We start from the raw sequence: 57125 nt of genomic DNA on the forward strand, positions 1-57125 counted from the left end.
TTGGGGTCGTCAAACCGGATGTTGGTCAGGTCGATCTCGCCCGGGGTGGCCAGGTAGGCGCCGATCACGCCCAGCATCACCACGTTGTTCAGCACCGGCGCCCAGGCGAACGGCCCGAACACGCCGCGGGTGTTCAGGATCGCGCCGAACAGCGCGCCCAACCCGTAGAACACGATCTGCGGCAACAACAGCAGCGCGAACGCGCTCGCCAGGCGGGGATTGGCCGCGCTGTGCCCGTCGCCGCTGCCCAGGTACAGATAGGTGAGCAGGGGCGCGCAGGCGATGGCGATCAGCGTGGCGACCAGCAGCACCACGGCGGCCACGGTGAGCAGCTTGCGGGTGTACTCCAAGCCGCCGTCCGCGTCGTCCCGTTGCGCGCGCACCAGCAGCGGCACCATCACGCTGGTCAGCACGCCGCCCAGCAGCAGCTCGTAGACGATGTTGGGCAGCGTGTTCGCCACCGTGTAGGAGTCGTTGACCACGGCGAGGCCGAGCGCCGCGGCGAGCGCCAGTTGCCGGGCAAACCCGGTGATCCGGCTGACCAGGCTGGCCAATGCCATCGAACCGCTGGCGCGGAAGAGCGAGGGCCTGCGGTGCTGCGGGGTCGCGACCGGGCTCACCGCCGGGGCAGCTTCGGGCCGCGTGGACGGTTCGGCTGATTGTTCCGCCGGTCCTGCTCGTTCTGCTCGCTCGGCTGTTGCGTCGACTCCTCCGGCCGGCCGTTCCGGGACGGCTCGCCCGGTCTCGGCGGCACCGGGCCGGGCCGGCCGTTCTGCGCCGGCGGCCAGGCCGGGTTCGTCCTGGGGCGGTTGGTCGGGGCGCCGCTGCCCGGGTGGTTCGGCGGCAGGTGCGGTTGGTTCGGCGGGGACGGTTGGTTCGCCGGTGTGCCGTCCTGGTGGTTCCTCGGCGTTCCGGGCGGCGAACTCGGCGGCGTGCCCGGTTGGCTCGGAAGCGTGCCTTGGTGGCTCGGCGGCGTGGCGCCCCGTTGGTTCGGCGGGCGGCGGCGGGCCGGCCGGGTGAGCGGGGTCGTGGGCGGTGTCGAGGGCCGGTCCGCCGGTGCGTTCGTCGGCGGGCCCGCCGGGTTGCGCTCCCACGGCGCCGCCGGAGGCAGGCCCGAGGGGGTGCGCGCCGGAGGCGGCGTTCCCGGGAGCATGCGGTCCGCCGGAGCCATCGCCGGGGACGTGCGGTCCGGCGGTGGGGTCGGGGGCGTGCCCGGGGAGGTGCGGTCCGGCGGCGTTCCCGGGGACATGCCCGGGGAGACGTGGTCCGGTGGTGGGGTCGGGGGCAGGCCGGGCCGGGTGCGGTCCGGCGGTGCGGCCGGTGGGGTGCGGTCCGGCGGCATCGGCGGGGTGCGGTCGGCCGGGATCCCGGGGGTGGTGCGTTCGTGCCGGCGGGTCGACCGGCCGCGCGTCGGTTGGTCCGCCGTGGCGTGGGAAGGCGCGGCTGGGGAGCGGGACGGTTCCGTCGATGGGTGGGGCTCCTCCGGCAGGCTCGCCGGCAGCAGCGCCGGCACGGTCGGGGTCGCGTCCATCGGGGAGATTCCGGTGGTCAGCGCCGCGCGGGTGGCCGTCCGCCGCCGGGGTGCTTCCGGTTCGCCGGTCGGTGCCTCGGTCGCTTCCCGGGTGTCCGTGGCTTTCCGGGCCTCGGTCGGTTCCGGGGCCTCGGTCGGATCGGGAGTCGGGTTCGCCGACCTCCCGGCGTGCCGGCCGCGTCTCCGGGCCCTCCGCGCGCCGGACGGAGCGCCCGCCGCCGCGAGGATCGGCTCGGCGGTCGGTTCGGCCACTTCCGCGGGTCCGGAAACCCGGGATGTTGAGCCGTCGCGACGAACCCGCCGGATGATCCGTCGCACCGCGAGGATCACCAGCAGCAGGAACGCCGTGCCCGTCAACCACACTGTGATGGTGCCGTAGGCGGTGGACCGCAGCAGCAACCGGCTAGGCACTCCCAGCGGCGCGCCGGCCGGAGTGGTCAGCCGTGCCTCCACGCTGAATGATCCGGCCCGGCTGAGCTGCGCGTTCACCTTCAACGGCAGCCGGCCGAACGGCGGGATGAGGGATTCCTCGATCGGTTCCGTGCGCAGACCGGGCGTCGGAGCCAGCGCAACTTTCACCCGCATGGCCACCGGAAGCCCGTTCGCCAGGGTGATGGGGAGCGGGGCCTCCTCGGCGCCGAACGCGTAGGGCGTCGGCGGTTCCATCACCCGCACCAGGGAACGCAACAGCTGCACGCGCTGGGTGATCACCGTGGTGGCGTTGCGGGCCAGTTCGGGCTGGCCGCGCCACATGGCCGAGCCGCCGCGCAGCATCGCCTCGGTGACCGGGTCGAAGACCTGCTCGACGGTCGCCCCCACGCCGGACTGGGTCTGGGCGGCCCCGCGCAGCTGGCCGGCGACGTCGCGGGCCTGCCGGAGCCGGTTGGTCACGGCGGTCGGTACCTCGCGGGCGCCGGCCCGCAGCGAGTAGACCAGGCTGGCCGAGCCGGTGCCCGGGTTGGCCGCCTGGGTGGGCAGTGGGGCGGGCACGGCCTGGCGGGCGGCGACCAGCGCGCCGACGGCGCCCAGCAGCGCCTGGGCATCCTGGCCGGGGGTGTTCCACAGGTGCGGCGGGGCCAGCAGGACCGAGGGGTTGGTCGAGTTGAACACCCGATGGGCCAGCGTGCCGATGACGTCCTGCGCGGACAGCGGCGCCCCGGTGCCGGCCGGGCTGGTGTTGCTCACCCCGCCCAGCCAGGCGAGGCTGCGCTGGCCGCCGCCGGCGGGGTCGAACGCGCTGCCGGTGATCCGGGCCTCCTCCTGGCCCTCGGCGGCCTGGGTGAGCAGCGGATCGGCGAGCAGACCGGTCGCGGCGGCCGCCGGGTTGCTCAGCTTGGCCACCGTGGTCGCCCCGGAACCCCGCCCGGAGTGGTTGACCGAGTCGGCGGAGAGCACCACCGACCGGCCGCCCTCGCGCAGGAAACCGGTCAGCGCGCGCTCGTCCAGCAGCCCGTCGGCCGGCCACACGGTGTCGGCGCGCACCGGCGTGCCGAGGATCTCGGTGGCGATCCGCGCGCCGTCCTTGGTGGCGTAGCGGGCCAAGTCGTCCAGCCCGGCGCGGGACAGCGCGACCAGGTCGGCGTCGGCGTACGGGATCGGGATCACGCAGCGGCCGGCGGCCACCGCGCGCAGCCGGTCCAGCCACTGCTTGGCCGACTGGGCGCCCCGGCCGGCGGACTCCGCGCCGTCCGGCCCGCGTACCCGGTAGCCGTCCGGCTGGGACATGTCCCGCACGGTGCGCAGCAGGTCGGGGTCCACCGCCAGGCAGACCGCGTCGCGCACCGGTGAACCGGGCGGCGTGGCCACCTCCAGCGCGCCGACCAGCCCGGACAGCCGGCCGCCCTGGGCCAGTGAAGTGGCCAGCTCGTCGTCGCCGAGCAGCACCGGCTCGCCGGGGCCGGTGGGCAGGCGGCGGGGCTGGTCGGCCAGTGGGTAGAGCATCGTGATCGCGGTCGGCTTGGTCGCCGGTTGCGGGTTCACCGGCGGGTTCTGCGCGGCGGTCGCGCCGGCCGCCGCGGGTAAGCCGAGCACCGGCAGCAGCGTGCGCACGGCGGCCAGCCGGGTCTGGCCGCCGCCGGACGTCGAGCCGTTCACGTTGATCAGCAGCTCGTACACCCCGGTGCGCTGGAGGGCCAGCGAGGTGGTGGACGACCCGCGCAGCGGGATGACCAGCCGCACCGGGTGCTGCTCGCCGGGCGCGAGCTGGTCGGCGACGTCGGCGAACCCGGGGGTCACCGCGTCGTCGGCCGCCGCACCGGTCAGCGCGGTCCGGATCTCGCCGTCGGTGCGCAGCCGGTCCCCGCGTTGCGCGCGTACCTGCAGGTTCTTGACCGGCTGGTCACCGGTGTTGATCACGACGCCGGTCACGGTGAGCTCGGCGGGCGAGCTGGACGTGACCACTCGGGGCTCCATGGAGTCGATGCGCAGGCCGAGCTTCGCGGTGCTCCGGGTCTGCTCCCGGTCCGGCGCCTGGGCCGGCACCTGAGCCAGTGCTCGAGTCGGTGCTTGAGCCGATGCGGCCGGGGGCAGCAGCGTGGCCAGCAGACCGAACAGGCCGAGCGTCAGCACGGCCAACGCGACCAGTCTGGTCGCGGGCCGAGGCCGACCCGGCATCACGCCGATTCCTCCAACAGGGCGTTCGCGCGGCGTACCAACCGCCGCTCGTCCGCGTAGGCGAGTTTCTTCTCCAGCTCATCCAGCGGTACCCAGGCCACCTCGGTGACCTCGACGTCGTTGTCGGAGAGCTCGCCGCCGGTGGCCCGTAACAAGTAATGGTGCACCGTCTTGTGCACGCGCCGGTCGTCGGCCACGAACCAGAAGTCGATGGTGCCGAGCGGGGCCACCACCGAGCCGATGATTCCGGTCTCCTCGTGCACCTCGCGCACCGCCGCCTGCTCCGGCGTCTCGCCCGGCTCGATGTGGCCCTTGGGTAAGGACCACAGCAGGCGCCCGCGACGGTCCAGCCGGCCGATCACGGCGGCGATGGAGAGTGCGCGGTCCACGACAAGCCCGCCGGCGGAGGTTTCGTCCACCGTGCGCAGCCGGCCTTGTCGTCTGCGCTCCGGGCCGCGCCCGCGGCGCCCATCCGAGCGACCGCGGGAAGGGGACATGTCGAGGATGGTAACGATGTCGCTAACTCCACGTTCGCCGTATGAGCCGATCAGCGTTCGGTTTTCCCGGACGGTCGTTCGGTTACCGATCAGTTAGTTCGGCGTGGTTCGGCCAACCGAGTTTGGTTGAGGAACGCGATTGCCTAGACTGGCCCGCCGTGCCAACCTCCGTGCCGGCCTCCACTGTGCCGTCCTCGCCGTCCCTGCACCATCGCCCGACTCACTCTGCCCATCGAATGACCCGGGTCCGGGAGAATGCGGTGGTGGAGTTGTTGAAGCTGGCGCCGACGGCCGATGAGCTGGCGGGGCGGTTCGCCGCCGCCGGCCACCGGCTGTACCTGGTCGGCGGCAGCGTGCGGGACGCGCTCCTGGGCCGCGCCGGCTCCGGCGGCGACCTCGACTTCACCACTGACGCCCGGCCCGAGCAGGTGCAGAAGATCCTGCGCGGCTGGGCCGACCGGCAGTGGGACACCGGCATCGCCTTCGGCACCATCGGCGCGGTCCGCCGGGGGCAGACCGTGGAGATCACTACGTTCCGCGCTGACCGCTACGACCGGGAGAGCCGCAACCCCGAGGTGGCCTTCGGCGACACGGTCGAGAGCGACCTGCTGCGCCGCGACTTCACGGTGAACGCCATGGCCGTGCAGCTGCCCGAGCGCAAGTTCGTCGACCCGCACGACGGTTTGGCCGCGTTGGCCGCGCGGGTGCTGGACACCCCGGCCGCGCCGGAGGACTCGTTCGCCGACGACCCGCTGCGCATGTTGCGCGCCGCCCGGTTCGTGTCGCAGCTGGGCTTCTCGGTGGCGCCGAGGGTGCGCGCGGCGATGACCGCGATGGCGCCGGAGATCACCCGAATCACCGCTGAGCGGGTGCAGGCCGAGCTGAACAAGCTGATCACCGGCGCACACCCGCGCGCCGGCATCGAGCTGCTGGTGGACACCGGCCTGGCCGACCACGTGCTGCCCGAGGTACCGGCGATGCGCCTGGCCACCGACGAGCACATGCAGCACAAGGACGTCTACACGCACTCGCTGGTCGTCATGGAGCAGGCGATTTCGCGTGAGGAGCCCGGCCGGCCGGATCTGGTGCTGCGGATGGCCGCCCTGCTGCACGACATCGGCAAGCCGAAGACCCGCAAGCTGGAGAAGGACGGCCGGGTCAGCTTCCACCACCACGAGGTGGTCGGGGCGAAGATGACCCGGGCCCGGCTGCGCGCGCTGCGCTACTCGAAGGCGACCATCGACGAGGTCTCCCGGCTGGTCTACCTGCACCTGCGCTTCCACGGCTACGGCACCGGGGAGTGGACCGACTCGGCCGTGCGCCGTTACGTGACCGACGCCGGCCCGCTGCTGGACCGGCTGCACAAGCTGGTGCGCTCCGACTGCACCACGCGCAACCGCCGCCGGGCCTCGGCGCTGCAACGCTCCTACGACTCGCTGGAGGAGCGCATCGCCGCGCTGCGCGCCCAGGAGGAGCTGGACGCGATCCGGCCCGACCTGGACGGCAACGAGATCATGCGGATCCTGGGCATCCCGCCCGGCCCACTGGTGGGCAAGGCCTACAAACACATGCTGGCCCTGCGCATGGAGCGCGGCCCGATCTCCCACGAGGAAGCCGAAACCGAACTCCGCACCTGGTACGCCGCCCAACCCCCTCACTGATTCAGTGCATTCTGGCCGCTGATTCAGTGTGTTCTGGCGGCTGATTCAGTCAGTTTCGGCGGCTGAACCGACTGAACCAGCCTGCTGAACCGACTGAATCAGGTGGGGGTGGGGGCGGCGCGGCGGCGGGTCAGGAGCTCGTGGGCCAGTAGGCCGAGGAGGTAGCAGGCGGCCGCCAGGACCAGGAGCAACGGGCTGCGGCCGTGCATCGGGGCCAGGATTGCGGCGGCCGCCACGGCTACGACGTAGCACATGTTGAACACCGCGTCGTACAGCGCGAACACCCGGCCCCGGCGATCGTCGCCGACCTCGCTCTGCACCGCCGCGTCCGCGCACAGCTTGACCATCTGGCCGGCGCAGGTCAGCACGAACGCGCCGACCATCGCCATCTCCATGCAGATCGCGGTGCTCAGCACCAGCATGGTCGCCGCTCCGACGACCAGCGAGATGCGGACCGTGTTGCCCCGCCCCAGCCGGCGGGCCAGCCAGGGGGTGACCAGCGCGGCTACCGCCAACCCGGCCGCCGCCACGCCCACCATCTCGCCGATCCCGGCCATTCCGGCCAGCAGGACGCCGTTGGACGAGAACGAGTGCCGGAACAACAGCAGCATCAGCAGTATCGAGATGCCGTAGGCCAGCCGGTGCGCCATCAGCGCGGTGAACGAGGAGGCCACGCTGGGCACGGCGGCCATCGCGCGGGCGCCGTCCACCAGGCCTCGGGCCACAGCGACGATCGCCTGCTTGGCCTCGGTGCGCTCGTCCGGGCCGAGCACGCCCTGGCGGAACCCGGCGGCGAACACCGCGGCCAGCACCGCGCCCAGTGCGGCGATCACGGTGATGACCGCGGACCCGGTGTTGTCCCCGCCGAACACCGCGCGCAGGGAGATGGCCAGCGCGCCGCCACCCGCCGCCACCGCCGCGCCGACCGTGGTGGCCAGCACGTTCGCCTCGACCAGGTGCCGTTTGACCACCACGTGGGGCAGCGCGGCGGACAGCCCGGCGAGCACGAACCGGGTCACCCCGGCGACGGCCAGCGCGCCGAGGTAGAGCGGCGGGCCGGCCACCCCGGTGGCGACCATCGCGGCCACGCCCACGGTGAGCACGCCGCGCAGCAGGTTGGCCACCCAGAGCACGCGGCGGCGGTCCCAGCGGTCCAGCAGCGCGCCGGCGAAGGGGCCGATGATCGAGTACGGCGCGAGCAGCACGGCCAGCCCGATAGCCACCGCCATCGGGTCGGCCTCGCGTTCCGGGTTGAACAGCACCGCGCCGCCCAGCGCGCCCTGGAACATGCCGTCGCCGCACTGGGCGGCGAACCGGGTGGCCAGCAGCCGGCGGAAGCCCCGGGTGCCGAGCAGTCCGCGCCAGCCGAGGCGCTCCTCCGGTTCGGTTTCGGGTTCGGCTGAAGCCGCCGGCCGCCTGGGACCCGGTGCGGGATCCGGTTCCGGGTACACCCGTGGTTCCGGTTCCGCCAGGGCGGCTGGCGCGTGCTCGTATGACCCGTCCTTACGGGTCTGCCGGTGTGCCGAACTCACGAGCGCCAAGGCTAACGGCTCGCCCCGCGAACGCCGTCAGGGATTGACCAACCCCTAAGGCGACCATCCGGTGAAGAGCAGGTGTCCCCGGCGCTATCTTTGACACAGTGTCAAGGAAGGGGACGGGATGGTCGGGGTGCGTCAGTTCGACGAGCGGGAGGCGCTCGGCCGGGCGCTCGAGGTGTTCGACGAGCGCGGCTTCCGGGGTACGTCGATGCTGGACCTGGCGGCCGGCACGGGCGTGCAGCGCGGCTCGCTCTACCACGCCTACGGCGGCAAGGAGGAGATCTTCGTCCGGGTGTTCGGCGACTACTCGGGGCGGTTCCTGGAGGGCGCCGCGGCGGCCTTGCGGCAGCCGACCCGGCGCGCCGCGCTGTCCGCGTTCTTCGACTTCTGTGTGGCGGCGATCACGGCCGGCGAGCCGTCCCGGGGCTGTCTTTCCACTCGAACGGCTGTGGATGCCGGCCGGGACGCGCCCCGGGTGGCCACCGAGGTGCGCGGATTCCTGGACCGGCTCGAGCGGGTGGTGCGCGACGGCCTGGCCGCCGCACCGGATTCCAGCTCGTTGGCCGTTGACCCGGCGGCGGCCGCCCGCCTGGTTGTCACCACCACCCGGGGCATCGCGGTGATGGAGCGGGCCGGCTTCACTCCCGACCAGCTGCGGGAAATCGCCGAAACCCAGGTGGCCGCGCTCGCGCCTTAGCGAGCAACACGGGCGGGCCGTTCATAGTCATCAGGGCATGGCGGCCGTTGCGGGTCGGGCGGAGCGGCCCCGGTGTCCTGATGACCATGGAACGGCGATCATCGATTGTGGGCTCCGGCGTGCTGGAAAGGCGGCTTGGCCGGCGCCCCGTTGGGAGATCTACCGCGGCTGGGCGCCGCGAACGTGCCCGATGCCAGTCGTTGACAACCACAGCCCAGCTACCGCCTGGCCGCGCTCGCGCCTTGGGCGTCCAGCCTCTGGAACAGTTCCCACGAGGCCCGTTCCACCCAGTTGTGCAGCAGTTTCCCGTCCTCCCGCACCGCCCACACGGCCGTACCGGTGAACTCGACCGGACGCCGGTCGGGGAGGGTGCCGAGCACGCCGTTGTTCTTCCCGCGCACCACCCAGCGGGAGGCGACCCGGCTGCCGTCGTGGTTCTGGAAGGACTCGACCACCTCGAACTCGAAGTCGTGGATCTTGTCCAGGAATGCCCGCACCCAGGCCTTGAAGTTCTCCCGGCCCTCCACCCGGTCCCCGCCGGTGGTGATCACGAAGTCGTCGACGACGAAGTCGTCCACCCGCTCCGGATCGCGGCCCTGCCATACCGCCGCCCAGAACGCGTGCACCACGTCGACCGATCTTGAGTCCGCCACGCCGACCTCCCGGTCCTCGATCTTTGACAAAACTGTCAAAAATGATAGCGACCGGCGGCCGAAGCGGCTATGCGGTTGCCGTCACGTCGCTGTCATTCGCGGGGGGCAGAATGAAACGATGAGCGACGTGGCGGCGGATGCGAAGGGCTCGGCGGAGGAGCGTGATGTCGAGCCGGGCACCCTGCTGGTGGCGGCGCCGGGGCTGCTGGACCCGAACTTCCGGCGCACCGTGGTCTACATCATCGAGCACCGGGACGAGGGCACCCTGGGCGTCGTGCTCAACCGGCCGAGCGAGGTCCCGGTGAGCGAGGTGCTGCCGGCCTGGGCGCCGCACACCTCACGGCCGGGTTCGGTGTTCGTCGGCGGGCCGGTGGACGCCCGCACCGCGCTGTGCCTCGCCGCGTTCCAGCCCGGCCACGACCCGGAGTCGATCGACGGCGTGGTCGGTGTGCGCGGCCCGATCGCCCTGGTGGACCTGGACTCCGACCCGACGCTGCTGGCCCCCCGGTTGCGTGGCCTGCGGGTGTTCGCGGGCTACGCGGGGTGGAACTCCGGGCAGCTGGACGGCGAGATCGGCCGGGGCGACTGGATCCTGGTCCCCGCGCTGCCGGACGACGTGCTGGCCACCACCAACGGCGATCTCTGGGGTCGTGTACTGCGCCGGCAGGGGATGCCGCTGGCCCTGCTCTCCACCTTCCCCGCCGACGTGGCGGCCAACTAGCTCAGGCTTCTGGCTGGCCGGCGCACGCATTGCGGGCGGCCAGGTCGCAGCAGGCGCACGAGCCACCGCAGCCGGTGAACCGCTCCGGCTCGGGCACCCGGGCGGCCGCACGGTCGCCGAGCAGGCCGGCGGTCACGGTCAGCGCGATCACGCCGATCCCGCCGATCACCACCAGCGGCCACCCGCTGACCGCCGACGGCGCGAACAACGCCCCCGACCCGCCGAGCACCGCGACCGCGGCGGCGGCCAGGCAGAACGGCGCGCCGACCTGGTTGCCCACTGCGAACGTCTCCTGGTCGCGCATGGTCGCCGGGGTGCGCACCCCGGCGAACCGGTTCCTGGGCAGTCGCCGCCGCCGGCCCAGCCAGCCGACCACGACCAGCGGCATGCCGCTCAGCACGAGCAGCCCGGCAATCACCGACAACACAGTCACCCGCCCACTTTAAAGGCTGCGCGAGCGGCTACCCTGAAGGTGTGCCAGCGGCCCGCTTGCTGCTTACCTAGCCGCGCTGAGCGCTCGAGGAGCGTCGACTCAGCGCGGCCGATCCGGTACGCCTGGGCGCTGGGCCGTCACTCGGTCTCCCCGGTCAGCCGGCATCAGCTCGCGCGGCCCAATCGTGGAGGACCGGAGAGAACATGAGCACCGAAACGGCGGAGACCGTGTCCGCCGGCAACCCAGGTAACGGGCAAGCGGCCGAGGAGATCCCGCCGTTCCGGTACTCCGCGGCGCTGGCCGGGCAGATCGAGCGCCGGTGGCAGGACCACTGGGAGGCGCACGGCACCTTCCGGGCGCCCAACCCGTCCGGGCCGCTGGCCGACCCCGCGCTGGTCGAGCAGCGCGGGCAGAAGGTCTACCTGCTGGACATGTTCCCGTACCCGTCCGGCTCCGGCCTGCACGTCGGGCACCCGCTGGGCTTCATCGGCACCGACGTGCTGGGCCGCTTCCTGCGGATGACCGGCCACAACGTGCTGCACGCCATGGGCTTCGACGCCTTCGGGCTGCCGGCCGAGCAGTACGCGGTGCAGACCGGCACGCACCCGCGCAAGACCACCGAGGAGAACATCCAGCGTTACCGCGCGCAGATCCGGCAGCTGGGCCTGGCGCACGACGACCGCCGCTCGGTGGCCACCACCGACGTCGAGTTCTACCGCTGGACGCAGTGGATCTTCCTGCAGATCTACAACTCCTGGTACGACACCGCCGCCGGCAAGGCCCGCCCGATCGCCGAGCTGCGCTCCGAGTTCGAGTCTGGCGTGCGGACCGTCACCCCGGCCTGGTCGGAACGGGACGAGGCCGGCCGCCGGGAGCTGATCGACTCCTACCGGCTGGCCTACCTGGCCGAGGCGCCGGTCAACTGGTGCCCCGGGCTGGGCACCGTGCTGGCGAACGAGGAGGTCACCGCCGACGGCCGCAGCGAGCGCGGCAACTTCCCGGTGTTCCGCCGCAACCTGAAGCAGTGGATGATGCGGATCACCGCATACTCCGATCGCCTGGTCGACGACCTGGACCGGCTGGACTGGCCGGACTCCATCAAGTCCATGCAGCGCAACTGGATCGGCCGCTCCGAGGGCGCCCTGGTCCGCTTCCCGTTGCGTATTTCCACGCAGAGCGGCTCTGCGTGGAAATCTGCTACATCCGCCGGGATCGAGGTGTTCACCACCCGGCCGGACACGCTGTTCGGCGCCACCTACATGGTGCTGGCGCCCGAGCACCCCCTGGTCGACTCGCTGGCCCCGGCCGAGTGGCCGGCCGAGGTCGACCCCCGCTGGACCGGCGGAGCGGCCACCCCGGCCGAGGCAGTCGCGAGCTACCGCACGGCGGCCTCCCGCAAGTCGGAGCTGGACCGGCAGGAGAACAAGGACAAGACCGGCGTGTTCACCGGCGGGTATGCCACCAACCCGGTGAACGGCCAGCGCATCCCGGTGTTCGTCGCCGACTACGTGCTGATGGGCTACGGCACCGGCGCGATCATGGCAGTGCCCGGGCAGGACCAGCGCGACTGGGACTTCGCCCAGGCGTTCGGGCTGCCGATCATCCGAACGGTGCAGCCCCCGGCGGACTGGGAGGGCGAGGCCTACGTCGGCGCGGGCGCGGCGGTCAACTCGGCCAACGACGAGGTCAGCCTGAACGGCCTGGAAGTCGACGAGGCCAAGCGCACGATCATCGACTGGCTGGCCGCGCGCGGCGCGGGCGAGTCGGTGGTGCAGTACAAGCTGCGCGACTGGCTGTTCTCCCGGCAGCGTTACTGGGGCGAGCCGTTCCCGATCGTGCACGACGAGTACGGCCCGGTTCCGCTGCCCGAGTCGGCCCTGCCGGTCGAGCTGCCGGAGATCGACGACTACTCCCCGCGCAGCTACGACCCGGACGCCGCGGACACCCAGCCGGAGCCCCCGCTGTCCCGCAACAGCGACTGGGTGAACGTCGAGCTGGACCTGGGCGACGGCCCGAAGAAGTACCGACGCGAGACCAACACGATGCCGCAGTGGGCGGGTTCGTGCTGGTACCCGCTGCGTTACCTGGACCCGACCAACGGCGAGCGGTTCGTCGGCGAAGAGGTCGAGGTCTACTGGATGGGCAAGGACCCGTCCGGGCACGGCGCCAGCGACCCCGGCGGCGTCGACCTGTACGTGGGCGGCGTGGAGCACGCGGTGCTGCACCTGCTGTACGCCCGGTTCTGGCACAAGGTGCTGTTCGACCTGGGCCACCTGTCCTCGGAGGAGCCGTTCCGCCGGCTGATCAACCAGGGTTACATCCAGGCCTACGCCTACACCGACGCGCGCGGTTCCTACGTGCCGGCGGAGGAGGTCGTGGAAGCCGGCGATGGTTTCACGTGGAACGACCAACCGGTCAAGCGTGAGTACGGGAAGATGGGCAAGTCGCTGCGCAACGTGGTGACCCCGGACGAGATGTGCGACCGGTACGGTGCGGACACCTTCCGCCTGTACGAGATGTCCACCGGGCCGCTGGAGGTCTCGCGGCCGTGGTCCACCCGGGACGTGGTGGGCTCGGCGCGCTTCCTGCAGCGGCTGTGGCGGCTGCTGGTGGACGAGCAGACCGGCTCGCCCCAGGTGGTCGAATCCAGCGAAATCGACGACGACACGCTGCGCCTGCTGCACCGGACCATCGCCGGCGTGCGCGAGGACTACACCGCGCTGCACTACAACACCGCCGCCGCCAAGCTGATCGAGCTGAACAACCACCTGACCAAGCGGTTCGGGCCCGGCGCCGTGCCGCGCTCGGTGGCCGAGCCGCTGGTGCTGCTGCTGGCCCCGATGTGCCCGCACATCGCCGAGGAGCTGTGGTCACTGCTGGGACACGGTGAGTCGCTGGCCTTCGCGGCGTTCCCGGTGGCCGACGAGGCCTACCTGGTGGCCGAGACGGCCGAGTACCCGATCCAGGTGAACGGCAAGGTCCGTTCCCGGGTGACCGTGCCCGCCGACGCCGACCGCGAAGCCGTGGAAGCCGCCGCGCTGGCCGACGAGAAGATCGTTGAACTGCTGGCCGGCGGCACCCCGCGCAAGGTCATCGTGGTGCCCAACCGTCTGGTCAACGTGGTCCTCTAACGGCGCCAGGGCTTGCGGGTGAGCAGGGACTGGATGCGCGCCCGCAAGCCGGTGGCCACCGTGCTCGGTCCCACCGGCACCACCTGCGGCGCGGTGACCAGCTGGCTCGCCGCCGGCGCGGCCACCGCGCGCGGCCGGGCCTGGTACCAGTACGCGGTGGTGGCGATGTCCGCCCTGGTCAGCGGCAGGTAGCGGCCGCCGGACTGCCAGCCGAGGGCCTGCACGGTCACTCGCAGGTCGCGGTCGAAACAGATCGGGTCGGCGGTGTGCCACCGGTACATCCCGAACCGCTGGTAGGGCTGGTAGATCCGGTCCGGCGGCAACACCTGCGGCAGCCCGAGCCGGGCGGTGGCGTAGGGCACGTACCGCCCGGCGAGGTCGAAGTTCCACGCGCCGCCGAAGTAGTCCTCGGTGCCGGTGCCGCAGATTGTGGGGAACTCGCCGTCGCCGTCCAGGTAGAACTTCAGCTCGCCCTCGCCCCACCAACCCGCGTCACCCGGCTCGATGGCCATATAGGTGCCCACGTACCGCCCGGCCACGCCGCTCCCGGTGGTGGCCGCCGCGGCCACGTCGGCTTGACCCGCGCCGGTGTCCAGCAGGGTGTGCACCGCCGGATCGCCCAGCGGGTTGGCCCGCCGCCAGCTCGCGTGCAGGTAGCCGGCGCTGTCCGGGACGTCCCGCAACACGTAGCTGACCTGGTAGTACACCATCACGCCGTAGTCCAGCGTGCTCTCCAGGGTGATCCGGGCGCGGGAGCGGAACGGCATCGGCCAGTAGCTGTTCAAACCGCCCGCCGGCGCGACCACGATCATCTCCGAACCCAGCAGCGCCAGCTCGCCGGGCCACCCGCTGCAGAAGAAGTCGCCGAGCGGCACGGCGACCGAGGGTTCGGGCGAGTCGTCCCAGTACATGCGCAGCACCAGACCACGCAGGTTGCGCCGGTCGGTGGTCAGCCAGATGTGCTGGATGACGCCCGGCCCGGCGACCTCGGCGAGGGTGGCGGTCGTTCCCGCCGCCAGCTCGATCGACGGCGAGACCTTCCACCCCCGCCCCAGCTCGCGGCTCGCCGGCGCTCCCGTCCCCTCGGTAGCCATCCCCCCGGCGCCCTTCGCCCCGGTGAAGTTCTCCGGGCTGACCGACCGCGACCTACCTGGGGTGATCTCCCAAATCTCCGCCACGCCGGCCATCATGCCGTCAATCCCGCGCCGCGCCGGCGCCAATACGTGTGTGCGGGCGGCCCGGGCGTTGGCTCATGCCCCGATGGGGGCGCCTCCGTCGCGGGTGACGCAGACGACGGCGGGGCGGGGTTGGCTGGTGCCGCCGTCGGGCCAGTGGGAGGACGGTTTGTCGGCGCTGGCGTCGTCGGTCTCGCCCGGATGCTGCACGGAGACCAGCACGAAGCTGTCCATGACCACCGGTCCGCAGGTCTCCGCCCCGATCGGCACGGTGAGGAACTGCTTCACGTGGCCGCGTTCCGGCCCCTCCAACGGCACCACGAACAGCCCGTCGTTCGACTTCAGCGCGTTCCCGTCGGTGGAGATCCAGAGATTCCCGTGCGAGTCGAAGTCCACGTTGTCCGGGCAGGAGATCGGGCTGACCTGGGTCTTGTCGAAGCCGCCGTAGTAGGTGTCGGGCGCGGCCGGGTCGCCGCACACCAGCAGCAGCGACCAGTCGAACGCGGTACCGGTCGGGTCGTCGCCGCGCTCGGTCAGCTCCAGGATCTGGCCGTGCTTGTTGGCCGGCCGGGGGTTGGCGGCATCCGGGCCGGCCTTGCCGGCGGCGCCCCGGTCGGTGTTGTTGGTCAGCGCGACGTACACCTTCCCCGACCTCGGGTGCGGCTGGACGTCCTCCGGGCGGTCCATCTTGGTCGCGCCCACCTTGTCGGCGGCCTGCCGGGTGAACACCAGCACCTCTTCGATGCTCATCCCGGGAACCTTGCTCACCCCGTTCTCGGTCAGCTGGATCCAGGTGCCGCCGCCCGCGTGCTGCCCGGAGCCGGGCGCCGGTGCCGGGCCGGTGAACGTCGCCACGTACAGCGAGCCGTTTTCCAGCAGGGTCTTGTTGTGCGCCCGGTCGCCCGGTCGGTGCGCGTCCCGGGAGACGAACTTGTACAGGTACTCGAACCGCTCGTCGTCGCCCATGTACGCCACCGCCCGGCCGTCCGCCGCCAGCCGGATGTTCGCGCCTTCGTGCTTGAGCCGGCCCAGCGAGGTGTGCTTGACCGGCGTGGACGTCGGCTCCTGGGGGTCGATCTCCACGATGTATCCGTACCGGTTGACCTCGTTGGCCTCCCGGGCCAGGTCCCAGCGCGCGTCGAACCGCTCCCACTTGGTCAGCGACGCCCCGGTGGTGATGCCGTAGCGCTTGATCCGGGCGGCGGCGGTCGGTTCGGTCACCGCCGAGGCGTTCCCGAACAGCCCGTGGAAGTTCTCCTCGCCGGACAGGATCGTGCCCCACGGGGTCAGCCCGCCGGAGCAGTTGCTGTGCATGCCCAGAACCGTGCGCCCCTCGGGGTCGGCGGCGGTGCGCATCGGCGCGCTGCCGGCGGCCGGCCCGGTCAGCCGGAACGGGGTGAGCGCGGTGATCCGCCGGTTCAGCGGGTCACCGGGGACTGCCTCGAGCGCGCCGCTCGCGCCCCGGCGGACCGCCACCACGCTGCCGCCCACCGCGTTCCAGCTGATCCGCACCTGGTCCTCGGTGGGGTTGTCCTTGTTGTAGCCGGTGAACATGAACTCCGGCGTGACGTACTCGTGGTTGCTCCACATCGCCCAGCGGTCCGGGCCGAGCGGCACCAGCGCGCAGTAGTCGTTGTTGAACCCGAACTGGCCGGCCTGCGCGTCCGGAGTCTGCTTGGCGAAGTCGAACGCGGGCGCGCCGGGCAGGATCGGGTCCCCCCAGCGGATCACCACCGAGTTCGTGTAGCCCTCGGGCACCACCACCGCGTCCTGGGTGTTCGGCGCGACCGGGGTGAACGCGGTGCCCGGCGCCGGGGGTGTGCTCGTGCCCGGGCCGCCGGTCCCGTTCCCGGTTCCAGAGGGCCCGCCGCCGCAGGCGGCCAACGCGCCGCCGCCGACGCCGACCAGGGTGAGCAGCGCGCCGGTCTTGATCACCGATCGCCGGTTGAGGGACTGGAAGGTCGGGTTCAGGGAGCGGTTGGGCGCGTCGTGCGCGCACGCCGACGCGCAGCGGTACGCGCAGGTGATCGCCGACCGCCCGGTCGGCACGCGGGCAGGCTCGGGCGCGGATTGTGGTGGCACGCGGGCTCCTGGGTTCGGTGAACGCTTAGCGCTGACCTCATCCGACAGGAGTAAATACTGAGAGACTTCTGAATGAACGAGAGGTGAACACCCCGTCATTCCGATCTTGCGGATCGGCGCCCTGAAACGCGGGCGCCGAATTCTGTATCAGGCGGGTCTACCTGCGGTATATCGAATGTTGAAGGGGCTGGAGACCGCCGGGCCACCGTCGCCGGCGCAGGGCTTGTCACGTCCGGTTCGCGCTCCGTTTGCCGAGGGTTGCGCGCGGCCGGGCGGTCTCCCGTGGCCCGAGGGCGGGCCGTTGCGTTTGGGCCCCGGTTGAAGACCGTGATTGGAGCGCGGGTGGCTGATCGCGCTCGTCTTCATCGCGCGCTCGCGCGGTCCGATCTACTCCATGATCGAACCGGGCTGGGCGAGCGCTCGGCGCGCAAGCGTGGCGCGGGCTCGTCCGGAGGCAACCCTGGCTATTGCGGTTCGTAGCGAACGGACTGCCGGTGTGCCGTCCTGGCCGACTTCTCGACCGGCCCGCTCGCCAAACGAAGATCGACATCAACCTCACACACCTATCTCGGCTCTGGAAGGTGTGTGAGGTTGATGTCGATCTAAAAGCCCGCGGTTGTACTCGAGCGGTGGTCGACCGACCAAGCGGCGCCTTCCAGGCGGCCCTTCAACAGGCACCGTTTCAAGTGCCGGCCGACGCCCGCCCGACTCGCTGTACCTGAACTCCCGACTCGCCGTACCCGAATCCCCGACTCGCTGTACCCGAACTCCCGACTCGCCGTGCCCGAATCCCCGACTCACCGTGCACGAATCCCCGACTCAACGGGGGTGGGGTTAGACGCGGCGGGCGTTGTGGAAGGGCATGCGGCTCATGGGGCTGATCTTGACCACGTCGCCGGTCTGGGGGGCGTGCAGAACCATGCCGCCGCCGACGTAGATGCCCACGTGGCTCACCGGCGAGTAGAAGAAGACCAGGTCGCCGGGCTGCAACTGGTCACGCGCGACCGCCTTGCCGACGCCGCTCTGCGCCCGGCTGCTGCGCGGCAGGGAGACGCCGGCCTGCTTGTAGGACCACTGCATGAGCCCGGAGCAGTCGAAGCCGCCCCGGCCGGTGCCGCCCCAGACGTAGCGAGTGCCCAGCGCCTTGCGGGCGGCGGCCAGCGCCGACGCGCCGAGGGTGGGCACCACCGGCGGCACGGGAGCGACGGCGGGCGCCAGAGCGGGAGCGGCGGGAGCCGGTGGAGCGACGAAGGTGCCCAGGTTGGACACGGGAGTGTGGGCCGGAGCGACCCGGAGGCCGGCGGGGAGCGCGTCCGGTGCGGCCGGCAGGGGCAGGGCAACCTGCAGGGGGGTCTGCGGCGCCTGGGTGCGGGCGCCGGTGTGCGCCGCGACGGTCGTGGCGGACGCGGGTGCGGTGCCGAACAGCACAGCGGCAATAACCGCGGTCGCGCTGGTCAGTCTGTGCACGGCGGTCAAGCTCCTTCGAGGTGCCCCGCCGACCCATGGGCACGCACGGCGCACCCGCCGGGATTCGGCGGAAGCCGCGCGTGGCAGCCCGGTTGGGCAGCTCGTTACCGCGAGGCCTTGAAGAAGCTAGGAAATGCAATTCGAATACCTATATGAGCAAAGTCACGAATCACCGATATAGTTTCGTGATTGCGCTCACCGCGAGAGGCGGCAATTTCCCGGATTCGAATTGTTCCAACTCGGAACGAATAACGAAATGAAAACGCCGCACACCCAGCTAGGTGTGCGGCGTCCTGACCAGCAACTACTCTCCCTTGATGAAGTCCTCCACGGCGTCCCGGGCTTCCGAGTCGGAGTACTGCTCGGGTGGTGACTTCATGAAGTAGGCCGACGCGGAAAGCACCGGACCGCCCTGCCCGCGGTCCTTGGCGATCTTCGCCGCGCGAATCGCGTCGATGATGATGCCGGCCGAGTTGGGCGAGTCCCACACCTCGAGCTTGTACTCCAGGTTCAGCGGCACATCGCCGAATGCCCGGCCTTCCAGCCGCACGTAGGCCCACTTGCGGTCGTCCAGCCAGGCCACGTAGTCGGACGGCCCGATGTGCACGTTGTCCTTGCCGATGTCGCCGGACAGCTGGGAGGTGACCGACTGGGTCTTGGAGACCTTCTTGGACTCCAGCCGCTCCAGCTCCTTCATGTTGAGGAAGTCCATGTTGCCGCCCACGTTGAGCTGCATGGTGCGGTCCAGCGCGACGCCCCGGTCCTCGAACAGCTTGGCCAGCACGCGGTGCGTGATCGTGGCGCCGACCTGGGACTTGATGTCGTCCCCGACGATCGGCACGCCGGCCGCACGGAACTTCTCCGCCCACACCGGGTCGGACGCGATGAACACCGGAAGCGCGTTCACGAACGCCACGCGGGCGTCCAGCGCGCACTGCGCGTAGAAACGGTCGGCCGCCTCGCTGCCCACCGGCAGGTAGGAGACCAGCACGTCGGCCCGCGTCTCACGCAGGACCGAGGCCACGTCCACCACCGAGTCGTCCGACTCGGTGATCGTCTCCCGGTAGAACCGGCCCAGCCCGTCCAGGGTCGGGCCGCGCTGCACTGTGACCCCGAGCGGCGGCACGTCGGCGATCTTGATCGTGTTGTTCTCGGATGCCGAGATGGCCTCCGACAGGTCGCGGCCGACCTTCTTGGCGTCCACGTCGAACGCGGCGACGAACCGCACGTCCCGCACGTGGTAGCCGCCGAAGTCGACGTGCATCAGGCCGGGGACCCGGGTCTTCGGGTCGGCATCGGCGTAGTACTGCACTCCCTGCACCAGCGACGCGGCGCAGTTGCCGACGCCGACCACGGCAACTCGTACCTCACTCACCGTCGACTCCTCCTTGTGTTTCGGGGCCGGTGTCTCGTTGCTCTGCCTGTTCGCTGGCGATCAGCTCGTTGAGCCAGCGCACCTCCCGCTCGCTCGCATCCAGGCCCAGTTGGTGCAGCTCGCGGGTATAGCGGTCGATCTGTTCTCCGGCCCGGGCCAGCGCGGCGCGCAGTCCCTCGCGGCGCTCCTCCACCCGGCGGCGGCGGCCCTCCAGGATGCGGATGCGGGTGTCCGCCGGGGTGCGGGAGAAGAAGGTCATGTGGATGCCGAAGCCCTCGTCCTCCCAGGTCTGTGGACCGGGGTCGGCGAGCATCTCGGCGAACCGTTCCTTGCCCTCGGCGGTGAGGGCGTAGACCCGGCGGTTGCGGGACCGGCTCTGCCGGCCGCGCAGCGGCCAGCCGGTCGGCCGCGCCTCGTCCTCGGGTTCGGGCGTTTCGGCCTGCTCGACGATGAGCCCGGCCCGCACCAGCCGGCGCAGCGCCGGGTAGAGCGAGCCGTAGGAGAACGCGCGAAACCCGCCGAGCCGGACACCCAGCTGTTTGCGCAGTTCGTAGCCGTGCATCGGGGCCTCGTAGAGCAGCCCGAGTACCGCGAAATCCAGCACCCGCACCTCCCTGACCCCGGTGTCCTTATGACGATACTGCGCAAGAGTGTATCGGTTCGATATATTGATGCTCTCAGCTCTGTGGCCTGGGTCACTGGTCCCGCGGGTTGCTGAGAGCGAGCGATTCCCCCGTCAGGGGGGCGATTACCCGCCACCTGGCGGCGAACACCGGCGCTTTTGCCCCGCACCTGCTCCGCCGAACGGAGCACTCCGTACGCCTCCAACGAGGAGGACCGGCGGGATCCGCGTACATTGGTCGGGTGCGCAGCCCCCGACAGATGGTCGACTACGCATTGCAGCGGCGGTCGCTGCTTGCGGATGTCCACGCTGGCCGGGTTGGTGTCGCCCAGGTGTGCGACGCCAACCCGTATTTGCTGCGCGCCGCCCGCTTCCACGGGAAGCAGTCCGAGACGACCTGCCCGGTCTGCCGGAAAGAGAAGCTGACCGAGGTCAACTGGGTGTTCGGCGAAGGCCTGAAGAACCTGTCGGGCTCCGCCCGGACCCCGGACGAGCTGGACCGGATGGATGCGGCGTTCCCCGAGTTCACCGTGCACGTGGTCGAGGTGTGTCGCACCTGTCACTGGAACCATCTGGTGCAGTCGTACGCCCTCGGGGCCCCCGAAGCTCCGGAACGACCTCGGGCGCGGCGAAGGACCGCCGGCCAGTGACCGGCCCACGGCACGACCCGCAGCGACCGCCCCCGCCCGGTCGGCCCCCGGTCGGGCCCGGCCAGCCGCCTCGGCGCAACCGGCAGTCGGGTGGCCATGCGGCCGCTCCGCCCAATCCGGCCGGCCCGCCGCCGGGGGTACCCATGCCACCCGGCCCCAGGGGCCGGCCCGCGCCTCCCCTGACCCCACCGCCCCCATCGCGTGGCCGCCCCGAGGGCCAGGCCAGCCCGATGCCCGGCGCGCCGGCACCGGGGAGGCGTCCCTCCGTGGGCCGGTTCGAGAACGATCGCCCCGGCGCCGAGCCGGAGCTGCTCACCCACGCCGAGGGCTCGGTGACCACCCGTTCGGTGGGCCCGAGGGTCGGTCCGGTGCGCGAGGCCACGCCGCCCCGGGGCCTTCCGACCCGCATCGACCCCGCCCCGCCCGGCGCGGACGACGGCGGCCCACCCCTTCCCCCCGGCCCGCCCGGCAACGGCGGACCGCCCGGCCCGGGTGGCCACGGTCGTCACCCCAAGAGAAAGGGCACCGTGCGGCGCGTGCTGCTGGCGCTGCTGATCGCCGGCTTCTTCGTTCCGATCCTGGCGTTCGCCATCGGCTGGATGGTGTTCAAGGTCCCCACGCCGGAGGAACTGACCAACGACCAGGTCGCCATCATGAAGTACTCGGACAACTCCGAGCTGGCGGCGGTCCGCCCGCAGGGCGGGGAGAACCGGCGCAGCGTGCCGCTCACCCAGGTGCCCCCGCACGTGCGGTTCGCGGTGATGAGCGCCGAGGACCGTTCCTTCCTGTCGAACCTGGGCTTCGACCCGATCGGCATCGCGCGCGCGGTGTGGAACCAGGTCACCGGCGGCGTCGGCGGTGGCTCGACGATCACCCAGCAGTACATCAAGATCAGTACCGGGCAGGACCAGATCTCCCTGTTCCGGAAGTTCAAGGAGATCGTGCTGGCCGCGAAGATCTCCAAGCAGTACGGCAAGGACAAGATCCTTGAGGACTACCTCAACACGATCTACTTCGGCCGAGGCGCCTACGGAATCCAGGCCGCCGCCCAGGCCTACTTCAACACCGACTCGGAAAAGCTGAACGTCTCCCAGGGCGCACTGCTGGCCGGGATGATCCAGTCGCCGTCCCGGTGGGACCCGGAGAAGAACCCGCAGAAGGCCCTCGAGCGGTGGAACTTCGTGCTGGACGGCATGGTCACCCAGCGGTGGCTGGACGCCAGCCAGCGCTCGGTCATGCAGTTCCCGCAGACCGTGAAGTCCAAGCCGACCGCCGGAGGCATCCCGGCCGACGCGCGCGGCCACCTGTACACGCAGATCAAGGCCGAGCTGGTGAGCAAGGGGATCTCCGAGCAGGAGATCAACCGGGAGGGCCTGATCATCACCACCACGATCGACCCGGCGTTGCAGAAGCAGGCGGTGGCGATCTCCGAGAAGGTGATGAAAGCCCAGCCGAGCAACCTGCGCACCGCGATGGTGTCGGTGGACCCGCGCACCGGCGCGATCCTCGCCTACTACGGCGGCAGCAACGGCCACGGGCTGGACTACGCGCAGGTCAAGAAGCAGCCCGGGTCGTCATTCAAGCCGTTCGTGATGGCCGCCGCGTTGCAGCAGAACCCGCCGATCGGCCTGGGTGAGCGGTTCGACGGCTCGTCCCCGCAGACCATCGCCGGGCAGACGGTGAACAACTCCGAGGGCATCAGCTGCGACAACTGCTCGCTCAAGAAGGCGATGACCGACTCGATCAACACCGTCTTCTACAACCTGGCCGTGAAGATCGGCCCCCGGTCGGTGGCGGCCGCCGCGCACCAGGCCGGCATCCCGCCGGATCTGCTGGCCAACCCCAACGCCGGCATCTCGCTGGGTGACAAGGAGGTGCACCCGATCGACATGGCGTCGGCGTTCGGCACCTTCGCCGCCGAAGGCGTGCACTACAAGCCGCACTTCGTCACCAAGGTGGAGACCGCCGACGGCCGGACGCTGTACGACGGCGGCACCGAGGCCGACCCGGACCGGATGGACCCGCAGGTCGCCCGCAACGTGGTCGAGTCGATGACCGACGTGCCGAGCTACTCGCGGATCGGCCTGAACGACGGCCGCGAGGTGGCCGGCAAGACCGGCACCGTGCAGAGCCGGATCCAGGGCCAGAACAACGACGCCTGGATGGTCGGCTTCACCCCGTCCGTCTCCACCGCGGTGTGGGTGGGCACGGACGACAACTCGCCGATCAAGACCAGCGCCGGTGGGCCGATCTACGGCCGCATGGTGCCCGGAACGATCTGGCAGCAGTTCATGACCGCCGCCACCCGGGGCAAGCCGAAGGACACGTTCGGCAAGTTCGACGCGCTGGGCAAGGCGCCGAGGGGCTCGGACGAGTCCGACTCGGAGGACGCCGACTCGGACCGCTACCGGGACTGCGACGAGGACGACGAAGAGTGCCTCGAGGAGCAGGAGCGCCGGGGCGACGACCCCTGCGACAGCGAGTCCTGTGACGAGGACGGCAAGCCGAAGCGTGACCGCGACCGCGACCGCGATCGGGACAGCCGAGACCCGGACGAGAACTAGCGCGCCCAACCTGCTGATTCAGTGGGTTCTGGCGGGTGATTCAGTGGGTTCGGGCGGCTGATTCAGTCACTTCTGGCGGCTGAACTGACTGAACCACCCTGCTGAACCGACTGAATCACCGTGCTGAATGCACTGAACGAGCTAGCTGGGTGGGCGCCCAGTCCGGTGCCCGCGGGGAACACCCTCGCTCCGCGCACCTAGGCTCGGTGGGTGAGTTCTCCGCGACCGGTGTCCCCGGAGTCGACGCCGCGCGTCGTGCCGAGCTGGACCGAACCGATCGCCGCGTCGGCCAGTGCGCCGTTCGGTGGGCCGTTGGGCCGGCATGCCCTGGTCGGCCGGGCCCGGTTCTGGACGCCGCTGCGCGTGGTGCTGCTGTACGCGGTGCTGGTATTGGCGCTCGGCTGGTTGGTCAAGGCGCCGTGCATCCAGCAGACCCTCGGCCCGAACGGCCACCTGACCCTGGACTGGTCGGCGGGCCGGCAGTACGTGGCGATGTGCTACAGCGACGTGGTCACCCTGTACGGCGACCACCGGCTGACCGGCGGGCTGCCCTACGCGACGCACTGGAACGCGGCCGACCCGTCCGGCGGCCCGGAACGCGTCCAGTACATGGACTACCCGGTGGTCACCGGCTTCTTCCTGTGGCTGACCGCGCGCGTCGCGGTGCGCTACGAGGAGCTGAGCTCGGCGGTCGGCGTGCTGCCCACCGGGCTGCCCGAGGTGGTGTTCTTCGACCTGGTGGCCGGGTTGCTCGCGGCGGCCTGGCTGGTGGTGGTGTGGCTGGTCCACCGCTCGCGCCCGAACCGGCCGTGGGACGCGGCGCTGGTCGCGCTGTCTCCGCTGGCCCTGCTGCACGTGTTCACCGGCACTGATGCGCTCGCCGTGGCGGCCGCCGCCGGCGGGTTGTACCTGTTCGGCCGGCGCCGGCCGGGCTGGGCCGGCGTGCTGCTCGGCGTCGCCGCCGCCACCAAGCTGTACGCCGCGCTGCTGCTCGTTCCGCTGCTGCTGATCGGCTGGCGGCGGCGCCGGGACGCGCGCGCCGCGGGCTCGAGGGCGCCCGACATGCTGACGCGGCGGACGGCGCTGGTCGCCGTGTTCACCTGGCTGGTGGTGAACCTGCCGATCGCGGTGCCGTACACCTACGGCTGGCTGGAGACTCTCCGCGTCGGCCTGAACGCCACCGCCGCGCCGGACTCGCTGTACTTCGTGCTCAGTTACTTCACCGGATGGCCCGGCTTCGACGGTGAGCTGCTGCCCGGCGAGGTGCCGTTCCGGCTGAACCAGGTCATGCTGGCGCTGATAGTGCTGTGCTGCGTGGCGCTGGCGGTACTGGTGTGGCGGTCCCCGGCGCCACCCCGGCTGGCCGGCATGTGCTTCCTCATGGTGGCGGCGTTGCTGCTGGTCAACAAGTCGTGGAGCCCGCAGTTCTCGCTCTGGCTGGTACCGCTGGCGGTGCTTGCGCTGCCCCGCTGGCGGTTGCTGCTCACCTGGATGACCATCGACGCGCTGATCTGGGTGCCCCGGATGTTCTACTACCTGGGAGTCGAGAACAAGGGCCTGCCGCCGGACTTCTTCCTGGCCGCCGTCCTGGTCCGGGACGCGGTGGTGATCGCCCTCATGGCCCTGGTCGTCCGCGCCACCCTCCGCCCCCCGCCCACCCCCGACCCCGACTGGCCCTCCCCGATTCAGTCACTCCAGCACGCCGATTCAGTCGGTTCAGCATGCTGATTCAGTCACTTCAGCATGCTGGTTCAGTCACTCCAGCATGCTGATTCAGTCGCTTCAGCATGCTGGTTCGGTCGATTCAGCACGCCGATTTGGTCGGTTCAGCGGGCTGACTCGGTCACTCCGGCCAGGCGTTGCCTTCGATCACCTCGACGAAGTCGGTGCGCACGAACCCGGGCGCGAAGTGTGCCAGGACGTCCGCGTTGACCGTGCCGAAGGTGCTGTCCGGGCGGTCCCGGAAGCCGTTGGTGAAGGCGGCCAGGATCTGCCGCTTGAAGTCCGGGCGGGGGTGGGCCTCGGTGACCGCGCGGATGTCGTCGGCGGCGAGGTCGTGGTAGCCGATGCCCAGCACGTCGGTCTCCACCCCGGCGGTGACCAGGGCGATCTCCGGCGCCATGAACTCCGGGATGCCCGGCGTGGTGTGCAGCGCGATGGCCGTCCAGACCCGGGTCGCCGCGTGCTCGGCGATGCCGTGCGCGGTCAGGAAGCGGCGGGCCTCGTCCGCGCCGTCCACCTCGAAACGCTGGTGCGCGGTGCGGTATTTGTCGGTGAGGCCCAGGTCGTGGAACATCGCGCCGACGTAGAGCAGCTCCGGATCCGGCCGCAGGCCCCGGCGGCGGCCCTGCAGCATGCCGAACAGGTACACCCGGCGCGAGTGGTGGAACAGCAGCGGTGATGCCGCCTCCCGGACCAGCTCGGTGGCCTCGCGCACCACGCGGCTGTCCGGGACGGCGATCCCGGCGATGGTTTCTGTCATGTGAACCAATCTGCGCGCCGAGGGGTGGCCGAGCCATGTCCTTTCCGTCAGGATGTCCACAGATTCGGACAAAGGCCGGGGAGGTTCGGTGCCGCACCGAGTGGGTGTGCTGCTCTTCCCCGGGGTGACGCTGCTGGACGTGGCCGGCCCGGCCGAGGTGTTCAGCGAGGCCAACCGGTACGGCGCCGACTACCGGGTGATCACCTGCTCGACCGACGGCCGTCCGGTGCGCTCCTCCACCGGCATCCAGCTCGCCGCCGACGCGCCGGTTTCCGACGTTGCCGACCTCGACACCGTGGTGCTGCCCGGCTCGGAGGACCTGGCCACGTTGCCCATCGAGCCGGACCTGGTCCGGGCGGCCGGGCAACTGGCTCGCGGCGCCGGCCGGGTGGCGTCCATCTGCACGGGTGCATTCCTGCTCGCCGCCACCGGCCGGCTCGACGGCCGCCGGGCCACCACGCACTGGCGGCACGGCACCGCACTGGCCCGCCGCCATCCCCGGGTCACGGTCGAGCTGGACGCGATCTTCGTGGCGGACGGCCCGATCGCCACCTCGGCCGGCGTCACTGCCGGCATCGACCTGGCACTGGCCATGGTCGAGCGCGACCACGGCCCGGAGCTGACCCGGGACGTGGCGAAATCACTAGTGGTGTTCTTGCAGCGGCCGGGCGGGCAGTCGCAGTTCTCCGCGCCGTCCCGCACGCCCCGGCCGCGTAGCCAACCGCTGCGCGCGTTGCTGGACGCCGTCGCCGCCGACCCGGCGGGCCGTCACTCGGTGCCCCGGTTGGCGGCCGCCGCCGGGATGAGCCCGCGCCACCTGACCCGGCTGTTCCGCAGCGAGCTCGGCGTCACGCCGGCCCGCTACGTGGAGCGGATGCGGCTGGAGGCGGCGCAGCTGCTGCTGGAGGCCGGGCACAGCGTCGGCTCGGCCGCCGAGCGCAGCGGTTTCGGCAGCGACGAGAGCCTCCGCCGGGCGTTCGTCACCCACCTCGGCATCCCTCCCGCCGCCTACCGCCGCCGGTTCGCGAGCACCCACCCCGGCGGCTGACCCGCGCCGGTACGCCCACGGATGGCTTTCGTCGCCCATGCGCCCGCGGCGAGCGCCGCCCGTACGGCGCCGCCGACTTGGTGCGCATGGAAGTGCCGACTCGCGCTTACAGAAGTGCCGACTCGCGCTTACGGAAATGCCGACTCGCGCTCACAAAAGTGCCGACTCGCGCTCACAGAAGTGCCGACTCGCGCTCAAGGAAGTGCCGACTCGCGCGGGTGGGTCGGGTTACCAGATGTGGATGCGGTCGGCGGGGGGCTTGTACATGCGGTCGGTGGGTTTTACGTCGAAGGCTTGGTAGAAGGCGTCGACGTTGGGGAGGACGCCGTTGCTGCGGTATTGGCCGGGGCTGTGGGGGTCGGTGCGGAGGCTTTGGCGGAGGGATTCGTCGCGTTCCTTGGAGCGCCAGATTTGGGCGTAGCCCATGAAGAAGCGTTGTTCGCCGGTGAAGCCGTCGATCACCGGGCCGGGGGTGCCGCCGGGTAGGGAGGCCTGGTAGGCGCGGTGGGAGACGGTGAGGCCGGACAGGTCGGCGATGTTCTCGCCCAGGGTGAGCTCGCCGTTGATGGTGGCGTCCGGGACGGGGTGGTAGGCGTTGTACTGGGCGATGAGTGCGGTGGTCTTGGCCTTGAACCGCGCGGCGTCCTCGGGGGTCCACCAGTCGCGCAGGTTGCCGTCGCCGTCGTACTTGCTGCCCTGGTCGTCGAAGGCGTGGCTGATCTCGTGGCCGATCACCGCGCCGATCGCGCCGTAGTTGACCGCGTCATCGGCGCGGGCGTCGAAGAACGGGGGTTGCAGGATCGCGGCCGGGAAGACGATCTCGTTCATCGACGGGCTGTAGTAGGCGTTGACCGTCTGCGGGTCCATGAACCACTCTTCGCGGTCCACCGGTTTGCCCAGCTTGTCCAGGGCGATCTGGTGCTCGAAGCGGGAGGTGCGCTTCATGTTGCCGACCAGGTCGCCGCGCTGGATGTCCAGGCTGGTGTAGTCCCGCCACTTGTTCGGGTAGCCGATCTTGACGGCCAGCTTGTTCAGCTTGTCCTCGGCGGCCTTGCGGGTGGCCGGGGACATCCAGTCCAGGTTGTTGATCGAGCCCCGGTAGGCGTTGATGATGTTGTGCACCAGTGCGTCCGCGCGCTGCTTGGCCTCCGGCGGGAAGTAGCTCTGCACGTAGAGTTTGCCCAGCGCCTCGCCCATCGAGCCGTTGACCGCCGCTACGCCGCGCCGCCAGCGTTCCCGGTTCTGTTCCCGGCCGCCGAGCACCTTGCCGACGAAGTCGAACCGGGTGTCCACGAAGTCCTTGCTCAGGTAGGGCGCGTAGTCGGTGATCTCCTGCCAGCGCAGGTAGTCCTTCCAGGTGTCCAGGGGCACGCTGGTGAGCAGCCCGGACAGGGTGTTGAAGAAGCTGGGCTGGCCGATCACCATGGCCGGCTGGTCGGTGACGCCGGCGGCGGCCAGATAGGCCGACCAGTCGATGCCGGTGGCCTTGGTCGCGTCGGGGATGGTGAACTTGTTGTAGGTGGCGATCGCATCGCGGTTCTGCACCTTCGACCACTTGGCCTGGGCCAGCTTGGTCTCCAGGTCGAGTACACGGCCGGCGGCGCCGTCCGGGTCGGGCAGGCCGGCCAGGCGCAGCATCTTGGCCACGTAGGTGCGGTACTGGTCGCGGATGCCGACCATCTTCGGGTCGCCCGACAGGTAGTAGTCGCGGTCGGGCAGCGCGGTGCCGCCCTGGTTCACGCTGGTGATGTAGCGGGTGGCGTCCTTGGAGTCCTGGTCGACGCCCAGCCCGATCGGGTTGGACTGGCCGAACTTCTGGATCTCGCCCAGGTGCTTGAGAAGGTCCTGAGGCGTGGCCAGCTTGTTGATCGCGTCGAAGTCGGGTTGCAGGGGTTGCGCGCCCAGCTGGTCCAGCCGCTGGGTGTCCATGAAGCTGCCGAACAGGTCACCGAGCTTGCGCCGGTCCGGGTCGTCGCCGCCGTCGCGCGCGGCGTCCTCGATCAGCGTGTGCTGGTTCTCCTCCGAGCGCAGCGCCAGCTGGGTGAACGAGCCGTACTCGGACATGTCCGGCGGGATCTGCGTGTTCCGGATCCAGGTGCCGTTCACGAACGCGTAGGTGTCGTCCTGCGGCCGAACCGCCCGGTCGAACCCGGCCAGGTCCAGCCCCGACGTGGGGGGCGGCGGCGGAGGAGCCGGTGACCCACAAGCCGCACTGACCCCGACCGTCATCGCCCCGACCAGCACCGCACACCGCCGTGCCCAACTCCGCGTCATCCACCCACCCTAGAAGCGCCCCCACTCCCCACCCCGCCCGGGCGCCCCACCGGTGTGTCGCCCTCCCAACCCCGCGAGTCGGGGATCCAGGTACGGCGAGTTGGGACTTGGGGTACGGCGAGTTGGGGGTTCAGGTACGGCGAGTCGGGGTTGGGGTGCGGTGGAGGCATTCGTCCGGAGGTAGAGGCGCGGATGACCGGATCGACGACGTTGGATCGCGCACCGGCGCCGGCGAGGTCACTCCTGGCCAACCGGCGTCCCGGTGCCCGTCGGCTTAGGGTGAGCGGATGGTGCCCACGCTGACCGAGTCGTCCGTGCGGGCCGTGCTGGACGGGTTCGACCGCCGGGGCGTCGAGCTGAATGACCGGCGCGCGGCGGCGGTGGCGATCACCATCGTCCGCACCGCCACCGCCGGCGAACAGATCCTGCTCACCCGGCGGGCGCCGAAGATGCGCCGGCACGCCGGCCAGTGGGCACTGCCCGGCGGCCGGGTGGACGAGGGCGAGTCGGTGATCGACGCCGCGCGCCGTGAGCTGGCCGAGGAAGTGGGCCTGGAACTGCCCGAGCGATCCGTACTGGGCCTGCTCGACGACTACCCGACAAGGTCCGGGTTCGTGATGACACCCGTGGTGCTGTGGGCCGGCGAGGTGAGTGGCCGGCCGCGCCCCGGCGCCCGCCAGCTGCGCCCGGACCCCGGCGAGGTGGCCGCCGTCTACGGCGTGCCGACCGAGCAGCTGGACATCGAGCCGATCTTCATCACGATCCCCGAGTCGGACCGCCCGGTGATTCGGCTGCCGCTGATGAACCGGTACGTGCATGCCCCGACGGGAGCGGTGCTCTATCAGTTCCGGGAGCTGGTGCTGCGGGGCCGGCCGACGCGAGTTGATCACCTGGAGCAGCCGGTGTTCGCGTGGCGCTAGGCACGCACGCCTCGGCGAACAGGAAGACCCCGAACAGCGCGACCAGCAGCGCCGCCCGCCCCCACACCCCGACGATCACCGCCTGCGCGGCGAGGCCGGAGTAGATCTCGTAGTCGGTGCCCCGGGTGAACGCCACGTAGAAGTAGCGGAAGATGCCGATGCCGATCGCCAGGTCGGCGAGGAAGTACCCGGCTATCCACCCCCAGCGCACCCGCAGCAACGCGAAGAACGGAAGTATCCACAGCGCGTACTGCGGCGAGTGCACCTTGTGCAGCAGCAGGAACCCGGCCAGCATCGCCGCGCTCACCGGGATCCACGGGTATACGCCGTCACGCCGGTACCGCCACCAGCCGATGCCCAGCGCCACCGCGAAGGACACCAGCACGGCGGCCGGCGAGGCCCAGTCCACCATCGCCTGGAAGGCGGCGTTCTCCGGGTCGGAGTGAGGCCGGAAACCCCAGTACCAGATCGAGTTGGTGGTGAGGTCGACCTTGCGCAGGCCCTGGAAGGTGAACGCGGCCAGCCAGCCCCGGTAGCCGAACAGGGCGAACGGCAGGTTCACCGCGATCACCGTGGCCGCCGCCGAGCCGAGCACCCGCAGCGTCCCGCCCCAGTCGTAGCGGGGCCGGGAGGCGGTCAGAACGTAGAGCGCCAACGGTGCCAAGAACATTGCCGGATAGAGCTTGAACGCGAACCCGAGTCCCAGCAGCACCCCGGCCCAGCAACCCCGTCGCGCCACCGAAGCCGAACCGGGCCGGTGCATCACCCACACCGCGGCCACCGTGGCTGCCACCGCCGGCAGGTCCCAGTTGTGGAAGGCGTACAGGAACAGCGGCGGCCCGACCGCCCACAACAGCGACCGCCAGCCGGCCAGCTGGGCGAGCAGATAACCCACGAGCAGCCCGAACGGTGCCAACAACAACGCGGTACCCAGCAGAAACGCCCCGTCGGTGTGCGCGAACAGCGCACCTGTCCACATGAGCAGCCCGGTCAGCACCGGATACTCCACAGCCCCGCCGTAGAGCGAGCCGTCGGCGTCGATCCCGCCGTGTACGTAGGGAAAGACGTGCCGGTCGATGTCCCGGCCTATCCACAGGTGCTGTACGTCGGAGTAGCAGACGTCCCGGTCCTTGCGCACCTGGTAGGCCGGCTCGGTGCGGCCGTACGAGTCATACGTCGGCCCGACGCACCGCGCCTTGTTCTGGTAGCTGACCACCATGGTCAGCCAGCACAGCAGCGTCACCAGGAGCAGCCCGCTGGCGCCGAGCCGCCTCACCCGAGTCGCCCTCAGCTCAGGTGTTTACGCAGGTAGGAGATGTCCTCGGCCATGCCCTCGGCCGGTGTCTCCACCACCACCGGGGCGCCGGCGGCGGCGCACACCGCGACCAGTTGGTCCGGGTCGATCGTCCCGGCGGCGATGTTGGCGTGCCGGTCCCGGGCGGAGTTGAACTCGTCGCGCGAGTTGTTCAGGTGCACCAGGTCGATCCGGCCGGTGATCGCCTTGGCCCGTTCGACCACGTCCACCAGGTCCTCGCCGCCGGCGAACGCGTGGCAGGTGTCCAGGCAGAACCCGGCGCCGTAGTCGCCGACCGCGTCCCACAGCCGGGCCAGCGCGTCGAACCGCCGGGCCATCGCGTTGTCCCCGCCGGCGGTGTTCTCGATCAGGATCGGCACCGCGAATCCGCCGGCGTCGTCCTGCTGGCGGGCGAAGAACTTGCGCCAGTTGTCCACACCCACCCCGGGTTCCTCCCCGGCCGTGACGTGCCCGCCGTGCACCACCAGCCCCTGGGCGCCGACGGCGGCCGCGCCTTCCGCGTGCTGCTGCACCAGCTTGCGCGAGGGAATGCGGATCCGGTTGTTGGTGGACGCCAGGTTCACCACGTACGGGGAGTGCACGAACACCGTCATCTCGCCCCGTGCGGCGGCGTCCGCGATCGTCGCCGCCATCGGGTGCGCGGGCGGCTTCTTCCAGCCCTGCGGGTCGGCCAGGAAGAATTGCATCACCTCGGCACCGCACTCGGCGGCCGAGCCCAGCGGGTCCGCGTCGGACCGGACGTGTGCGCCGATTCGCATGCTTGCGACCCTACTGCGGCCTCGGTCGGCACCCGGTCGCGGAGGGTCTCATCACCCGTTGGTAACCTTGACTACCGAGCGCCGAGGTGTTTCATCGGAAACTGTCGGTGCCAGTTGAGACCCTCCTGCCGCGGACGGACCGCGGCCGCCAACAGTCCACAGGAGGTATGTGGTTCTCATGCGTAATTACGAGCTCATGGTCATCCTCGACCCGAACCTCGACGAACGCACCGTTACCCCGTCCCTGGAGACCTTTCTTCGCGTGGTCACCGGCGACGGCGGCAAGGTGGAGAAGGTCGACGTCTGGGGCAAGCGCCGGATGTCCTTCGAAATCGCCAAGCACGCCGAGGGCATCTACGCCGTGCTGAACGTGACCTGCGAGCCGGCCACCGTGGCCGAGCTGGACCGCCAGCTGGGCCTGAACGAGTCCGTGCTGCGCACCAAGGTGATGCGGGTGGAGGCGCTGAAGCGCCGCGCCGCGCAGGCCGCCGCCCCGGCGCGCACGGGCGGGAACCCGGGCGCCGGGCCGGCCGCGGTTGCCGCCGCTTCCACCGCCGCTCCTTCCGCTTCCGCCGATGCTGCTTCCGAGGGTTCCGGCGACTCGGCCGAGGCGGGAGCCTGATATGGCGGGCGACACCCTCATCACCGTGATCGGCAACCTGACCGCCGATCCGGAGCTGCGCTTCACCCCGTCCGGCGCGGCGGTGGCCAACTTCACGGTGGCCTCCACCCCGCGCACCTTCGACCGGCAGTCCGGCGAATGGAAGGACGGCGAGGCGCTGTTCCTGCGCTGCAACATCTGGCGCCAGGCGGCGGAGAACGTGGCCGAGACGCTCACCCGGGGTTCCCGGGTAATCGTGAACGGCCGGCTCAAGCAGCGCTCCTACGAGACCCGCGAGGGCGAGAAGCGCACCGTGGTGGAGCTGGAGGTCGACGAGGTCGGCCCGTCGCTGCGCTACGCCACCGCCAAGGTGAACAAGGTCAGCCGGGGTTCCGGGGGCGGCGGTTTCGGCGGTGGCGGCGGCGCCCCGGCCGACGACCCGTGGGGATCGGCGCCGGTCGCCGGTTCCGGTGGCGGCGGCGCGCCGAGCGACGAGCCCCCCTTCTGATCCAGAGCTCACCCTCGAAGACTTTCGAACCACATCTCTCAGGAGCTAAGTAAGTCATGGCAAAGCCCGTGCTGCGCAAGCCGAAGAAGAAGGTCTGCGCATTCTGCAAGGACAAGGCCGCGGCGATCGACTACAAGGACACCGGTCTGCTGCGCAAGTTCATCTCCGACCGGGGCAAGATCCGCGCCCGCCGGGTGAGCGGCAACTGCCGCCAGCACCAGCGTGACGTGGCGGTTGCGGTGAAGAACGCCCGCGAGGTGGCCCTGCTGCCTTACACCTCGACCGCCCGCTAGGAGACCCCGAGATGAAGCTGATTCTCACCGCCGACGTGGCCAACCTGGGCGCGCCCGGCGATATCGTCGAGGTCAAGGACGGTTACGGCCGCAACTACCTGCTGCCGCGCCAGCTGGCCATCCCGGCGACCCGGGGCGCGGAGAAGCAGGTCGCCCAGATCCGCAAGGGCCGCGAGGTCCGCGCGGTGCGCGACCTGGACCACGCGAAGGAACTGGCCGGGACCCTCAAGGGCCTGCCGCCGGTCCGGCTCGCGGTGCGTGCCGCGAAGGACAGCGGCCGGCTGTTCGGCTCGGTCACCCCGGCCGAGGTGGTCGCCGCCGTGTCCAAGGTCGGTGGCCCCAAGCTGGACCGGCGCACGGTCAGCCTGCCCGCCTCGATCAAGTCCACAGGCCGGCACACCGTTTCGGTAAAACTGCACCCCGAGGTCGTCGTGCAGTTCCCGATCGAGGTTAGCGCCAGCTGAGGGCCCGTTGGCGGAAGATCGCCGACGGCTCGGAGCGACAACGCCGCATTCCGGTGCGGCCCCGCCGTGGGGCCGCCCGGTGCGGTGGCCCCGCTTGAACGGCCCGCGTGGGTCGTCCGTCCCGGACGCAGGTGGTTCGTCCGCGGCCGCCTGCTCCGTTGTGGGTCTTTTGTTCGACGGACGGTAGCCGGGTGAATCGCACCCGTAGCGGTGGCGCTTTGGTTGGGTTCTCCAACCTTCGAAATTTCGATCACTGCTGAATCAATTTCGCGAACGGTGTTCTCCGTCGGCATTTCTGATCGACGGTGATTTGTCGTGCTCGGATCAATTCTTGCTTGTGGATACTCTGCGTATCCGAGTGCCTCGCTCGAGTGTTCAGGGTTGCTCGAGGGTGGTCAGACACGCTCGGGGAATCGTTCTCCCGGTGACACGCCGAGCGGATTACCCGATAGTTGTCCCCAGCGCGTACCCACACTTTGAGCAGCGGGGACGGCGCCCGGTCGGGTCGTTGTCCCCAAGCTGTCCACAGCTGTCCCCATGAATGTGTCTTGACCCGTCCAGTTGTCCCCAGTCGATCAACAGGGCGGTCAACAGAACGTTTTGGTCCGGGGGGCCAATGACCCCTAGCGTGACCAAGTTCCTGCGTGGCTCCCCCGTGTCCGTGCGCAATTCCGTCGGGGGTTGCCGGTAGAAACATCGGTGACCGGTGGGGGGAGTGGAATGGCGGCACCAGACGATCGGCCGGCGGGTCGGCCGCGTCACGTGCGACCGGCGGAGGAGCCAGAGGACGACTACGCCGGTGGTTCCGGCGCGACCTTCGACCGGCAGCCGCCGCAGGACCTCACCGCCGAGCAGTCCACGTTGGGCGGGATGCTGCTGTCCAAGGACGCCATCGCGGACGTGGTGGAGGTGCTGCGCCCCGACGACTTCTACCGGCCGGCGCACCAGACCGTCTACGACTGCATCCTGGATCTCTACGGCCGGGGTGAGCCGGCCGACCCGGTCACCGTGTCGGCGGAGCTGGACCGGCGCGGCGAGCTGGCCCGCCTCGGCGGCGCACCGTACCTGCACACCCTGATCGCCACCGTGCCCACGGCGGCCAACGCCGCCTACTACGCGGAGATTGTGGCCGAGAAGGCGGTGTTGCGCCGCCTGGTGGAGGCCGGCACCCGGATCGTGCAGCTGGGCTACCAGGGGGCCGAGGGCGCCGAGGTGGACGAGGTGGTGGACCGGGCCCAGGCGGCCATCTACGAGGTCACCGAACGCACCACCAGCGAGGACTACGTCCCACTGGAGGAGCTGCTGCAGCCCACCATGGACGAGATCGACGCCATCGCCAGCCGGGGTGGTGTCTCCCTGGGCGTGCCCACCGGCTTCGTCGACCTGGACGCGGTGACCAACGGGCTGCACGCCGGGCAGATGGTCGTGGTGGCCGCCCGGCCCGGCCTCGGCAAGTCCACCCTGGGACTGGACTTCGCCCGCTCGTGCTCGGTCAAGCACGGCATGACCAGCGCGTTCTTCTCGCTGGAAATGAGCAAGTCGGAGATCGTCATGCGGCTGCTGTCCGCCGAGGCGCGTATCCGGCTGGCCGACATGCGGTCCGGGCGGATGTCTGATGACGACTGGACCCGGATGGCCCGGCGGATGTCGGAGATTTCCGAGGCGCCGCTGTTCATCGACGACAGCCCCAACCTGACCATGATGGAGATCCGGGCCAAGGCCCGCCGGCTGTCCCAGCGCAACGGGCTGAAGCTGCTGGTGCTGGACTACCTGCAGCTGATGTCGTCGGGCAAGCGGGTGGAGTCGCGGCAACAGGAGGTCTCCGAGTTCTCCCGGCAGATCAAGCTGCTGGCCAAGGAGCTCGAGGTACCGGTGGTGGCCATCTCCCAGCTGAACCGCGGCCCGGAGCAGCGCAATGACAAGCGGCCCATGCTGTCGGACCTGCGCGAGTCCGGGTCGATCGAGCAGGACGCGGACATGGTGATCCTGCTGCACCGCCCGGACGCGTTCGAGCGCGACGACCCCCGGGCCGGCGAGGCCGACCTGATCCTGGCCAAGCACCGGAACGGCCCCACCAGCACCATCACCGTGGCCCACCAGCTGCACTACAGCCGCTTCGCCGACCTCGCCCAGGGGTAGGCGTGTCGCCCTAACTTGCCGTTTCGGCAAACTTCTTTGCCGGCTATCCGTGCCGCGAGGCAGTCTCGGTGGCGGAGGTGGTCGGAGTGACCGAGCATGGGCACGGCACGCAGAGTCCGTTCTCGCCGGAGTCGGCGGAGTACTGGGACGAGCGGTACGGGCAGCGTGAGCAGTTGTGGAGCGGGGAGCCCAACGGCCCGCTGGTGGTCGAGGTGTCCGGGCTGGCACCGGGGCGGGCGCTGGACGTGGGATGCGGGGAGGGCGGGGACGCGATCTGGCTGGCCCGCCGGGGCTGGCGGGTCACCGCGATGGACATCTCGCAGGTGGCACTGGACCGCGCGGCCGAGGCGGCAAAGACCCCGCCGGCGGTGTTTCCGCCGGGCGCCGAACTGGGCGCCCCGCCCAGCGCGCCGGCTTCGCCGGCGGTGTTTCCGCAGGGCACCAAACTGGGCGCCCCGCCCAGCGCGCCGGCTTCGCCGGCGGTGTTTCCGCCGGGCACCAAACTGGGCGCCCGGCCCAGCGCGCCGGCTTCGCCGGCGCGGGAGATCACCTGGGTGCGGGCCAGCCTGACCGACTCCACCCCGGAGCCGGGCGCCTACGACCTGGTCACCGCGCAGTACTTCCCCATCGCCAAGGGCACCGGTGAAGCGGCGCTGCGCGGCCTGCTGGCCGCCGTGGCGCCGGGCGGCACGCTGCTCTTCGTCGGGCACGACCTGAAGGAGTGGCGGAACCGCCACGACCTCGAGTTCGACCCGGCGCGCTATTACGAGCCGCGCGACGTCGCCGAGCTGCTCGACGACACCTGGACGATCCAGGTCGACGAGACCCGACCGCGCAGCCGGCCCGCCCCGGAGGGCACCGACCACGTGAACGACACCGTCCTCCGCGCGGTGCGGCGGTCAGCGGGGTAGTCCCGGCGTCAGCGGGGCAGCACCGGCGTCAGGGTGTCCAGCAGCCGCAGGTCCTCGTCCAGCGGGCGCTGCTCGGCCGGCCTGCCCGGATAGGTGTCGAACAGCACCTGGCCGGCGCCCAGGGCGGCCAGCTCGTCCAGGTCGCGGCGGATCTGGTCCAGGGTGCCCTGGCCGGCCAGCCGGGTGTCCTCGTCCAGCGGCGTCGGGCTGATGCGCAGCGGCAGCCGGGGCGCGAGCTCCGGCACCGGCCGCCCCGCCGCCTCCGCCGCGCGCCGCAGCCCGGGCAGGCCGTCCGCGCGCAGCCAGCCCAGCCGCTGGTTGAGCGGGTGCCAGGCATCGCCGAACCGGGCGGCCCGGCGCAACGCCGCCGGGCTCGCGCCGCCCACCCACACCGGCGGGCGGCGCACCGGCGGCGGCCCGGTCTGCACCTCGGTGAACGACACGAACTCCCCCGAGTAGGACAGCGACGGTCCGGCCCAGGCCCGGGTGATGACGTCCAGGTACTCGTCGGTGATCGCGCCCCGGCGCTCGAACGGCACGCCCAGCGTCGCGTACTCGGTGCGCGGCCAGCTCACCCCGACGCCCAGGATGAACCGCCCGCCACTGAACCGGTCGACGTTCGCGGCCAGCCGCGCGGTGTGCAGCGGGTGCCGGTAGGGCAGGACCGCCACGGTCGTGCCCAGCTCGATCCGCCGGGTCTGCCCGGCCAGCCAGGCCAGCGTGGCGAACGGGTCGTAGAAGGGCGCCGGGTACTGCGCGGCCACCTCCGGCGTGATCGCCAGGTGGTCGGAGATCATCGCGAAGTCGAAGCCGCGATCCTCCGCGTGCCGCGCCCAGCCGAGCAGCGTCTCCGGGCCGGTGTCCGAGCCGAAGTTGAGAATGTTGATACCGAACCGCATGCTCGGGAAACCACTGGGACGTGTGGGGTTATTTCCGTTCATCGGCGCGTTGCCCAGGCTTCGCTTGCCCGGGCGAGGACGAGTCAGCAGGGTGCTGGCATGCCGTTCACCGTCATCACCGGGCAGTATCGGATCGTCGGGGCCCAACCCGACGGCGATTCCGTCCGCTTCTACCCCACCGTGCGCGATGCGTTCGACCGCGCCCGGATCAACGTGCGCACCAACGCCGCCGGCGGCGCCCAGCTGCGGCTGGACGGGGTCGACGCGCTGGAGACGCACTACGCGCCCGAGTCCGGCGGCGGGTCGCTGGGCCAGCCGGCCGAGTTCGCCGACGCGGCCGCCGCGCGCCTGCTGGAGGTGCTCGGCTTCGAGAAGGTGCGCCGCAACAGTCACCAGACGGTGACCTCGGCGACCCCGGCCGAGACGCCCGGCTACATCCTCACCCAGTTCGCCGACCAGTACGGCCGATGCGTGTCGTTCGCCTTCGCCGGCGCGGCGCCGGCCGCCGACCTGAGTTCCTTCCATCTCACCCCGGAACACGTGTTGACCAGCGCGAACTCCGTTCTGCTCAACGACGGCGTGGCCTACCCGACGTACTACAGCAAGCTGTTCGCCGACCTGCGGGACGCGATGACCGGGGCGGTGCATTCCGCGCGCGAGGCCGGGCGTGGGCTGTGGCCGTCCGACCGGACCACCGCCGGGTTCACCGTGAAGGGCCGGGAGACGCTCACCGACGAGGCGGTGATCCTGCCCAAGCTGTTCCGCCGGCTCGTCGACTACCTCGGGCTGAACGACGGCGACGCCTCGCTGGCCGGCCTGCCCGCCTTTCTGGCCAGCCAGAACGACCGGCTGTGGATCATCTCCGAGGGCCGGGCGACCGGCTTCGACAACGTGATCCAGGTCAGCGGGCAGGACGTGAAGCTGCTCTACCCGCCGGAGGACCTGGTCTTCGTCGAGAAGTGACTGAATCACCCTGCTGAAGTGACTGAATCAGCGGCGCTTTGCCGGGCGGGGGTACCAGAGGGTTACCGAGGCGAGGGTGGCTCGGCCCAGGAAGATGAAGATCGGCGCCGGGGGCGGTGGCTCCTGGTCGCGGGGGGTGCCGGGGAGCAGGCGGCGCAGTCGGCCGGGGCCGCGGGGCGCGCGGTCCCGGCGCGGCACCCAGCCGCGTTCCCGGACCGAGCCGGCGACCAGTTCCAGCCGGTCGGTGTCCACCTCGGCGTCCAGCGGCAGGATCACCCGGGTGGTGCTCAGGTTGCCGGTCACCTGGATGGTGACCGACGGCACGTGGAACACCGCGTCGGTGAAGTCCAGCGTTGTCCGCTGGCCCATGCCGACGATCTTGATCAGCTCCGGCACCGGCCACGCGCCGCCGCGGCGCACCTGCCCGAAGCTGACGTCCAGCACCAGCGAGGCGAGCTCCGGCGGCGGCGCGCCGGGCAGGTCGACCAGCACGGCCAGCAGCTCGGCCCGGGTGCGCGCCGCCCAGGCCCGCTCGCAGCGCTCGCTGAACTCGACCGGGGTGATGCGGCCCTGGCCCATCGCGGTGCCCAGCATGGTTACCGTGCTCTCCCGATCCCGGTCGGATATCAGCAGCTCGCTGGGGTCGATCTCGCCGGCCACCCGAACACGTTAGCCGTTACGCCTACTCGCCGACCGTGCGGAGGGCACGCAAGGTGCGCAGCTCCTCGGCGGTCGGCTCGGGCGTGGGCACCAGGTCCTCCGCCACCTCCAGCGGCCAACCGGTCTCCGCGCGGACCTGTTCCACCGTGATGCCGGGGTGCAGGCCGGTCAGGGTCAGCTCGCGGGTCTCCGGGTCCGGCTCGAGCACCCCGAGATCGGTGATCACCCTGGTCGGACCGGCGCCGCGCAGCCCGAGGCGTTCCCGGTCGCCCGGCCCGGAACCGTGCCCGACCGAACTGACGAAGTCCACCGAGGTCACGAACGCGCGCAGCCGGTGCCGCATCACGATCAGCACCTCGCCGGCGCTGGCCGCGATCTCCGGTGCGCCGCCCGACCCGGGCAGCCGGACGTCCGGCTCGTCGTAGTCGCCGATCACCGTGGAGTTGATGTTGGCGAACCGGTCGAGCTGCGCGCCGGAGAGGAACCCGACGTCCACCCGCCCCGCCTGCAGCCAGTAGTTGAAGATCTCCGGGATGCTGACCAGGGTCAACGCGTCCTCGGCCAGCACACCGTCGCCGATGGAAAGCGGCAGCAGGGACGGCCGGGTGTCGATGGGGCCGGACTCGTAGATGAGCACCAGGTTGGGCGCGTGCAGCCGGCGCGCCAGGTTGGCCGCCCGCGACGGCAGCCCGATGCCCACGAAGCACACCGCCCCGTCGCTCAGCGCCCGCGCCGCCGCCACGGTCATCATCTCGTCGGTGCTGTAGCTCAGCGTCGGTTCGCTCGCCAGCTCGCTCATGGCGCGACCAGCTCCTCCAACCAGGCGGAGAACTTGTCCCGGTCCCGGCTGACCGCGTCCCAGGCGCGGTAGGCGGTGTTGTCCCGTTCGTAGTAGCCGTGGGCGTAGGACGGCTTGGCCCCGCCGGGGGCCAGGGCGACCGCGTCGAGCACCCAGGACGGCAGGATCACCCCGCCGGGCACCGGGTCCAGGCGGTCCACGATCTCCTCCACGGTGGCCAGCGCGCGTTTGGCGGCGAGCACCGCCTCCCGCTGGATGCCGGTCAGGCCCCACAGCTGCACGTTGCCGGCCCGGTCCGCGCGCTGCGCGTGCACGATCGTCACGTCGGGGTTCAGCGCGGCGACGGCGGCCAGCCGTTCGCCGGTGAACGGGCAGGTCACGAACTTGATGGTCTCGGTGTGCGCGGGCAGGTCGGTGCCGGCGTAACCGCGCAGCACGCCGAACGGCAGGCCCGCGGCCCCGGCCGCGTAGCGGTTCGCCATGCCCGCGTGGGAGTGCTCCTCGACGGTCAGTGGCGCCGGCCAGCCGTTGGCCAGCGCGTCCCGGAACCGGTGCAGCGAGCCGACACCCGGGTTGCCGCCCCAGGAGAACACCAGCTTCTCCGCGCAGCCGGCGCCGATCAGCCGGTCGTAGATCAGGTCCGGGGTCATCCGGATCAGCGTCAGGTTCTTCCGGCGCTGCCGGATCACCTCGTGCCCCGCCGCGAACGGGATGAGGTGGGTGAAGCCCTCCATGGCCACCGAGTCACCGTCGTTGACCAGCGCGTTCACTGCCTCGGGCAGGCTCATGATCTCGGCCATCGTGGCTGACCGTAGCACCCGGCGGCGCCGCGCGCCGGTGTCCGCGCATACCTGGTGAAACGTTCCCGTGCGGCGGACAAGCCGCTGCGATTGGACTGGGGCTCCCGCACCCGAGGCGGTCTGAATCTTGAACACTCGCCGTTCGGCGTCATTTTGTGGACGAACGGTAGCGCGAATGGAGGAGTTCCGGTCGGCCGGTCGGCACATCGGACGAATGCTGTTTCCGGGCGTGTCCCTCCGGCATTCGAGAATAGCTAACCGTCGTTCACTTCGTGGTTACTGCAAGGGCCAGTGTGATAATTGGTGCGACCGACACCGGTACGCCTCCCGGGTGCGGCGGGAGGTTTTCCGTGGTCGGCGGGCCAGATCTACCTGATCCGTGGTTGATCATTGAATGCGGTCCCGTGAGGTGGATCTCGGCGCCCGGGTGCCCGGAATTGCCATTAGCTCCGAAATTCGGCCCGGGCGGAATGACTTGTCCGAATAAGAGAACGGTGGCCTTTCCAGTGGGAGGCGCCCGAGCGGTCGGGCGCGATCGGGTACCCACGGTGTTCGGCTCGTCACGAATGCGAGCCTCGGCGGGCGGGTTGGTGTCAGGCTGGTACTTCGGTCAAACCAATCCACACCAAATCCGGGAGACCCAGCTGTGACCACGACGTTCACCGGCCGACCGGCCGCCGCCAGCGGCGAGATTCGGCTCGGGGAAGCGGTATCCGTGACCCGGCTCGGCTACGGGGCCATGCAGCTGACCGGCCCGGGTGTGTGGGGTCCGCCGGCGGACCACGACGAGTCCGTCCGGGTGCTGCGGCGCGCGGTGGAGCTGGGCGTCAACCTGATCGACACCGCCGACGCCTACGGCCCGCACGTCAGCGAGGAGCTGATCCGCGAGGCGCTGCACCCGTACGACGGGGTGCTGATCGCCACCAAGGCCGGCCAGCTGCGCACGGGCCCCGGCCAGTGGCACCCGTGCGGGCGGCCGGAGTACCTGCGCCAGCAGTGCGAGCTGAGCCTGCGCCGGCTCGGCCTGGAGCGGATCGAGCTGTTCCAGCTGCACCGGGTGGACCCGACGGTCCCGGCGGCCGACCAGTTCGGCGCCCTGGCCGACCTGCGTGCCGAGGGGAAGATCAACCTGGTGGGACTCTCCCAGGTCAGTGTGGCGCAGGTCGAGGAGGCCGAGGCGATCGTGGAGATCGCCACCGTGCAGAACCGGTACAACCTGGTCGACCGCACGTCCGACGACGTGCTCCGGCACTGCACCGAGCGGGGCATCGGCTTCATCCCGTGGCACCCGGTCGGCGCCGGCGAGCTGGCCAAGCCGGGCGGGCTGGTGCATGACATCGCGGAGGGTCTGGACGCCACCGCCGCGCAGGTCGCGCTGGCCTGGCTGCTGCAGCGATCCTCGATCATGCTCCCGATCCCCGGCACGAGCTCGGTGGCCCACCTCGAAGAGAACCTGCTCGCCGCCGAACTGAAGCTCGACCTCTCAACCGTCGCAGCCCTCGACGACGCCGCCTGACGGAACCCTGTGTGCGGGCTAGCGGTCCGCCGGTGCCGGTTCGACTTCGGGGTCGTGCGGGTCGAGGGGGTCGACCTCGGCTGGTGGGGGCGTGGCGGCTGGGGATTCGCTGAGGGAGCGGACGAAGGCGGAGAGTACGGCGATGAGCGGCACCGCGAGCAGCGCGCCGGCGATGCCGGAGATGACCACACCGGCCGCCACGCCGAGCACGATCGCCAGCGGGTGCAGCGCCACCGCGCGGCCCAGCAGGACCGGCTGCAGCACGTGGCTCTCCAGCTGCATCACGCCGACCACGACGGCCAGCACGATCAGTGCGGGCACCGGGCCGTTGGCGACCAGCGCGATCAGGATCGCCACCGAGCCGGACAGCACCGCACCGACCAGCGGGATGAACGCGCCGAGGAAGACCAGTGCCGCCAGCGGCACCGCGAGCGGCACGCCGACCAGCCACAACCCGATGCCGATGCCGACCGCGTCCACCACGGCGACCACCACGGTGGCCCGGGTGTAGCCGACCAGTGAGGCGAACGCGCGCTGCCCGGCCACGCCGGCCCGGTCCCGCTGCTCGGGCGGCAGCGCCTTCAGCAGGAAGGTGAAGATCGGCCGGCCGTCATAGAGGAAGAAGATCAGCACGAACAGCGCGAGCGCCAACCCGGAGGCGAACTCGCCGGCGGTGGCCGCGGTGGTGAGTGCGCCGGAGGTAATGGCGTCGGTGTTCGCCGCGAGGGAGCGCTGCAGCTCGGCGGGCAGGTCGTTCAGGCGCTCCGGGGAGAACCGGAACGGCGGCCCGGCCAGCAGCGGCTTGATGTTGACCTCGAAGCTCTGCACCAGTTGGGTGCGCAGGTCGGGCAGGCCGGCGACGAACGCGTTGATCACGAACGACAGAACCAGCGACAGCAGCGCGATGCCGCCGACGAGTACCAGCGCGGTGGCCAGGCCCCGGGGCAGGCGAAGCTTGTTCACGGCGGCGGCCACCAGAGGGGCGAGCAGCGCCGCCAGTAGCAACGCGATCGCCACCGGCACCACGACTATCCGCAGCTGGATGATCAGGAAGATCACCACGCCCAGCGCGGCCGCGATGATCAGGAAGCGGGCGCTCAGCTCGGATGCCACGCGCAGGGCCGACCGGGACCGTGTGGGTTCCACGAGTCGACCATAGTCGTTACGCATTGACCAGCCTTGGAGATATAAGGGCCACTCTATAGAGGGGTCCTTAGTTGGTTCGGCTAAGACCTTTGTAATCGGCGCAACCTAACGCCCCGGGCAGCCGTTTGTCCGGCGTAGTTGACCAGTCGACGGCGGAGGTAAGCGCGCAGGTGTACGAGCCGGCAATCAACCCCGACACCCTGGATTCGCAGGATTCCGAGCTCACCCCCATCTTCCACGCCCTGGTCACCCGCGCCGCCGATCCCGCCGAACATTTCCAACGAGATCCGCTGAGCGCACCCATGCCGGTCACCCCCGCGTCACCGTTGGCGATGGCCCGCATGCTGCTGAGCGCGGTGCCGGTGGCCCGTCTCGAGTCCAGCCCGGTTGAGCGCGCCTACCCCGGGTCCGTCGGTGGCTCCGTGCGGATGCGGCCGAGCCTGGCCAGCGTGGCCAGCGGCGGGGGCTCGAGTGACGAAAGTGGCGGACGTCATGAGATCCGCGAACCGCGCTCGCCCCGGAGCGGGCGGCACCGGGCACTACGGTCCGTCGGCCTTGGTGTGACCGAATCACGTTGAGATAACGCAATCGGCCTATTGAGTGATCGAAAGTGGGGGGCGGTCACCCGGGCAGGACTACCAAGGGTCGCGAGCCCGCTGGACTTCCTTCACTCGGGTGAGCCCGTCACTCATCCGGTGGTCTTCTCGTTGAATCCGGTACTGAGCCGTGAGCGAGGAGGACCGGATGAACGCCAGGCGCGGTAACACCTGGGGTAGGCACGGCTTCGGCGCCGCTGCCATCACCGGCGGCATGATCGGGGTAAGTGGCGTCGGTGCTCCCGCCCGCGGCGCCGGACCGCGCGGCATCGGGATGCACACCGACCGCCGGGTCGCCCCTTCTGGCGCCCAGGCCTCCAACCCCGGGATGCACCCGACCACGAGTGCCGCAACCACGGCGATGGCCGGCGTGATGGCCGAGGCAACCCGGCGCGTTCCGCAGACCCCGCCCGCTTCGGGCGGGCCCCAGCACGTGCAGGGGTCCGGCCCGGTCGGCGCCGTGGCCGCCCGCTACGGCGTGCCCGAGTACCACCGCGAGGCCGGTACCTCTGAGTTCCGGGTGAACGAGATCGCCGACCAGACCATGCGGAACCAGCCGGTCGGCCCGGCTTCACAGTTCGGTGGTGGGGAGCGGCCGCAGGCCAGCGTCGGCGGTGCCAGCGTCGGAGGTCCGGGTGGCACCGGCGGCTTCGCGTCCGCGCAAGTGGCGGCGCAGCACCGGTGGGGTATGGCGGACCGCTCCGGTTCCGGACCTCGGCACGCCACTCCCGAGGGCGGCTCCGCCTCGGCCGAATCGCGGCCGCAGCCCGACCCTCTGAGCGACCCTCGGCCGCAGTCCGGCGCACCGAACGGTACGCCCGGCCACACGAACGCCTCGCCGAGCGGCCCGATGAACGCTCTGGCCAACGGCCCGATGAACGGTCTGTCTAACGGCCCGGCAAATGGTCTGCCAGGTGGCCCGGCGAACGGTCTGCCAGGTGGCGCGGCGAATGGTCTGACCAACAGTCCGCGGAATGGTCTGTCTCACGGGCCGGCGAACGGTCTGACGGGCGGCCCGGGCAATGGCCTGCCTGGCGGCGCGGGGAACGGCGTGTTGAACGCTCCGGGGAACGGTGTGATGAGTGGCCCGGTCAACGGACCGGCGGGCTTCGGCGGCGGTGGCGGTTCGGTCTCGGACGGCTTTCTCGCCGGGAGCGTGGCCGCGCTGGCCACCGGATTCGACTCCTACGGCGGCCGGGAGGAGCCGGCGCCGGGCGGCGGCGTTCCGTCGGATGGCGGGCTCCCGTCGGGTGCGTCCCAGGCTGGCCCGCTGAGCTCGGCCGGCTTCGGCACCGGCAGCATGGGTACCGCCAGCGGCCCGACCGCCCACGGCGGTCCGACCACTGGTGGCCCGATCGCCCACAACGGTCCGACCATGGCTGGTTCGGTCGCCCATAGTGGTCCGACCATGGCTGGTTCGACCATCGCAAACCGGGCCAGCGGCGCGCCGGTGTCCGGCATCGGCCCGGCGGGCGGTGCCTCGGCGAACAGTGCCTCGGCGAACAGTGCTTCAGCGGGTAGCGCTTCGGCGGGCGGTGCCTCGGCGAACAGTGCCTCTACGGGCGGTGCTTCGGCGGGCAGCCGGCACGCGCGGCCGGAGGCGCCGGAACTGTTCGGCGAGCGGTCCGCCCGGCACGCGGCGCCCGAGCGCGCGGACATCGACGGGTCCGCGCTGGGCAGCCTGGACAGCAGCACGCTGTGGGGCTCGCTGTCCCTCCCCTCCGTACCGCCCCGCTAGTTCAAAGTCTTTCCGCTCCCCGGCGAGGTCGGTACGCGGGCACGCCGATCGTGGGGTACGGCGTGCCCGCGTACCGGATCTTGAGACAACGGCGGGTAACCGGCTGATTACGTCGGCGCGGCGCGCTAGGCTCGCGGCGCATGTGGACGAACTGGTCTGGCGGGCAGCGGAGCGCCCCGCACGCCACCGTCCGTCCGTTGGACGAGGCGGGCGTACGGGCGGCGGTGCGGCGCGCGGCCGCGAGTGGCCGGCGCGTGCGACCCTTCGGGGCCGGTCATTCGTTCAGCCCGCTGGCGGTCACTGATGACGTGGCGCTGGACCTTTCCGCGCTGACCGGGGTCGTCGGCGTCGCCGGCCGGCGCGTCCGGGTGCGCGCCGGGACCACGCTGGCCGAGCTGAACGCCGTGCTGGCCGACCGCGATCTCGCCCTCGGCACGCTCGCCGACGTGGACACGCCCACCGTCGCCGGCGCGATCGCCACCGGCACGCATGGCAGCTCGCCGAAGGTCGGATCGCTGTCCGCACAGGTCACCGCGTTGCGCATGGTGGACGGCCACGGGCAGGCCGCCGAGGTTCCGGCCGCCGAACTGGACGCCGCCCGCACTGCCCTCGGTGCCCTCGGCGTGATCACCGAGGTGGAGCTGACCGTGGTCCCGGCCCGCCGGTTGCGCGTCTCCCAGGCGCGCGTACCGCTGGCCGAGGCGCTGGCCGGCGGGTACCTGGACGGGCACGACTGGGCCGAGTTCTCCGTCTTCCCGTATGCCGAGGAGGCCCTCGCCCGGTGGGCGGACGCGGTTTCGCCCGACCCGGCGAGCGACGCGCAACCGGAGCCGGACGGTGCCCGGTCGGCGTCGCTGCGCAACCTGGTGGAGTCGCGCCTGGTGCGCGCGGCGGCGGTGGGCGGCGGGGTGGCGCTCGGTCGCTCGGTGCCCCGGTTGGTGCCGGCGATCAACCGGGTGGCCACCGCGCTGACCTCGACCGGCGCGGTCACCGACCTGCCGCACCGCGTGCTCGTCGCCCGACCCGTGGTTCGCTGGGAAGAATGCGAGTGGGCGGTGCCGAGGGAGCGTCTCGCGGACGCCGTCGGTGAGCTGCTCGCCGCGATCACCGAGCGCGAGCTGGACGTGGCTTTCCCGGTGGACGTCCGGGTCGGGCCGGCGGAGACGGGTTGGCTGCACCCGGCGCACCAGCGGGCCACCGGCTGGATCGCGGTGCACACCGCCGTGGGTGCGGACCCCGAGCCGTTGCGGCTGGCCGCCGAGGTGCTCGGCGGGCACCAGGGCCGGCCGCACTGGGGCAAGCGGCACCGGTGGACGGCGTCACAACTCGCCGAGGCCTACCCCCGCTACGCGGAGTTCCTGACCGTCCGGGACCGGCGAGACCCGAACCGCGTGTTCACCAACCCGCACCTGGACGCCCTACTGGGCCACTGATTGTTGCGTATCTCCACGCAGAGCTGCTCTGCGTGGAGATACGCAACAACTAGCCCAGGCGGGCGGCGACGGCGCGCGCGGCCGACTGGACCTCGGCCCGGTCCACCCTGGTCGGCTCGCCACCGGCGAGCACCCGCTCGCCGGCCACCCACACGTCGCGCACCAGGCGTGCGCCGCCGGCCCAGACCAGGTTGGAAACCACCCGCGCGTCCGAGTCGGCCAGGTCCAGGAAGCCCGGGTCGTCCGTGCTGACGTGTACGACGTCCGCCCAGCGGCCGGGTTCCAGCGCGCCGAGGTCGTCGCGGCCGATCGAGGCCGCACCGTGCCGGGTGGCCAGCAGGAGCAGCTCGGGGGCGGTCAACTCGGCGGCGTTTCCGCTGGTCACCCTGGCGAGCAGGCCGGCGAGGCGGGCAACGGCGAACAGGTCCAGGTCGTCCGACGATGCCGGGCCGTCGGTACCCAGGCCGAGCGGGACGCCGGCCGCGCGCAACGCGGACAGCCGGGCGGTGCCGGCGGCCAGCTTGGCGTTCGACACCGGGCAGTGCGCCACCGCCGCCCCGGCCCCGGCGAGCAGCGCGATGTCCCGGTCGTCCAGGTGCACGGAGTGCGCGGCGAGCACCCGCCCGCCCTGGCCGAGCACGCCGAGTGAGGCCAGCATCCGGGGCACCGAGCCGTAGGCCGCGCGTTGCGCCGCGTCCTCGCCGGCCGCCTCGGCCAGGTGCAGGTGCAGCAGCGCCCCGCGAGCCCGGGCCGCCTCGCCGGCCGCGGTCAACGCCTCCGGGGGCAGCGTGTACGCCGAGTGCGGCCCGTAGCCCAACTCGATCCGCTCGCCCGGTCCGTGCCGCAGGCCGACCGTGTCGATCCGTGCGGACACCTCGTCCAGCATCTGTTGCCAGCTGCCCAGCCGGTCCCAGCCGGGGGCGTCGATGATCCCCGGCGTGAGCACCACCCGGCTGCCCGCACCGAGCACCGCGTCGATCACCGCGTCGGTGAAGAAGTACATCTCCACGCTGGTCGTGACGCCGGCGCGGAGCAGTTCCACACAGCCGAGCAGCATGCCGGTGCGCACGTCCGGGGCGGTCAGCCGGGCCTCGGCCGGCCAGATCACCTCGTGCAGCCAGCGCAACAGCGGCAGGTCCCCACCCAGCCCGCGCAGCACGGTCATCGGCGTGTGGCAGTGGGTGTTCACCAGCCCGGGCAGCAGCAACCCGTCCAGCTCCACCACCTCGCCGGACGCCGGCGGGGCGTCGGCGCGCGGGCCGCACCAGGTGATCCGGCCGTCCGGCCCGACGTCCACCACCGCGTCGCGCAGGACCGAGCAGGCCGGGTCGCAGGGCAGCACCAATGGCGCCGCCAGTCTCGTACCCACCGAGCCGATCATCGTCCGCGCCCGGCGGTAGGACGCCGGGAACCTTTCAGAGCCCCCACATCGATCACCGTACGCACCCGGCGGAACTCCGCCAACCGGCTCTCAGAGCCGCTTCTCCAGCAGCGAGCGCAGGGACCGGAACGGGGGCAGCCAGGCGCCCTCGTCGGGCAGCGAGTCCAGCGTCATGCGAGGCAACGGCTCGCGGAACACGCCGTCGATGTCCTCCAGGTCGACGAAGTCGATGATGTCGGAGGCCTGGGCGAACGAGGCGTACTCGCGGAACCCGATCACGGTGACCCCGATGGCCGCCTTGACCAGTTCCTCCAGCGGCTCGCGGAACGCCCGCCCGTCGCCGGAGGCGACCACCACGCCGGCCAGGCCGCCCTCGGCCCGCCGAGCCGCGATGTGGTCGAGCATGTCCGAGTCGATGTCGCTGTCCTCGGTGATCTTCGGCTTGGCGAACACCGCGAAGCCGACGTTGCGCAGCGCCTCCACCCACGGGCGCACCACCTCGGTGCTGCCCGGTGTGACGTTGGTGAACACGCACGCCTCGGCGATGCCTTCGCCGGCCCGGTCCAGCAGCCACCGGCCGACCGCGTCGAACCGAGGCCGGAACGCCGACGTCGGCCGGGCGCCGAGCAGCGAGCCGAGGCTCATGTCCATGTTCGGCGCGTCCCACACCAACAGCGTGCGCTGGGCGGATCGGGGCGCAAGCTCGGGCTCGGTCATGCATCCGACCCTATGCCGGCACACTGTTCAGCATGACGGCGGAGGCGCGACAGGGTGCAGATTCATCAGATCCGGGTGCTATTGCTCGGCAAACGGCGGAACGGATGCGTGCGGCCGACGCAGCCTCGGCCGGCGCCGGCGTGGAGGTGGTCTCGGTGTCCCCCGGTCGGGCGAGTGCGCGGCTGGTGGTGCGGGAACGACACGTGAACGGCCACGCCGTGGCGCACGGCGGGTACCTGTTCCTGCTGGCGGATACGGCCTTCGCATACGCGTGTAACAGCTTCGGAGTGCCTACATTGGCGGCCGGAGCCGACATAACCTTCATGCGCTCGGCGCGCCTGGGTGACGAGCTGGTGGCGGAGGCGCAGCTGCGCGCGTCCAGCGGGCGGTCCGGGATCTACGACGTCACGGTGCGGTGCGGGGAGACGGTGGTGGCGGAGTTTCGCGGGCGCAGCCGGTCGGTGCCAGAGCGTTATACATCAGATCGGTGACCGTTCGGCCCTCTTCCCGGGCCCGCTGCTCGAACTTGGTCAGCGGGCGCCAGGCCGGGCGGTCCACCGGACCGCCGAGCAGCGCGGGCTCGGCGTCGCACACCTTGCGCATGTGGTCGGCGTAGTGCTGCCAGTCGGTGGCCAGGTGCAGGGTGCCGCCGGGTTGCAGTCGGCTCGCGGCCAGCGCGGCGAAGTCCGGCTGGACGATCCGCCGCTTGTGGTGCTTGCGCTTCGGCCACGGGTCGGGGAAGAACACCCGGAGCCCGTGCAGCGAGCCGGGCGTGATCCGCTCGCGCAGTAGCCGGACCGCGTCGCCGCGCACCAGGCGCAGGTTGGTCAGCCCCTGCTCGTGGATGCGCATGAGCAGCTGGGCCAGCCCCGGCTGGTACACCTCGACGGCCAGGTAGTTGATCTCCGGCGCGGCGGCGGCCATGGCGGCCGTGGACTCGCCCATGCCGGAGCCGATCTCCACCAGCAGCGGCGCCCGGCGGCCGAACCAGCCGTCCGCGTCCAGGGCATCGGGGAGTTCGTCCAGGTCGCGGCCGTACTCGGGCCACCAGCGGTGCCAGGCGTGCTGTTGTCCCTCGGTCATCCGGCCGCGCCGGTCCGAGAAGCTCACCACCGCGCGCACCGGCGAACTCTATCCCGGCGCGCCCGTGCTCTCGTGCGACACCTTGCGGACGTAGGCGTTGCGATACGTGATCGGCCGGCCGTCGGCGTCGCGCGGCTCCAGCTTGCCGACCGGCCGGTCGCCGTCGACCTCCAGCAGCACCGAGTGCGGTTCCCCCTCGGCGAACAGGTGTCCCTCGCCCCACTGCCGCAGCGCGACCAGGATGGCGAACAGGTCGGTGCCCTTCTCGGTCAGCCCGTACTCGTGATACGCCGTGCCGTCCGCGGCGGGCCTGGTCTCGAGCACTCCCTGCGCCACGAGGGTGCGGAGCCGCTCGGTGAGGATGTTGCGGGACAGCCCGAGGTTCCGCTGCAGCTCCCCGAAGCGGCACAACCCGTCGAACACGTCCCGCACGATCAGCAGCGACCACCGGTCCCCGACCACGTCCACCGCCCGGGCCACCGGGCACTCCGCCGTCGCCAGCGCCTCCTTGGACGCCCCCATCTCGGTCCTCCTCATCTAGTTGCAAAACAAGACTACCTCTTCTACTCTTCGGCCATCCAGTCTTGTTTTTGAACTAGCTACCGAGGAGTAGGTAAATGTCCGAGGCAGTGAGCCCGGTCCGGGTGGCCGTCGTGCAGTTCGAGCCGCGGGTCGGGGTGGAGAACCTCAAGGCGAACGCCGCCGCGGTGGAGCAGCGGCTGAACGCCGCCGGGGAGGCGGGGGCCGGCCTGGTCGTCCTGCCGGAGCTGGCCACGACCGGCTACGTGTTCGAGACCCGGGAAGAGGCGTTCGCGCACTCCGAGACGGTCCCGGACGGGCCGTCGCTGGAGATGTTCGAGCGCATCGCCGCCGAGCACGACATGTACGTGGTCGGCTGTGTCGTCGAGCGGGACGGCGAGCGGCTCTACGACACTGCGGTGCTGGTCGGTCCGGGCGGCTACATCGGCCGCTACCGGAAGACCCACCTGTGGAACACCGAGAAGCTGTGGTTCACCCCCGGCGACGAGGGGTTCAAGGTCTTCGACACCCGGATCGGCCGGATCGGGCTGCTGGTGTGCTGGGACATCTGGTTCCCCGAGACCGCCCGGATCGTGTCCCAGCTGGGGGCCGACATCATCTGCATCCCCACCGGCTGGGTATGGACGCCCCCGCCGCTCTACGACGCCAGCGGCGTCTGCATGGCCGCCCACCTGACGATCACCGCGGCGCACGCCAACAACGTCTTCATCGCCACCGCCGACCGCACCGGGCAGGAGCGGGGTGCCGGCTTCATGGGCAACTCGCTGATCGCCGGCACCAACGGCTGGCCGATCGACCGCATCGCCGGTCCGGACGAGGACACCGTCATCTACGCCGACGTGGACCTCACCGCGACCAGGACGGCACCGATCTGGAACCAGCTCAACGACCTGCACCGCGACCGGCGGACCGACCTCTACGACCAGATGCTCGGCTACCGCGGCGCGCCGCCGCTGCCCCGGTGACACCGTGAGCAGCCTCGACGATCCGACCCGGACCTCCCGCCGCGCACTCGGGGCGTCGGCCGCGTTCGTCGCGCTGGCCGGCGCGGCCGCGTGGACCGCGATGCCCCACGGGCCGGCCTGGGCGGGCGACTACCGCGACCTCGCCGGCCTGGCCCGCTGGGTGCTGGCGGCGATCTCCGAACCGCAGTTCTACGCGGCGGCTACGGCGGGCGTCCTGCTTCTCGCCGGGGGCCTGGCCGGCCATGTGGCGCATCGCCTCGGCTGGCCGGCCCAGGGCTTCGTGCAGGCCTGCGGGACCGGGATCTGGCCACCGGTCGCCGGTGCCGCCCTGCTCAGCGTGCTGCTCAGTGCGCTGTTGTGGGGCCCGACGCTGGCCGGCGGGTGGCAGCCCCTGTTCGCGCCGCTGGTGTCCGTCGCACCGGCGGTGGTGGTGCTGTACGGGCCGGGGCGGCGGGTGGTCCTCACCGGTGCGGTCGCCGGCGCGCTGCTCGTACCTCCGGTGGCGATCGGGCTGGTCGGCTGGGTCTGCCGGCCGCTGGGGCTGCCACCGGTGGTCGGGGCGACGGGCGGGATGGCGCTGGCCGCGGCGGTGGCGTTCGCCATCTGCCCGAGGCTGCCCTGGATGCCCGAACCCTGGGCCTGGCGGGCGGCGACACCGGTAACACCGGTAACACCGGCGACACCGGTAACGCCGCGGCCCGCGTACGGCCCGGTGTGGGTGCTCCGGCGGGCGCTGGCCGACCTGTCCGAGGCGCAGTTCTTCGGCAACGAGTGGGCCAGCGGAGCACTGCTCATCGGTGCGCTCATCGCCCACGCCACGGCGCCGGACTCGCTGGTCTACGGGTCGGGACTGTTCCTCACCGTCCTGGCCGGACAGTTGCTGACCGCCCTGCTCGGGGTGCTGCTGTGGCGCCGGCGCTGGCGCGCTGAGGGCTTCTACCCGACTTTCGTGCCCGCGGTGTCCGTCGTCCCGGCCGCGGTGCTGGCGTGCGGAGGCGCACCGCTGCCGACCCTCCTGGCCGTGGTGGCCGGCGCGGTCGTCGGGCCTCCGCTGGCGGCCGCGATCTCGGCCCGCCTGCCGGCCGGATTCCACCCGTTCCTCGGCAACGTCGCCGCCATGAGCATCGGCACGGCGCTGATCGTCCCGCTGCTCGCCAACCTCCCCGGAGTACCGAAATGACCAACACCGTCACTACACCCGCCACGATCGCCGGCCTGGGCGCCGCGCTGCGCGAGGGCCGGACCACGGCCGTCCAGCTGGCCCGCGCGGCCTTGCGCCGGATCGAGGAACGCAACCCGGTCGTGAACGCGTTCGCCCTGGTCGACGAGCGGGGTGCGCTGGCCGCCGCCGAACGTGCGGACGCCGAACTGGCGGAAGGGACCGACCGAGGGCCGCTGCACGGTGTTCCGATCGCGGTCAAGGACCTGATCGACATGGCCGGGCTGCCGACCACCGGCGGATCGGCGTCGTCGTTCGGCACCGCCCGGGCGACCGGGGACGCCGAGATCGTGACCCGGCTGTGCCGGGCGGGGGCGGTGATCGTCGGGAAGACCACGCTGCACGAGTTCGCCTACGGCGCGACCGGCGACCGCTCGGTGCACGGCCCGTCCCGGAACCCGGTCGACCCGGAACGCATGTCCGGCGGCAGCAGCGGCGGCAGCGCCGTGGCGGTGGCGGACGGGATGGTGCCGCTGGCCATCGGCACCGACACCGCCGGCTCGGTGCGGGTGCCGGCGGCCCTGTGCGGGGTGGTCGGGTTCAAGCCGGCCTACGACGCCCTCCCGACCGGCGGGCTCTACCCGCTGGCCCCGTCGCTCGACCACGTCGGGCTGTTCACGGTGACCAGCCAGGATGCGTTGGCGGCGTATCGGGTGCTCGCCGGCGGAGCTTCCGGGGAGAGGCCACACGGCGGGCCGGTCGGATGGATTTCCCCGGAGGAGATCGCGCCGACCGACCCTCGGATCACCCGGGTCGCCCGGGAAGCCCTGGGCGGAGTGGACCTCTACCCGGTGGCCGGGGCGCTGGGCGACACCGGGGACCTGTTCGGGACGTTCTCCGCCCTGCAGGGACACGAGGCGTTCGCCGTGCACGAGTCACATCTGGCCGGCGAGGAGTCGCTGATCGACCCGGACGTGCTCGCGCGCCTGCGCACCGGGCAGTCGATCACCGCCGAGCGGTACGCGGAAGCCGACCGGGCGCGGCGGGAGTTCCGCGAGCGGGTGTTGCGCCTGCTCGCGTCGCATCCGGTGCTGGCGCTCCCCACCGTGCCCGTCGTCGCCCCCCGGCTGGACCAGCGAACCGTGCGGGCCGGGGACGCCACCGTGGAGACCCGCACGGCACTGTTGTCGCTGACCAGCCCATGGAACCTGGCCGGCATCCCCGCGCTGAGCGTTCCGGCCGGATACGTGGACGGGCTGCCCGTCGGCGTCCAGCTGATCACCGCCCCGGGCCGCGAGGAAGGGCTCTTCCAGATCGCCGCCGGCATCGAGCGTGGTGGGGGGTGATCGCCGTCCGTGGCGGTGCAGCCTCGATTTTCGCGGCTTATCCGCCAGAAACGACGATCACCCTCCGCCTCCTGAAAGGGACCCTCTGATGCCTTCCATCCAGGTCGACCTGCCGCTGGACGTCACCGCCGCCGCGAAGCGGGAGCTCGCCGCGCGGGTCGGCAAGACCTACGCCGAGAGCATGCAGGTCAACGCCGACCTGCTCACCGTCTCCGTGCACGACCTCGGTCCCGGCGGCGTCTGGCGTTGCCACCGGGACGGCGACCCCACCCCGTCCGCCCTGATCATGTGCGACATCCGGAGCGGGCGCCCCCTGCAGACCCGGGCCGAGCTCGCCCAGGCGCTGATCGACACCTGCGTCGAGCTGTTCGACCTCGACCGCTTGTGGATCAAGGTCGAGTTCACCCAGCACTCGGGCGACGAGATGTACCACCCGCACCTGGGCGGCTTCAACCAGGACTGGACGGGGGACGAACGCCGCTAGCGGCCGAGTAGGTCGGTCACCGAGGTGGGCAGGTCGGGAGGTGCGACGGCCAGCTCCGGGACCAGGTCGGGGGTGGCTTCCGCCGGGTCGACCTGGTGCGGGTGCAGCTCGCCCCGGGTGATCGCCTCGGCGTAGTGGCAGGCCACCCGGTGCTCAGCCTCCCCGGAGAGCAGGCGCAACGACGGGCGCTCGTCGTGGCACCGGGTGGGCTGCCGCCACGGGCAACGGGTGTGGAAGCGGCAACCGGCCGGCGGGGCGGCCGGCGACGGCAGGTCGCCGGCGAGCAGGATGCGCTCGCGGTGTTCCTCCACCGACGGGTCCGGGACCGGCACGGCCGACAGCAGCGCGCGGGTGTACGGGTGCGCCGGCGCGCGGTACAGGCCGTCGGCCGGGGCCTCCTCGACCAGTGCGCCCAGGTACATCACGCCGACCCGGTCCGCCACGTGCCGCACCACCGCCAGGTCGTGCGCGATGATCAGGTAGGTCAGGCCGAGTGACACCTGCAGGTCGTCGAGCAGGTTCAACACCTGCGCCTGCACCGACACGTCCAGCGCGGAGACCGGTTCGTCGGCCACGATCAGGTCCGGGTTCAGCGACAACGCGCGCGCGATGCCCAGCCGTTGCCGCTGCCCGCCGGAGAACTCGTGCGGGTAGCGGCGCAGCGCGGCTTTCGGGAGCCCGACCGCGTCCAGCAGTTCGGCCAGCCGGGCGTCCACATCCGGCAGGGTCTTGTCTAGGCCGTGCGCCCCCAGCGCCTCGGTGAGCATGGAGCGCACGCTCTGCCGGGGGTCCAGGCTGGACAGCGGGTCCTGGAACACCATCTGCATGCGCCGGCGCATCCGGCGCAGTGGTTCGCCGGACATCGAGGCCAGGTCCACGCCGTCGAACTCCACCCGCCCACCGGTCAGCGGGGTGAGCCGCAACAGCGCCCGCCCGAGGGTCGACTTTCCGCAGCCGGACTCGCCGACCAGGCCGTAGGTCTGCCCGCGCGGAACGGATAGCGAAACCCCGTCTACGGCGTATACATAACCCACCGTCCGGTCCACGAAAAGGCCGGTTTTGATGGGGAAATGCACCTTCAGGTCTACGACGTTAACAAGATCGCTCACGCCGGCACCTCCTGGCTCGGCACCGGGTTGTGGCAACGCAGCAGCCGGTCCGCGTCGACCGTCTCGGCGGCCGGCGACACCGACCGGCAGGTGTCCAGCGCCCGGCCGCAGCGCGGCGCGAACGCGCACGCCGACGGCCACGGCAGGTTGTCCGCCACCGACCCCGGGATGGCGGCCAGCTTGGGCCGTCGCACACCGGGCGTGCGCGGCGCCTCGTCCAGCCGGGGAATCGAGCCCAGCAGCCCGTGCGTGTAGGGATGCCGGGGGGACCCGAACAGCCTGCGCCGGTCGGACCGCTCCACCACCTTGCCGCCGTACAGCACGTTCACCTCGTCGCACAGCCCGGCGACCACGCCCAGGTCGTGGGTGATCATGATCAGCGCGGTGCCGGTGTCCCGCACCAGGTCGGCCAGCAGGGTCAGGATCTGGGCCTGGATGGTCACGTCCAGGGCGGTGGTCGGCTCGTCGGCGATGAGCAGCCGGGGCGCGCAGGCCAGCGCGATGGCGATCAGCGCGCGCTGGCGCATGCCGCCGGAGCTCTGGTGCGGGTACTCCTTGAGCCGCCGGGCCGGGTCGGGGATGCCCACCCGGCGCAGCAGCGCCGTGGCTTCGGCGGTGGCCTCAGCGGCGGACATCGACCGGTGCCGGCGCAGCACCTCGGTCACCTG

At 71.4% G+C, this 57125-nt stretch carries 50 protein-coding genes and 1 pseudogene (2 of these 51 running past the window's edge); 25 read left to right on the plus strand and 26 right to left on the minus strand.

The window, feature by feature from the left end; translation table 11 throughout:
- The 3 genes in view from murJ to ABEB12_RS00565 are tightly spaced (at most 44 nt apart) and all read right to left on the minus strand, a layout consistent with a single transcriptional unit that may run on beyond the window.
- A protein-coding gene (gene murJ, locus ABEB12_RS00555; protein WP_345702447.1) for a murein biosynthesis integral membrane protein MurJ crosses the window boundary here: on the minus strand, positions 1-620 show its beginning. The gene continues 1015 nt to the left of window position 1, outside the view; 620 of the gene's 1635 nt are visible here — the first part of the coding sequence; it begins with the start codon at positions 618-620; its stop codon lies off the left edge, out of view.
- On the minus strand, positions 617-4099 hold the full coding sequence (locus ABEB12_RS00560) for a DUF6049 family protein (protein ID WP_345702524.1): 3483 nt from the start codon (positions 4097-4099) through the stop codon (positions 617-619). The genes murJ and ABEB12_RS00560 overlap by 4 nt, the downstream gene beginning before the upstream one ends.
- 44 nt (positions 4100-4143) lie before the next feature.
- On the minus strand, positions 4144-4641 hold the full coding sequence (locus tag ABEB12_RS00565; protein ID WP_185058418.1) for an NUDIX domain-containing protein: 498 nt from the start codon (positions 4639-4641) through the stop codon (positions 4144-4146).
- Positions 4642-4877: 236 nt separating this feature from the next.
- On the opposite strand from ABEB12_RS00565, the gene ABEB12_RS00570 reads away from it, so the two are divergent.
- Entirely contained in the window at positions 4878-6302 is a 1425-nt protein-coding gene (locus ABEB12_RS00570; RefSeq protein WP_345702448.1) for a CCA tRNA nucleotidyltransferase, read from the plus strand.
- Between the two features lie 98 nt (positions 6303-6400).
- Here the strand turns inward: ABEB12_RS00570 and ABEB12_RS00575 are convergent, their stop codons facing one another.
- Positions 6401-7657: an MFS transporter gene (locus ABEB12_RS00575; protein ID WP_185061036.1), complete on the minus strand. Its 1257-nt coding sequence runs from the start codon at positions 7655-7657 to the stop codon at positions 6401-6403.
- A 304-nt stretch (positions 7658-7961) separates the two neighbouring features.
- On the opposite strand from ABEB12_RS00575, the gene ABEB12_RS00580 reads away from it, so the two are divergent.
- Positions 7962-8537, plus strand: coding sequence for a TetR family transcriptional regulator (locus tag ABEB12_RS00580; RefSeq protein ID WP_185058420.1), 576 nt, complete (start codon positions 7962-7964; stop codon positions 8535-8537).
- A gap of 218 nt (positions 8538-8755) precedes the next feature.
- On the opposite strand, the gene ABEB12_RS00585 is transcribed toward ABEB12_RS00580, so the two are convergent.
- Positions 8756-9190, minus strand: coding sequence for a nuclear transport factor 2 family protein (locus tag ABEB12_RS00585; protein ID WP_185058421.1), 435 nt, complete (start codon positions 9188-9190; stop codon positions 8756-8758).
- Between the two features lie 118 nt (positions 9191-9308).
- On the opposite strand from ABEB12_RS00585, the gene ABEB12_RS00590 reads away from it, so the two are divergent.
- A complete protein-coding gene (locus ABEB12_RS00590; RefSeq protein ID WP_185058422.1) occupies positions 9309-9911 on the plus strand; it encodes a YqgE/AlgH family protein in 603 nt (200 codons plus the stop codon).
- A 1-nt stretch (position 9912) separates the two neighbouring features.
- On the opposite strand, the gene ABEB12_RS00595 is transcribed toward ABEB12_RS00590, so the two are convergent.
- Positions 9913-10344 (minus strand): SdpI family protein, encoded by a 432-nt coding sequence (locus tag ABEB12_RS00595; protein ID WP_185058423.1) that lies wholly within the window; start codon positions 10342-10344, stop codon positions 9913-9915.
- A gap of 203 nt (positions 10345-10547) precedes the next feature.
- Here ABEB12_RS00595 and leuS point away from each other — a divergent pair, with 203 nt between their 5' ends.
- Complete coding sequence (gene leuS, locus ABEB12_RS00600) at positions 10548-13475, plus strand: leucine--tRNA ligase (protein WP_185058424.1); 2928 nt, start codon at positions 10548-10550, stop codon at positions 13473-13475.
- On the opposite strand, the gene ABEB12_RS00605 is transcribed toward leuS, so the two are convergent.
- The 5 genes from ABEB12_RS00605 to ABEB12_RS00625 form a co-directional block, all read right to left on the minus strand.
- Positions 13472-14653 (minus strand): glycoside hydrolase family 172 protein, encoded by a 1182-nt coding sequence (locus ABEB12_RS00605; protein ID WP_345702450.1) that lies wholly within the window; start codon positions 14651-14653, stop codon positions 13472-13474. The genes leuS and ABEB12_RS00605 overlap by 4 nt on opposite strands.
- A 72-nt stretch (positions 14654-14725) precedes the next feature.
- Entirely contained in the window at positions 14726-16699 is a 1974-nt protein-coding gene (locus ABEB12_RS00610; protein ID WP_345702451.1) for a PhoX family protein, read from the minus strand.
- Positions 16700-17566: 867 nt separating this feature from the next.
- Complete coding sequence (locus ABEB12_RS42015) at positions 17567-18199, minus strand: C40 family peptidase (protein WP_425572174.1); 633 nt, start codon at positions 18197-18199, stop codon at positions 17567-17569.
- A 304-nt stretch (positions 18200-18503) separates the two neighbouring features.
- Positions 18504-19574, minus strand: a complete 1071-nt coding sequence (locus tag ABEB12_RS00620) for an inositol-3-phosphate synthase (protein WP_185058427.1) — start codon at positions 19572-19574, stop codon at positions 18504-18506.
- Positions 19567-20178, minus strand: a complete 612-nt coding sequence (locus ABEB12_RS00625) for a helix-turn-helix transcriptional regulator (RefSeq protein ID WP_185058428.1) — start codon at positions 20176-20178, stop codon at positions 19567-19569. Before ABEB12_RS00625 ends, ABEB12_RS00620 begins: the two co-directional genes overlap by 8 nt.
- Before the next feature lie 260 nt (positions 20179-20438).
- On the opposite strand from ABEB12_RS00625, the gene ABEB12_RS00630 reads away from it, so the two are divergent.
- From ABEB12_RS00630 to ABEB12_RS00640, 3 genes are all read left to right on the plus strand, one after another.
- Entirely contained in the window at positions 20439-20846 is a 408-nt protein-coding gene (locus ABEB12_RS00630) for a DUF5318 family protein (RefSeq protein WP_345702452.1), read from the plus strand.
- A 266-nt stretch (positions 20847-21112) separates the two neighbouring features.
- Positions 21113-23410 carry a transglycosylase domain-containing protein gene (locus ABEB12_RS00635; RefSeq protein WP_345702453.1) on the plus strand — a complete coding sequence of 766 codons (2298 nt, stop codon included), beginning with the start codon at positions 21113-21115 and terminating at the stop codon, positions 23408-23410.
- 210 nt (positions 23411-23620) lie between these two features.
- A complete protein-coding gene (locus tag ABEB12_RS00640) occupies positions 23621-25138 on the plus strand; it encodes a glycosyltransferase 87 family protein (protein ID WP_185058430.1) in 1518 nt (505 codons plus the stop codon).
- Positions 25139-25253: 115 nt separating this feature from the next.
- On the opposite strand, the gene ABEB12_RS00645 is transcribed toward ABEB12_RS00640, so the two are convergent.
- Positions 25254-25892, minus strand: coding sequence for an HD domain-containing protein (locus ABEB12_RS00645; RefSeq protein ID WP_185058431.1), 639 nt, complete (start codon positions 25890-25892; stop codon positions 25254-25256).
- 52 nt (positions 25893-25944) lie between these two features.
- Between ABEB12_RS00645 and ABEB12_RS00650 the strand changes: the two genes are divergently transcribed.
- Entirely contained in the window at positions 25945-26940 is a 996-nt protein-coding gene (locus tag ABEB12_RS00650; protein WP_185058432.1) for a GlxA family transcriptional regulator, read from the plus strand.
- A gap of 228 nt (positions 26941-27168) precedes the next feature.
- On the opposite strand, the gene ABEB12_RS00655 is transcribed toward ABEB12_RS00650, so the two are convergent.
- Positions 27169-29214, minus strand: a complete 2046-nt coding sequence (locus ABEB12_RS00655) for a M13 family metallopeptidase (protein WP_345702455.1) — start codon at positions 29212-29214, stop codon at positions 27169-27171.
- 287 nt (positions 29215-29501) lie between these two features.
- On the opposite strand from ABEB12_RS00655, the pseudogene ABEB12_RS00660 reads away from it, so the two are divergent.
- Positions 29502-29939: pseudogene (locus tag ABEB12_RS00660) on the plus strand (NUDIX hydrolase); the annotation flags it as partial.
- A 31-nt stretch (positions 29940-29970) separates the two neighbouring features.
- Here ABEB12_RS00660 and ABEB12_RS42020 read toward each other — a convergent pair.
- Positions 29971-31410, minus strand: coding sequence for a glycosyltransferase family 87 protein (locus ABEB12_RS42020; RefSeq protein ID WP_425572175.1), 1440 nt, complete (start codon positions 31408-31410; stop codon positions 29971-29973).
- Positions 31411-31421: 11 nt separating this feature from the next.
- Positions 31422-32207 (minus strand): deoxyribonuclease IV, encoded by a 786-nt coding sequence (locus tag ABEB12_RS00665; RefSeq protein ID WP_185058434.1) that lies wholly within the window; start codon positions 32205-32207, stop codon positions 31422-31424.
- Positions 32208-32385: 178 nt separating this feature from the next.
- Here ABEB12_RS00665 and rpsF point away from each other — a divergent pair, with 178 nt between their 5' ends.
- The 6 genes from rpsF (at position 32386) to ABEB12_RS00695 (ending at position 37123) form a co-directional block, all read left to right on the plus strand.
- Positions 32386-32829 carry a 30S ribosomal protein S6 gene (rpsF, locus tag ABEB12_RS42025; protein ID WP_185058435.1) on the plus strand — a complete coding sequence of 148 codons (444 nt, stop codon included), beginning with the start codon at positions 32386-32388 and terminating at the stop codon, positions 32827-32829.
- Position 32830: 1 nt separating this feature from the next.
- Positions 32831-33316 (plus strand): single-stranded DNA-binding protein, encoded by a 486-nt coding sequence (locus tag ABEB12_RS00675; RefSeq protein WP_185058436.1) that lies wholly within the window; start codon positions 32831-32833, stop codon positions 33314-33316.
- A gap of 56 nt (positions 33317-33372) precedes the next feature.
- Positions 33373-33609 carry a 30S ribosomal protein S18 gene (gene rpsR, locus ABEB12_RS00680; RefSeq protein ID WP_185058437.1) on the plus strand — a complete coding sequence of 79 codons (237 nt, stop codon included), beginning with the start codon at positions 33373-33375 and terminating at the stop codon, positions 33607-33609.
- Positions 33610-33620: 11 nt separating this feature from the next.
- Complete coding sequence (rplI, locus tag ABEB12_RS00685; protein WP_185058438.1) at positions 33621-34073, plus strand: 50S ribosomal protein L9; 453 nt, start codon at positions 33621-33623, stop codon at positions 34071-34073.
- Between the two features lie 720 nt (positions 34074-34793).
- A complete protein-coding gene (gene dnaB / locus ABEB12_RS00690) occupies positions 34794-36212 on the plus strand; it encodes a replicative DNA helicase (protein WP_221497514.1) in 1419 nt (472 codons plus the stop codon).
- A gap of 86 nt (positions 36213-36298) precedes the next feature.
- Positions 36299-37123, plus strand: a complete 825-nt coding sequence (locus tag ABEB12_RS00695; protein ID WP_185058440.1) for a methyltransferase domain-containing protein — start codon at positions 36299-36301, stop codon at positions 37121-37123.
- A gap of 8 nt (positions 37124-37131) precedes the next feature.
- Here the strand turns inward: ABEB12_RS00695 and ABEB12_RS00700 are convergent, their stop codons facing one another.
- On the minus strand, positions 37132-38022 hold the full coding sequence (locus ABEB12_RS00700) for a TIGR03619 family F420-dependent LLM class oxidoreductase (protein ID WP_185058441.1): 891 nt from the start codon (positions 38020-38022) through the stop codon (positions 37132-37134).
- A 99-nt stretch (positions 38023-38121) separates the two neighbouring features.
- Here ABEB12_RS00700 and ABEB12_RS00705 point away from each other — a divergent pair, with 99 nt between their 5' ends.
- Positions 38122-38985 (plus strand): thermonuclease family protein, encoded by an 864-nt coding sequence (locus ABEB12_RS00705; protein ID WP_185058442.1) that lies wholly within the window; start codon positions 38122-38124, stop codon positions 38983-38985.
- A gap of 27 nt (positions 38986-39012) precedes the next feature.
- Here ABEB12_RS00705 and ABEB12_RS00710 read toward each other — a convergent pair whose 3' ends face one another.
- Genes ABEB12_RS00710 through ABEB12_RS00720 form a run of 3 tightly spaced genes read right to left on the minus strand, consistent with a single transcriptional unit; the run spans position 39013 to position 41244 of the window.
- Positions 39013-39645, minus strand: coding sequence for a DUF1707 domain-containing protein (locus tag ABEB12_RS00710; RefSeq protein ID WP_185058443.1), 633 nt, complete (start codon positions 39643-39645; stop codon positions 39013-39015).
- 22 nt (positions 39646-39667) lie between these two features.
- Entirely contained in the window at positions 39668-40444 is a 777-nt protein-coding gene (locus ABEB12_RS00715) for a CoA-transferase (protein ID WP_185058444.1), read from the minus strand.
- Positions 40441-41244 carry a CoA transferase subunit A gene (locus ABEB12_RS00720; protein ID WP_185058445.1) on the minus strand — a complete coding sequence of 268 codons (804 nt, stop codon included), beginning with the start codon at positions 41242-41244 and terminating at the stop codon, positions 40441-40443. The genes ABEB12_RS00715 and ABEB12_RS00720 overlap by 4 nt, the downstream gene beginning before the upstream one ends.
- Positions 41245-41983: 739 nt before the next feature.
- Between ABEB12_RS00720 and ABEB12_RS00725 the strand changes: the two genes are divergently transcribed.
- On the plus strand, positions 41984-42760 hold the full coding sequence (locus ABEB12_RS00725) for an aldo/keto reductase (protein WP_425572200.1): 777 nt from the start codon (positions 41984-41986) through the stop codon (positions 42758-42760).
- An 18-nt stretch (positions 42761-42778) separates the two neighbouring features.
- On the opposite strand, the gene ABEB12_RS00730 is transcribed toward ABEB12_RS00725, so the two are convergent.
- Complete coding sequence (locus ABEB12_RS00730) at positions 42779-43906, minus strand: AI-2E family transporter (RefSeq protein ID WP_345702456.1); 1128 nt, start codon at positions 43904-43906, stop codon at positions 42779-42781.
- A 170-nt stretch (positions 43907-44076) separates the two neighbouring features.
- Here ABEB12_RS00730 and ABEB12_RS00735 point away from each other — a divergent pair, with 170 nt between their 5' ends.
- The 3 genes from ABEB12_RS00735 to ABEB12_RS00745 all read left to right on the plus strand — a co-directional run bounded on the left by ABEB12_RS00735 (position 44077) and on the right by ABEB12_RS00745 (position 47673).
- Positions 44077-44484 carry a hypothetical protein gene (locus ABEB12_RS00735; RefSeq protein WP_185058448.1) on the plus strand — a complete coding sequence of 136 codons (408 nt, stop codon included), beginning with the start codon at positions 44077-44079 and terminating at the stop codon, positions 44482-44484.
- Positions 44485-44650: 166 nt separating this feature from the next.
- Positions 44651-46240: a hypothetical protein gene (locus tag ABEB12_RS00740; RefSeq protein WP_185058449.1), complete on the plus strand. Its 1590-nt coding sequence runs from the start codon at positions 44651-44653 to the stop codon at positions 46238-46240.
- A 140-nt stretch (positions 46241-46380) separates the two neighbouring features.
- Positions 46381-47673 (plus strand): D-arabinono-1,4-lactone oxidase, encoded by a 1293-nt coding sequence (locus ABEB12_RS00745; RefSeq protein ID WP_185058450.1) that lies wholly within the window; start codon positions 46381-46383, stop codon positions 47671-47673.
- A gap of 49 nt (positions 47674-47722) precedes the next feature.
- Here the strand turns inward: ABEB12_RS00745 and ABEB12_RS00750 are convergent, their stop codons facing one another.
- Both ABEB12_RS00750 and ABEB12_RS00755 read right to left on the minus strand, forming a co-directional pair.
- Complete coding sequence (locus tag ABEB12_RS00750; protein WP_425572176.1) at positions 47723-49042, minus strand: amidohydrolase family protein; 1320 nt, start codon at positions 49040-49042, stop codon at positions 47723-47725.
- 102 nt (positions 49043-49144) lie between these two features.
- Entirely contained in the window at positions 49145-49771 is a 627-nt protein-coding gene (locus ABEB12_RS00755; RefSeq protein ID WP_185058452.1) for an NYN domain-containing protein, read from the minus strand.
- Positions 49772-49875: 104 nt separating this feature from the next.
- Between ABEB12_RS00755 and paaI the strand changes: the two genes are divergently transcribed.
- Positions 49876-50262, plus strand: a complete 387-nt coding sequence (gene paaI, locus ABEB12_RS00760; protein ID WP_221497515.1) for a hydroxyphenylacetyl-CoA thioesterase PaaI — start codon at positions 49876-49878, stop codon at positions 50260-50262.
- On the opposite strand, the gene trmB is transcribed toward paaI, so the two are convergent.
- Both trmB and ABEB12_RS00770 read right to left on the minus strand, forming a co-directional pair.
- The gene (gene trmB, locus ABEB12_RS00765; protein ID WP_185058454.1) at positions 50177-50893 is read right to left on the minus strand and encodes a tRNA (guanosine(46)-N7)-methyltransferase TrmB; all 717 of its coding nucleotides are present in this window, start codon (positions 50891-50893) and stop codon (positions 50177-50179) included. The two genes, paaI and trmB, sit on opposite strands and share 86 nt — an antisense overlap.
- Before the next feature lie 9 nt (positions 50894-50902).
- On the minus strand, positions 50903-51391 hold the full coding sequence (locus tag ABEB12_RS00770; protein WP_345702457.1) for a winged helix-turn-helix transcriptional regulator: 489 nt from the start codon (positions 51389-51391) through the stop codon (positions 50903-50905).
- A gap of 80 nt (positions 51392-51471) precedes the next feature.
- On the opposite strand from ABEB12_RS00770, the gene ABEB12_RS00775 reads away from it, so the two are divergent.
- The 4 genes from ABEB12_RS00775 to ABEB12_RS00790 all read left to right on the plus strand — a co-directional run bounded on the left by ABEB12_RS00775 (position 51472) and on the right by ABEB12_RS00790 (position 55348).
- A complete protein-coding gene (locus ABEB12_RS00775) occupies positions 51472-52359 on the plus strand; it encodes a nitrilase-related carbon-nitrogen hydrolase (protein ID WP_185058455.1) in 888 nt (295 codons plus the stop codon).
- Positions 52360-52363: 4 nt separating this feature from the next.
- Complete coding sequence (locus ABEB12_RS00780; RefSeq protein ID WP_185058456.1) at positions 52364-53539, plus strand: hypothetical protein; 1176 nt, start codon at positions 52364-52366, stop codon at positions 53537-53539.
- On the plus strand, positions 53536-54864 hold the full coding sequence (locus ABEB12_RS00785; protein WP_185058457.1) for an amidase family protein: 1329 nt from the start codon (positions 53536-53538) through the stop codon (positions 54862-54864). Before ABEB12_RS00780 ends, ABEB12_RS00785 begins: the two co-directional genes overlap by 4 nt.
- A gap of 88 nt (positions 54865-54952) precedes the next feature.
- On the plus strand, positions 54953-55348 hold the full coding sequence (locus ABEB12_RS00790; protein ID WP_185058458.1) for a tautomerase: 396 nt from the start codon (positions 54953-54955) through the stop codon (positions 55346-55348).
- On the opposite strand, the gene ABEB12_RS00795 is transcribed toward ABEB12_RS00790, so the two are convergent.
- Together ABEB12_RS00795 and ABEB12_RS00800 are read right to left on the minus strand one after the other, a co-directional pair.
- Complete coding sequence (locus ABEB12_RS00795; protein WP_185058459.1) at positions 55345-56457, minus strand: oligopeptide/dipeptide ABC transporter ATP-binding protein; 1113 nt, start codon at positions 56455-56457, stop codon at positions 55345-55347. The two genes, ABEB12_RS00790 and ABEB12_RS00795, sit on opposite strands and share 4 nt — an antisense overlap.
- On the minus strand, positions 56454-57125 hold the 3' portion of the coding sequence (locus ABEB12_RS00800; protein WP_185058460.1) for an oligopeptide/dipeptide ABC transporter ATP-binding protein. The gene runs 342 nt beyond the window's last position; the window shows 672 of its 1014 coding nt (coding positions 343-1014); its start codon lies off the right edge, out of view; its stop codon occupies positions 56454-56456. The genes ABEB12_RS00795 and ABEB12_RS00800 overlap by 4 nt, the downstream gene beginning before the upstream one ends.

It is taken from the genome of Actinospineispora eucalypti, from assembly GCF_039543365.1.
Taxonomy (GTDB): domain Bacteria; phylum Actinomycetota; class Actinomycetes; order Mycobacteriales; family Pseudonocardiaceae; genus Pseudonocardia; species Pseudonocardia eucalypti.

Coding starts and splice junctions, on each gene's coding strand:
- ABEB12_RS00565 (WP_185058418.1), bottom strand. CDS start 4,641: ATGTCCCCTTCCCGCGGTCGCTCGGATGGGCGCCGCGGGCGCGGCCCG.
- ABEB12_RS00570 (WP_345702448.1), top strand. CDS start 4,878: ATGACCCGGGTCCGGGAGAATGCGGTGGTGGAGTTGTTGAAGCTGGCG.
- ABEB12_RS00580 (WP_185058420.1), top strand. CDS start 7,962: ATGGTCGGGGTGCGTCAGTTCGACGAGCGGGAGGCGCTCGGCCGGGCG.
- ABEB12_RS00590 (WP_185058422.1), top strand. CDS start 9,309: ATGAGCGACGTGGCGGCGGATGCGAAGGGCTCGGCGGAGGAGCGTGAT.
- leuS (WP_185058424.1), top strand. CDS start 10,548: ATGAGCACCGAAACGGCGGAGACCGTGTCCGCCGGCAACCCAGGTAAC.
- ABEB12_RS00645 (WP_185058431.1), bottom strand. CDS start 25,892: ATGACAGAAACCATCGCCGGGATCGCCGTCCCGGACAGCCGCGTGGTG.
- ABEB12_RS00650 (WP_185058432.1), top strand. CDS start 25,945: ATGTCCACAGATTCGGACAAAGGCCGGGGAGGTTCGGTGCCGCACCGA.
- ABEB12_RS00655 (WP_345702455.1), bottom strand. CDS start 29,214: ATGACGCGGAGTTGGGCACGGCGGTGTGCGGTGCTGGTCGGGGCGATG.
- ABEB12_RS00665 (WP_185058434.1), bottom strand. CDS start 32,207: ATGCGAATCGGCGCACACGTCCGGTCCGACGCGGACCCGCTGGGCTCG.
- rpsF (WP_185058435.1), top strand. CDS start 32,386: ATGCGTAATTACGAGCTCATGGTCATCCTCGACCCGAACCTCGACGAA.
- ABEB12_RS00675 (WP_185058436.1), top strand. CDS start 32,831: ATGGCGGGCGACACCCTCATCACCGTGATCGGCAACCTGACCGCCGAT.
- rpsR (WP_185058437.1), top strand. CDS start 33,373: ATGGCAAAGCCCGTGCTGCGCAAGCCGAAGAAGAAGGTCTGCGCATTC.
- rplI (WP_185058438.1), top strand. CDS start 33,621: ATGAAGCTGATTCTCACCGCCGACGTGGCCAACCTGGGCGCGCCCGGC.
- dnaB (WP_221497514.1), top strand. CDS start 34,794: ATGGCGGCACCAGACGATCGGCCGGCGGGTCGGCCGCGTCACGTGCGA.
- ABEB12_RS00700 (WP_185058441.1), bottom strand. CDS start 38,022: ATGCGGTTCGGTATCAACATTCTCAACTTCGGCTCGGACACCGGCCCG.
- ABEB12_RS00705 (WP_185058442.1), top strand. CDS start 38,122: ATGCCGTTCACCGTCATCACCGGGCAGTATCGGATCGTCGGGGCCCAA.
- ABEB12_RS00715 (WP_185058444.1), bottom strand. CDS start 40,444: ATGAGCGAGCTGGCGAGCGAACCGACGCTGAGCTACAGCACCGACGAG.
- ABEB12_RS00720 (WP_185058445.1), bottom strand. CDS start 41,244: ATGGCCGAGATCATGAGCCTGCCCGAGGCAGTGAACGCGCTGGTCAAC.
- ABEB12_RS00725 (WP_425572200.1), top strand. CDS start 41,984: ATGCAGCTGACCGGCCCGGGTGTGTGGGGTCCGCCGGCGGACCACGAC.
- ABEB12_RS00740 (WP_185058449.1), top strand. CDS start 44,651: ATGAACGCCAGGCGCGGTAACACCTGGGGTAGGCACGGCTTCGGCGCC.
- ABEB12_RS00745 (WP_185058450.1), top strand. CDS start 46,381: ATGTGGACGAACTGGTCTGGCGGGCAGCGGAGCGCCCCGCACGCCACC.
- ABEB12_RS00755 (WP_185058452.1), bottom strand. CDS start 49,771: ATGACCGAGCCCGAGCTTGCGCCCCGATCCGCCCAGCGCACGCTGTTG.
- paaI (WP_221497515.1), top strand. CDS start 49,876: ATGCGTGCGGCCGACGCAGCCTCGGCCGGCGCCGGCGTGGAGGTGGTC.
- ABEB12_RS00770 (WP_345702457.1), bottom strand. CDS start 51,391: ATGAGGAGGACCGAGATGGGGGCGTCCAAGGAGGCGCTGGCGACGGCG.
- ABEB12_RS00775 (WP_185058455.1), top strand. CDS start 51,472: ATGTCCGAGGCAGTGAGCCCGGTCCGGGTGGCCGTCGTGCAGTTCGAG.
- ABEB12_RS00785 (WP_185058457.1), top strand. CDS start 53,536: ATGACCAACACCGTCACTACACCCGCCACGATCGCCGGCCTGGGCGCC.
- ABEB12_RS00790 (WP_185058458.1), top strand. CDS start 54,953: ATGCCTTCCATCCAGGTCGACCTGCCGCTGGACGTCACCGCCGCCGCG.